Annotated in this window: 53 protein-coding genes and 1 pseudogene (2 of these 54 running past the window's edge); 22 read left to right on the top strand and 32 right to left on the bottom strand. The window is 68.2% G+C overall.

All coding sequences use genetic code 11. The features are described 5' to 3' along the window. Positions 1-3195, top strand: the 3' portion of a protein-coding gene (locus AC1DZQ_RS13170; protein WP_476963946.1) for an NAD-glutamate dehydrogenase. Its footprint begins 1647 nt before the window's first position; the window shows 3195 of its 4842 coding nt (coding positions 1648-4842); the start codon falls outside the window, past its left edge; the stop codon is at positions 3193-3195. Between the two features lie 100 nt (positions 3196-3295). Here AC1DZQ_RS13170 and AC1DZQ_RS13175 read toward each other — a convergent pair whose 3' ends face one another. The 4 genes from AC1DZQ_RS13175 to AC1DZQ_RS13190 all read right to left on the bottom strand — a co-directional run bounded on the left by AC1DZQ_RS13175 (position 3296) and on the right by AC1DZQ_RS13190 (position 8295). Beyond that, positions 3296-3532, bottom strand: a complete 237-nt coding sequence (locus tag AC1DZQ_RS13175; protein WP_018774814.1) for a hypothetical protein — start codon at positions 3530-3532, stop codon at positions 3296-3298. 152 nt (positions 3533-3684) lie between these two features. Further along, on the bottom strand, positions 3685-5277 hold the full coding sequence (gene hutH, locus AC1DZQ_RS13180) for a histidine ammonia-lyase (RefSeq protein WP_476963947.1): 1593 nt from the start codon (positions 5275-5277) through the stop codon (positions 3685-3687). A 119-nt stretch (positions 5278-5396) separates the two neighbouring features. After that, on the bottom strand, positions 5397-7094 hold the full coding sequence (gene hutU, locus AC1DZQ_RS13185) for a urocanate hydratase (protein ID WP_476963948.1): 1698 nt from the start codon (positions 7092-7094) through the stop codon (positions 5397-5399). 271 nt (positions 7095-7365) lie between these two features. Beyond that, a complete protein-coding gene (locus AC1DZQ_RS13190; RefSeq protein WP_476963949.1) occupies positions 7366-8295 on the bottom strand; it encodes an IclR family transcriptional regulator in 930 nt (309 codons plus the stop codon). 392 nt (positions 8296-8687) lie between these two features. Between AC1DZQ_RS13190 and AC1DZQ_RS13195 the strand changes: the two genes are divergently transcribed. The 3 genes from AC1DZQ_RS13195 to AC1DZQ_RS13205 all read left to right on the top strand — a co-directional run bounded on the left by AC1DZQ_RS13195 (position 8688) and on the right by AC1DZQ_RS13205 (position 11157). Next, complete coding sequence (locus AC1DZQ_RS13195; protein WP_476963950.1) at positions 8688-9602, top strand: alpha/beta fold hydrolase; 915 nt, start codon at positions 8688-8690, stop codon at positions 9600-9602. A 63-nt stretch (positions 9603-9665) separates the two neighbouring features. Further along, on the top strand, positions 9666-10583 hold the full coding sequence (locus tag AC1DZQ_RS13200; RefSeq protein ID WP_476963951.1) for an SDR family oxidoreductase: 918 nt from the start codon (positions 9666-9668) through the stop codon (positions 10581-10583). Positions 10584-10716: 133 nt separating this feature from the next. After that, positions 10717-11157: a protein-tyrosine phosphatase family protein gene (locus tag AC1DZQ_RS13205; protein WP_476963952.1), complete on the top strand. Its 441-nt coding sequence runs from the start codon at positions 10717-10719 to the stop codon at positions 11155-11157. Between the two features lie 47 nt (positions 11158-11204). Here AC1DZQ_RS13205 and AC1DZQ_RS13210 read toward each other — a convergent pair whose 3' ends face one another. The 3 genes from AC1DZQ_RS13210 to AC1DZQ_RS13220 are packed head-to-tail and all read right to left on the bottom strand — an operon-like array spanning position 11205 to position 12828. Beyond that, positions 11205-12176, bottom strand: coding sequence for an NAD(P)-dependent alcohol dehydrogenase (locus AC1DZQ_RS13210; RefSeq protein WP_476963953.1), 972 nt, complete (start codon positions 12174-12176; stop codon positions 11205-11207). Continuing rightward, positions 12173-12406, bottom strand: a complete 234-nt coding sequence (locus AC1DZQ_RS13215) for a helix-turn-helix transcriptional regulator (protein ID WP_476963954.1) — start codon at positions 12404-12406, stop codon at positions 12173-12175. Before AC1DZQ_RS13215 ends, AC1DZQ_RS13210 begins: the two co-directional genes overlap by 4 nt. Beyond that, on the bottom strand, positions 12400-12828 hold the full coding sequence (locus AC1DZQ_RS13220) for a hypothetical protein (RefSeq protein ID WP_476963955.1): 429 nt from the start codon (positions 12826-12828) through the stop codon (positions 12400-12402). The genes AC1DZQ_RS13215 and AC1DZQ_RS13220 overlap by 7 nt, the downstream gene beginning before the upstream one ends. Positions 12829-13081: 253 nt before the next feature. On the opposite strand from AC1DZQ_RS13220, the gene AC1DZQ_RS13225 reads away from it, so the two are divergent. After that, positions 13082-14578, top strand: a complete 1497-nt coding sequence (locus tag AC1DZQ_RS13225) for an amino acid permease (RefSeq protein WP_476963956.1) — start codon at positions 13082-13084, stop codon at positions 14576-14578. A 58-nt stretch (positions 14579-14636) separates the two neighbouring features. Further along, complete coding sequence (locus tag AC1DZQ_RS13230; protein WP_476963957.1) at positions 14637-15290, top strand: LysE family translocator; 654 nt, start codon at positions 14637-14639, stop codon at positions 15288-15290. A 36-nt stretch (positions 15291-15326) separates the two neighbouring features. On the opposite strand, the gene AC1DZQ_RS13235 is transcribed toward AC1DZQ_RS13230, so the two are convergent. Together AC1DZQ_RS13235 and AC1DZQ_RS13240 are read right to left on the bottom strand one after the other, a co-directional pair. After that, on the bottom strand, positions 15327-16076 hold the full coding sequence (locus AC1DZQ_RS13235; protein ID WP_476963958.1) for a 3-hydroxybutyrate dehydrogenase: 750 nt from the start codon (positions 16074-16076) through the stop codon (positions 15327-15329). Positions 16077-16204: 128 nt separating this feature from the next. Then, positions 16205-17587, bottom strand: a complete 1383-nt coding sequence (locus tag AC1DZQ_RS13240) for an MFS transporter (protein ID WP_476963959.1) — start codon at positions 17585-17587, stop codon at positions 16205-16207. A 131-nt stretch (positions 17588-17718) separates the two neighbouring features. Here AC1DZQ_RS13240 and AC1DZQ_RS13245 point away from each other — a divergent pair, with 131 nt between their 5' ends. Then, complete coding sequence (locus tag AC1DZQ_RS13245) at positions 17719-18636, top strand: LysR family transcriptional regulator (protein WP_476963960.1); 918 nt, start codon at positions 17719-17721, stop codon at positions 18634-18636. 28 nt (positions 18637-18664) lie between these two features. On the opposite strand, the gene AC1DZQ_RS13250 is transcribed toward AC1DZQ_RS13245, so the two are convergent. Then, complete coding sequence (locus AC1DZQ_RS13250; RefSeq protein ID WP_476963961.1) at positions 18665-19630, bottom strand: spermidine synthase; 966 nt, start codon at positions 19628-19630, stop codon at positions 18665-18667. Positions 19631-19868: 238 nt separating this feature from the next. Here AC1DZQ_RS13250 and AC1DZQ_RS13255 point away from each other — a divergent pair, with 238 nt between their 5' ends. Further along, a complete protein-coding gene (locus AC1DZQ_RS13255) occupies positions 19869-20780 on the top strand; it encodes a universal stress protein (protein ID WP_476963962.1) in 912 nt (303 codons plus the stop codon). A gap of 55 nt (positions 20781-20835) precedes the next feature. Continuing rightward, positions 20836-21843: a zinc-dependent alcohol dehydrogenase family protein gene (locus tag AC1DZQ_RS13260; RefSeq protein ID WP_476963963.1), complete on the top strand. Its 1008-nt coding sequence runs from the start codon at positions 20836-20838 to the stop codon at positions 21841-21843. 107 nt (positions 21844-21950) lie between these two features. On the opposite strand, the gene AC1DZQ_RS13265 is transcribed toward AC1DZQ_RS13260, so the two are convergent. The 7 genes from AC1DZQ_RS13265 to AC1DZQ_RS13295 form a co-directional block, all read right to left on the bottom strand. Further along, a complete protein-coding gene (locus tag AC1DZQ_RS13265; protein WP_476963964.1) occupies positions 21951-22169 on the bottom strand; it encodes a three-helix bundle dimerization domain-containing protein in 219 nt (72 codons plus the stop codon). Between the two features lie 42 nt (positions 22170-22211). Further along, complete coding sequence (locus tag AC1DZQ_RS13270; RefSeq protein WP_476963965.1) at positions 22212-22997, bottom strand: glycosyltransferase family 2 protein; 786 nt, start codon at positions 22995-22997, stop codon at positions 22212-22214. Positions 22998-23002: 5 nt separating this feature from the next. After that, entirely contained in the window at positions 23003-24541 is a 1539-nt protein-coding gene (locus AC1DZQ_RS13275; RefSeq protein ID WP_476963966.1) for a PIG-L family deacetylase, read from the bottom strand. After that, positions 24535-25641, bottom strand: coding sequence for an acyl-CoA dehydrogenase family protein (locus tag AC1DZQ_RS13280; RefSeq protein WP_476963967.1), 1107 nt, complete (start codon positions 25639-25641; stop codon positions 24535-24537). Before AC1DZQ_RS13280 ends, AC1DZQ_RS13275 begins: the two co-directional genes overlap by 7 nt. After that, positions 25638-25778, bottom strand: a complete 141-nt coding sequence (locus AC1DZQ_RS13285; protein ID WP_476963968.1) for a hypothetical protein — start codon at positions 25776-25778, stop codon at positions 25638-25640. The genes AC1DZQ_RS13280 and AC1DZQ_RS13285 overlap by 4 nt, the downstream gene beginning before the upstream one ends. A gap of 83 nt (positions 25779-25861) precedes the next feature. Further along, the gene (locus AC1DZQ_RS13290; RefSeq protein ID WP_476963969.1) at positions 25862-26539 is read right to left on the bottom strand and encodes an O-methyltransferase; all 678 of its coding nucleotides are present in this window, start codon (positions 26537-26539) and stop codon (positions 25862-25864) included. An 82-nt stretch (positions 26540-26621) separates the two neighbouring features. Further along, a complete protein-coding gene (locus AC1DZQ_RS13295; RefSeq protein WP_476964041.1) occupies positions 26622-26987 on the bottom strand; it encodes a thiamine-binding protein in 366 nt (121 codons plus the stop codon). A 176-nt stretch (positions 26988-27163) separates the two neighbouring features. Between AC1DZQ_RS13295 and AC1DZQ_RS13300 the strand changes: the two genes are divergently transcribed. Both AC1DZQ_RS13300 and AC1DZQ_RS13305 read left to right on the top strand, forming a co-directional pair. Next, a complete protein-coding gene (locus AC1DZQ_RS13300) occupies positions 27164-27796 on the top strand; it encodes a TetR/AcrR family transcriptional regulator (protein ID WP_476963970.1) in 633 nt (210 codons plus the stop codon). 18 nt (positions 27797-27814) lie between these two features. Then, positions 27815-28231: a YkvA family protein gene (locus tag AC1DZQ_RS13305; RefSeq protein ID WP_476963971.1), complete on the top strand. Its 417-nt coding sequence runs from the start codon at positions 27815-27817 to the stop codon at positions 28229-28231. A gap of 81 nt (positions 28232-28312) precedes the next feature. On the opposite strand, the gene AC1DZQ_RS13310 is transcribed toward AC1DZQ_RS13305, so the two are convergent. The 5 genes from AC1DZQ_RS13310 to AC1DZQ_RS13330 form a co-directional block, all read right to left on the bottom strand. Then, a complete protein-coding gene (locus tag AC1DZQ_RS13310) occupies positions 28313-28567 on the bottom strand; it encodes a hypothetical protein (RefSeq protein ID WP_476963972.1) in 255 nt (84 codons plus the stop codon). Between the two features lie 108 nt (positions 28568-28675). Then, positions 28676-28987, bottom strand: a complete 312-nt coding sequence (locus tag AC1DZQ_RS13315) for an AzlD domain-containing protein (protein ID WP_476963973.1) — start codon at positions 28985-28987, stop codon at positions 28676-28678. Continuing rightward, a complete protein-coding gene (locus AC1DZQ_RS13320) occupies positions 28984-29760 on the bottom strand; it encodes an AzlC family ABC transporter permease (protein WP_476963974.1) in 777 nt (258 codons plus the stop codon). Before AC1DZQ_RS13320 ends, AC1DZQ_RS13315 begins: the two co-directional genes overlap by 4 nt. Continuing rightward, the gene (locus tag AC1DZQ_RS13325; protein ID WP_476963975.1) at positions 29757-30203 is read right to left on the bottom strand and encodes a DoxX family protein; all 447 of its coding nucleotides are present in this window, start codon (positions 30201-30203) and stop codon (positions 29757-29759) included. Before AC1DZQ_RS13325 ends, AC1DZQ_RS13320 begins: the two co-directional genes overlap by 4 nt. Before the next feature lie 98 nt (positions 30204-30301). Continuing rightward, positions 30302-31201, bottom strand: a complete 900-nt coding sequence (locus AC1DZQ_RS13330) for a glycerophosphodiester phosphodiesterase (protein WP_476963976.1) — start codon at positions 31199-31201, stop codon at positions 30302-30304. A gap of 51 nt (positions 31202-31252) precedes the next feature. On the opposite strand from AC1DZQ_RS13330, the gene AC1DZQ_RS13335 reads away from it, so the two are divergent. Further along, complete coding sequence (locus AC1DZQ_RS13335) at positions 31253-32590, top strand: DUF445 domain-containing protein (RefSeq protein ID WP_476963977.1); 1338 nt, start codon at positions 31253-31255, stop codon at positions 32588-32590. Positions 32591-32593: 3 nt separating this feature from the next. Here the strand turns inward: AC1DZQ_RS13335 and AC1DZQ_RS13340 are convergent, their stop codons facing one another. Both AC1DZQ_RS13340 and AC1DZQ_RS13345 read right to left on the bottom strand, forming a co-directional pair. Next, complete coding sequence (locus tag AC1DZQ_RS13340) at positions 32594-33343, bottom strand: 5-oxoprolinase subunit PxpA (protein ID WP_476963978.1); 750 nt, start codon at positions 33341-33343, stop codon at positions 32594-32596. Beyond that, positions 33334-34221: a hypothetical protein gene (locus AC1DZQ_RS13345; RefSeq protein ID WP_476963979.1), complete on the bottom strand. Its 888-nt coding sequence runs from the start codon at positions 34219-34221 to the stop codon at positions 33334-33336. The genes AC1DZQ_RS13340 and AC1DZQ_RS13345 overlap by 10 nt, the downstream gene beginning before the upstream one ends. A gap of 127 nt (positions 34222-34348) precedes the next feature. On the opposite strand from AC1DZQ_RS13345, the gene AC1DZQ_RS13350 reads away from it, so the two are divergent. Further along, a complete protein-coding gene (locus tag AC1DZQ_RS13350; protein ID WP_476963980.1) occupies positions 34349-35692 on the top strand; it encodes an MFS transporter in 1344 nt (447 codons plus the stop codon). 57 nt (positions 35693-35749) lie between these two features. Here the strand turns inward: AC1DZQ_RS13350 and AC1DZQ_RS13355 are convergent, their stop codons facing one another. From AC1DZQ_RS13355 to AC1DZQ_RS13375, 5 genes and pseudogenes are all read right to left on the bottom strand, one after another. Then, positions 35750-38080 (bottom strand): glycoside hydrolase family 65 protein, encoded by a 2331-nt coding sequence (locus AC1DZQ_RS13355; RefSeq protein WP_476963981.1) that lies wholly within the window; start codon positions 38078-38080, stop codon positions 35750-35752. Positions 38081-38143: 63 nt separating this feature from the next. Continuing rightward, on the bottom strand, positions 38144-38887 hold the full coding sequence (locus AC1DZQ_RS13360) for an HAD family hydrolase (RefSeq protein WP_476963982.1): 744 nt from the start codon (positions 38885-38887) through the stop codon (positions 38144-38146). Positions 38888-39064: 177 nt separating this feature from the next. Then, on the bottom strand, positions 39065-39397 hold the full coding sequence (locus AC1DZQ_RS13365; protein ID WP_476963983.1) for a substrate-binding domain-containing protein: 333 nt from the start codon (positions 39395-39397) through the stop codon (positions 39065-39067). A gap of 109 nt (positions 39398-39506) precedes the next feature. Beyond that, positions 39507-39605: pseudogene (locus tag AC1DZQ_RS13370) on the bottom strand (hypothetical protein); the annotation flags it as partial. 172 nt (positions 39606-39777) lie between these two features. After that, positions 39778-40395, bottom strand: coding sequence for an alpha/beta hydrolase (locus AC1DZQ_RS13375; RefSeq protein ID WP_476963984.1), 618 nt, complete (start codon positions 40393-40395; stop codon positions 39778-39780). 184 nt (positions 40396-40579) lie between these two features. On the opposite strand from AC1DZQ_RS13375, the gene AC1DZQ_RS13380 reads away from it, so the two are divergent. The 6 genes from AC1DZQ_RS13380 to AC1DZQ_RS13405 all read left to right on the top strand — a co-directional run bounded on the left by AC1DZQ_RS13380 (position 40580) and on the right by AC1DZQ_RS13405 (position 46385). Next, positions 40580-40843 carry a DUF6458 family protein gene (locus AC1DZQ_RS13380; RefSeq protein ID WP_277525531.1) on the top strand — a complete coding sequence of 88 codons (264 nt, stop codon included), beginning with the start codon at positions 40580-40582 and terminating at the stop codon, positions 40841-40843. Positions 40844-41585: 742 nt separating this feature from the next. Beyond that, positions 41586-42404: a DeoR/GlpR family DNA-binding transcription regulator gene (locus tag AC1DZQ_RS13385; protein WP_476963985.1), complete on the top strand. Its 819-nt coding sequence runs from the start codon at positions 41586-41588 to the stop codon at positions 42402-42404. Then, on the top strand, positions 42401-43387 hold the full coding sequence (locus AC1DZQ_RS13390) for a 1-phosphofructokinase family hexose kinase (protein ID WP_476963986.1): 987 nt from the start codon (positions 42401-42403) through the stop codon (positions 43385-43387). Before AC1DZQ_RS13385 ends, AC1DZQ_RS13390 begins: the two co-directional genes overlap by 4 nt. Before the next feature lie 2 nt (positions 43388-43389). Next, positions 43390-45468, top strand: coding sequence for a PTS fructose transporter subunit IIABC (locus tag AC1DZQ_RS13395; protein WP_476963987.1), 2079 nt, complete (start codon positions 43390-43392; stop codon positions 45466-45468). Between the two features lie 73 nt (positions 45469-45541). After that, positions 45542-45823, top strand: a complete 282-nt coding sequence (locus tag AC1DZQ_RS13400) for an HPr family phosphocarrier protein (RefSeq protein WP_476963988.1) — start codon at positions 45542-45544, stop codon at positions 45821-45823. 274 nt (positions 45824-46097) lie between these two features. Next, positions 46098-46385 carry a DUF7218 family protein gene (locus tag AC1DZQ_RS13405; protein ID WP_476963989.1) on the top strand — a complete coding sequence of 96 codons (288 nt, stop codon included), beginning with the start codon at positions 46098-46100 and terminating at the stop codon, positions 46383-46385. A 35-nt stretch (positions 46386-46420) separates the two neighbouring features. On the opposite strand, the gene ku is transcribed toward AC1DZQ_RS13405, so the two are convergent. Beyond that, the gene (gene ku / locus AC1DZQ_RS13410; protein WP_476963990.1) at positions 46421-47425 is read right to left on the bottom strand and encodes a non-homologous end joining protein Ku; all 1005 of its coding nucleotides are present in this window, start codon (positions 47423-47425) and stop codon (positions 46421-46423) included. Between the two features lie 109 nt (positions 47426-47534). Here ku and AC1DZQ_RS13415 point away from each other — a divergent pair, with 109 nt between their 5' ends. Next, entirely contained in the window at positions 47535-50084 is a 2550-nt protein-coding gene (locus tag AC1DZQ_RS13415) for an ATP-dependent DNA ligase (RefSeq protein ID WP_476964042.1), read from the top strand. A gap of 38 nt (positions 50085-50122) precedes the next feature. Here AC1DZQ_RS13415 and AC1DZQ_RS13420 read toward each other — a convergent pair whose 3' ends face one another. Further along, positions 50123-50377, bottom strand: coding sequence for a hypothetical protein (locus AC1DZQ_RS13420; protein WP_476963991.1), 255 nt, complete (start codon positions 50375-50377; stop codon positions 50123-50125). Between the two features lie 370 nt (positions 50378-50747). On the opposite strand from AC1DZQ_RS13420, the gene AC1DZQ_RS13425 reads away from it, so the two are divergent. Both AC1DZQ_RS13425 and AC1DZQ_RS13430 read left to right on the top strand, forming a co-directional pair. Beyond that, positions 50748-52349, top strand: a complete 1602-nt coding sequence (locus AC1DZQ_RS13425) for an MFS transporter (RefSeq protein ID WP_476963992.1) — start codon at positions 50748-50750, stop codon at positions 52347-52349. 193 nt (positions 52350-52542) lie between these two features. After that, on the top strand, positions 52543-53613 hold the full coding sequence (locus tag AC1DZQ_RS13430; RefSeq protein ID WP_476963993.1) for an FUSC family protein: 1071 nt from the start codon (positions 52543-52545) through the stop codon (positions 53611-53613). Here the strand turns inward: AC1DZQ_RS13430 and AC1DZQ_RS13435 are convergent. Beyond that, positions 53603-55680, bottom strand: the 3' portion of a protein-coding gene (locus AC1DZQ_RS13435) for an MSCRAMM family protein (RefSeq protein WP_476963994.1). It continues 625 nt past the right edge of the window; the window shows 2078 of its 2703 coding nt (coding positions 626-2703); its start codon lies beyond the right edge, outside the window — the gene reads right to left on this strand; it ends in the stop codon at positions 53603-53605. The two genes, AC1DZQ_RS13430 and AC1DZQ_RS13435, sit on opposite strands and share 11 nt — an antisense overlap.

The following is a 55680-nucleotide window of genomic DNA, read 5'->3' on the forward strand; positions in this document are numbered from 1 at the left end:
GTCTACGCACGCCCGGGGACTCCGGTGCTGGCCGAGGACGCCCGGATCCGCCTCTACCTGACACGGCCGCAGAGCCTGACCCAGATTCTGCCGTTCTTCCACAACCTGGGACTCGAGGTGCTCGACCAACGGCCCTTCGACGTCCGGCGTGCCGATGGCCGCACGTTCTTCCTCTACGACCTCGGGCTGAAATACCCCTCTGGCGTGGACCCCCTGGGCACCAGCGGGCTGCTTGCCGACTCGTTTTGCGCCGCCATGAGAGGAGACATCGAGTCCGACACCTTTGACGCACTGGTCATCAGGGAAGGAATCGGATGGCGCCAGACAGCCATCCTGCGCGGCTATGCGAAATACCTCCAACAACTCGGGACCACCAACTCCTACGGCTTCATGGCGGACACGCTGCGGGCGAATGTTCGGGCCACGCGCGCACTCCTAGCACTGTTCGAGGCAAAGTTTGATCCGGATCTCGATCAGCCAACCCGCCTCATCCACATGGACTCCGCCAGAAGTGAGCTGACGGCTGCCATTGACGCCGTGCCGGTCCTGGACGCCGACCGGCTCCTGCGTTCCTTCTCGAGTCTTGTCGAGGCCACCCTGCGCACCAATTACTTCCTGAACAAGCCCTACCTCAGCTTCAAGCTCGATCTCTCGGGCGTCCCGATCGCACCTGCCCCCCGGCCAAAATACGAAATCTGGGTCTATTCGCCCCGGGTTGAAGGGGTGCATCTGCGCTTTGGCGCCCTTGCCCGCGGCGGGCTTCGCTGGTCCGACCGCCGGGAGGACTTCCGGACGGAGGTCCTGGGCCTCGTGAAAGCGCAGACCGTCAAGAACGCTGTGATCGTGCCAACGGGTGCCAAGGGTGGTTTCTATCCGAAGCGGCTGCCCGACGCCGCCTCAGACCGGGCGGCGTGGCTCGCGGAGGGTAAGGAGAGCTACCGGATCTTCATCCGCGGCATGCTGGACATCACCGACAATCTGCTCACATCCCTCGACGGCGCCCACCGGTCCACCGAGCTGGTTGTGCCGCCCGAGCGGGTGGTCCGGCACGATGGCGATGACTACTACCTGGTTGTTGCCGCCGACAAGGGGACGGCCGCGTTCTCGGACATCGCCAACGCCTTGGCCCTCGAGTACGGATTCTGGCTCGGCGATGCCTTCGCCTCGGGCGGTTCGGTGGGCTATGACCACAAGCAGATGGGCATCACGGCACGCGGGGCCTGGGAGTCGGTCCGGCACCATTTCCGCGAGCTGCTCATCGACTCCACGGCCGAGGACTTCACGGTAGTGGGCATTGGCGACATGAGCGGTGACGTGTTCGGCAACGGAATGCTGCTGTCCCGCCACATCCTGCTGGTGGCGGCGTTCGACCACCGGCACATCTTCCTCGATCCAACCCCCGATCCGGCCGCCTCCTATGCGGAGCGGCAGCGGCTGTTCGGGCTTCCCCGTTCCTCCTGGGCCGACTACGACGTCTCGAAAATCAGCGCGGGCGGCGGCGTGTTCTCCCGGCTGGAGAAGTCGATCGAGATCACCGAAGCAGTACGCCTTGCACTGGGGCTGGAGCCGGGAACGACGGCGATGAGCCCACCGGAGCTGCTCAAGGCCGTCCTTCTGGCCCCTGTGGACCTGCTCTACAACGGAGGCATCGGCACGTACGTCAAGGCCTCCACCGAGACCCACGCGGACGTGGGAGACAAGGCCAACGATCCCATCCGTGTCAACGCCGTTCAGCTGAGGACCAGGATCATCGCCGAGGGCGGCAACCTTGGCATCACCCAGCGAGGCAGGATAGAGGCCGCACTGGGTGGGGTCCTGCTGAACACCGATGCGATCGACAACTCCGCCGGCGTGGACTGTTCGGACCACGAAGTGAACATCAAGATCTTCCTCGATCGGATGATCGCCGCGGGACGGATGTCCCCGGACGAAAGGACAGGCTTCCTGCACTCCCTTCAGGCGGAAGTCGGACGCCTGGTCTTGAAAACCAATGTGGACCAGAACGTTCTCCTCCTCAACGACCGCCAGCTGGTGCTTCAATGGAGCCCGAGCTTTGAGCGGACCATGGACTGGCTGGAGGCCGTGACGGATCTGGACAGGAACCTGGAGTGCCTGCCAAGCACAGAGCAACTGCACACCCGTCTGCAGACCGGCGCGGGCCTGACATCTCCGGAGCTCTCCGTGCTGGCCGCGTATGCCAAGATCGCGCTGGCCAGGGAGCTCACATCCAGCGGACTGGCCGATGACCCCTGGTTCTCCCAGACGCTGCACGACTACTTTCCGCGCCAGCTATCGGAGCGGTTCGGCGAGGAGCTGTCCACACATCCGCTGCGGCGGCAGATCGTGGCCACTGTCATTGCCAACGACATGATCAATCTGGGGGGCATTGCCTTCGCCTTCAGGGCCCTGGAGGAGACCACGGTGTCGGCGGCCGCTGTGGCCCGCGGCTTCGTGGTCATGCGCAAGATCTGGGACTTTGACTCAATCACCGAAGCCCTCGCACAGCTGCCGGCAAGCATCCCCAGCGAGCACGGGTGTGCGGTGGCACTCGACATGCGCCGCCTGCTGGACCGCTCGACACGGTGGTATGTCAACCACGATTTCCGGGACAAGCCGATCGCCGATGCGCTGGTCCGGCTCGAGCCGCCCATGTCGGTTCTGCGCCCAAAGTTCAGCAGCTTCCTTCATGGCGTGAATCTGCAGCATGCGGTGATCCGGCTGGCCCACACCGACGCCGTCGGCCTGCCCCATGAATTGGGCGTGCGTGCCTCCGAGATCCTGGTCAACTACGGTCTTCTGGACATCTCCGCCATCTCGGAAGAACTCCAAGAGCCCGTCGACGCCGTGGCCGAAGTGTACTTTGCCGTCTTCGAGCGGATCTCGGCGGTCCCCATTCTTGAACACATCACGGCGTTGCCGCGGGAAACGCACTGGGAGGCCCTCGCGCGGGCGGCGCTTCGGGACGACTTGTATTTGGTCCTTGCCGGCATGACGAAGGCTGTCGTGCGGAATACTCCACGCCCCTCCGCCCCCGGAGCCGATCCAGTGGAGCGCATCGTCGCCTGGGAGCGCGAAAACATCGAACAACTCGGCAGGATCCAGGAAACCATCAAGGAGGCCATCAAACCGGGCCCTGTGGACATCGCCGCATTGTCCGTGGCGGTCAAGCTGTTGCGGGCCGTGGTCAGCCGCTAGGCAGCACCGCGCAGACAAAAAGACGGGGCTAATTCGCAAAACCACACCACCCTGGTGCGGAACGGCGAATTAGCCCCGGTTTTCTGCTGGACTGTTGAACCTAGCTGCGGCGGACCTGCACGCCGTCGGACTGCAGGAAAAGCTGTGTCTCGGACGGCCCGGCGGGGACCAACCAGAGCACATTTCCGCTCACTGAGACTTCTTCGACCTCACCGGCCGCAATGACCTGAGCGTGCTTGACGATTTCGACCCGTTCGCCGACCCGGAGGCCGCTCCAGTCGGAAACCGTAGCTGCGGATGCAAGGCGCCTGGACAGTACCGTGCCGCGTGCTTTCATAGAACTCTTACCCCTTTGTATGTGTTCTTGGCCACAACTTCGTTGGTGTGGACTTTCCATTTGTACTACAGTTCCCGGGCCCCCGCCTTCCGTGTCGCCAAAGATTTCGGGGACGCCGGGAATTATTCAGCTGCAGTGCACTTTGTTTCTTCTCAGGCGAGATTTCCGACGGCGGATTCGGCCGCCGCCCGGACCTTGCCCGACGCCACCAGGGCGTCCGCCGCTTCAAGCTCGGGCGACAGGAACCGGTCGGTGCCCGGACCGTCGACGACGTCGCGCAGCGCGGCGATCACGGCCGTGCCCGCAGGACCCGGGGTAAGTTCGCCGCCGGAGAGCTGGGTGCGGATGTCCAGTGCCCGGGCCGAGGTCACGAGTTCGATCGCCAGGACGCGGCGCAGGTTCTCCACCGCGCGGCGGAGCTTGCGGGCCGCGTGCCAGCCCATGGAGACATGGTCCTCCTGCATCGCCGAGCTCGGGATCGAGTCCACCGACGCCGGGACGGCCAGCCGCTTGTTGTCCGAAACCAGCCCGGCCTGCGTGTACTGGGCGATCATGAGGCCCGAGTCGACGCCGGGGTCCGAGGCCAGGAAGGCCGGCAGCCCGTGCGAGCGGGCCGGGTCCAGCATCCGGTCGGTCCGGCGCTCGGCGATGGAGCTCAGGTCCGCGACGGCGATCGCGAGGAAGTCCAGCACATAGGCCACCGGGGCGCCGTGGAAGTTGCCGTTGGAGCTGACCCGGCCGTCGGGCAGGACCACCGGGTTGTCGATCGCGGCGGCCAGTTCGCGGGATGCCACCATGGCAGCGTGGTCCACGGTGTCGCGGACGGCGCCGGCCACCTGGGGTGCGCAGCGCAGCGAGTAGGCGTCCTGGACCTTGGTGTCATTGATCCGGTGCGAGGCCACGATCGGCGAGTTGGACAGCACGCGGAGCATGTTGTCCGCGGCGGCGGCCTGGCCCGGGTGCGGGCGCAGCGCTGCGTGCAGCTCGGGCAGGAACACCTGGTCAGTGCCGAGCAGGGCCTCGACGCTGAGCGCGGCGGTGATGTCCGCCGTCGTGAGCAGCTGGCGGATGTCCGCGATGGCCATCAGCAGCATGCCGAGCATGCCCTCGGTGCCGTTGACGAGGGCCAGGCCCTCCTTTTCGGCCAAGGTGACGGGTTCGATGCCGTGCGCGGCGAGGAGTTCGGCGACCGGGCGGCCGCCCTTGGTGCCATACAGTTCCCCGTCGGGGCCGGTGGCTTCGCCTTCGCCCATCAGGACCAGGGCGCAGTGGGACAGCGGCGCGAGGTCGCCCGAGCAGCCGAGGGAGCCGAATTCGCGGACCACCGGGGTGATGCCGGCGTTGAGCACATCCACCATGGTCTGCAGCACCACCGGGCGGACGCCGGTCCGGCCGGAGGCGAGGGTCTTGGCGCGCAGGAACATGATGCCGCGGACCACTTCGCGTTCCACGGCCGGGCCCATGCCGGCGGCGTGGCTGCGGATCAGGGATTTCTGCAGCTGGGTGCGCAGCTCGTTGGGGATGTGCCGGTTGGCCAGCGCCCCGAAGCCGGTGGAGATCCCGTAGGCGGGGACCTCGCTGTGGGCGAGGTCGTCGATGTGGGCGCGGACCTTGGCGACGGCGTCGAGGGCGTCCTGGGCGATGGTGACGTGGGCGTCGTGGCGGGCGACGGCGACGACGTCCTCGGGGGTGACGCCGCTGGAGCCGAGGGTGACGGTGAGCGGTGAGTGGGTGGTGACAGTCATTGATATCTACCTAAATCTGATAGTTGAGCCGGGCTCCCCCGCCGATTGCTCCGTAATGGCCCTTTTCAAGGCTCAAAACGGCACTTACGGAGCAATCGACGAGGTTTTCGCGAGCTTAGTTAGCGGGACTCGTTCATGGGGATGCGGACGCCGCGTTCCTTGGCGACCTCGACGGCGCGGTCGTAGCCGGCGTCGGCGTGGCGGATGACGCCCATGCCGGGGTCGTTGGTGAGGAGGCGGGCGAGCTTTTCCGCGGCGAGGTCGGTGCCGTCGGCGACGGAAACCTGGCCGGCGTGGATGGAGCGGCCGATCCCGACGCCGCCGCCGTGGTGGAGGGAGACCCAGGTGGCGCCGGAGGCGGTGTTGAGCAGGGCGTTGAGCAGCGGCCAGTCGGCGATCGCGTCGGAGCCGTCGGCCATGGCCTCGGTTTCTCGGTACGGGGACGCGACGGAGCCGGAGTCGAGGTGGTCGCGGCCGATCACGATGGGCGCCTTGACCTTGCCCTCCTTGACGAGCTGGTTGAACAGCAGGCCGGCCTTGGCGCGTTCGCCGTAGCCGAGCCAGCAGATGCGGGCCGGCAGGCCCTCGAACTCGACGCGTTCGGCGGCGGCGTCGATCCAGCGGTGCAGGTGCTTGTTCTCGGGGAACAGCTCCTTGATGGCCTTGTCCGTGACCGCGATGTCCTCGGGGTCACCGGAGAGGGCAACCCAGCGGAACGGGCCAAGGCCCTCGCAGAACAGCGGCCGAATGTAGGCCGGGACGAAGCCGGGGAATTCGAAGGCGCGGTTGTAGCCGCCCTTGCGGGCCTCGTCGCGGATGGAGTTGCCGTAGTCGAAGACCTCGGCGCCGGCATCCTGGAACTCGACCATGGCCTGGACGTGCTTGGCCATCGAGGCCTGGGCCTTCTTGGTGAAGCCCTCCGGATCGGCGGCGGCCTCGGCGTGCCATTCCTCGACCGTGATGCCCTCGGGCAGGTAGCTCAGCGGGTCGTGCGCGGAAGTCTGGTCCGTGACGATGTCGACGGTGAGCTCGCCGGCGTTGTGGCGGCGCAGGATCTCGGGGAAGACCTCGGCGGCGTTGCCGACGTAGCCCACGGACCAGCCGCGGCGCTCTTCCTTGGCTTTGAGGACCTTGGCGATCGCGGTGTCGAGATCCGTTTCGACCTCGTCGAGGTAGCGCTTGCCGACCCGGCGGCGCAGGCGCGTCTCGTCGACGTCGACAATCAGGCAGGCGCCGTCGTTCAGGGTGACGGCGAGCGGCTGGGCGCCGCCCATGCCGCCGCAGCCGCCGGTGAGGGTCAGGGTGCCGGCGAGCGTGCCGTTCTCGTCCCCGGTGAGCCTGCGGGCGATCGCGGCGAAGGTCTCGAAGGTGCCCTGAAGGATGCCCTGGGTGCCGATGTAGATCCAGGACCCGGCGGTCATCTGGCCGTACATCATCAGGCCCTCGGCCTCGAGCCGGCGGAACTCGGGCCAGTTGGCCCAGTCGCCGACGAGGTTGGAGTTGGCCAGCAGCACGCGCGGGGCCCATTCGTTGGTGCGGAAGACGCCGACCGGCTTGCCGGACTGGACCAAGAGGGTCTCGTCCTTTTCCATGGTTTCCAGGGTGCGGGTGATCGCGTCGAACGCGGCCCAGGACCGGACGGCGCGGCCGGTGCCGCCGTAGACCACCAGGTCATCGGGGCGCTCGGCGACCTCGGGGTCGAGGTTGTTCATGAGCATGCGCAGCGGGGCTTCCGTCTGCCAGCTCTTGGCGGTGAGCTCGGTGCCGCGGGCTGCTTTGACCGGGCGGGCACCGGTAGTGAAATCGGCGGGTGCCATGAGGGTCTCCTTTGTTGCTGGACGTGTAGCTGGATGGTGTCTGTGCGGACTGGTGTCCGGGTGTATCGCGAGGGGTGTATCGGGAGCAATGAGGTTCTATATCAACTAAAGCCCCTTCGCGGCCGTGGAAACAGGCCCATCGAAGGGGAGCTGTCCGGGATTCCAGACCCTCCCCCTCCCCCGTTGCGCTATCACTCCGGGTTGCTAAAACGGGCGAATGGGAGCCATAAGTGATAGCGCAACTGGGGGGCAGGGGTGGGGGGCAACCGGGTCAGGCGGGGCGGCCGTGAATCCGGACCGAGAGCTCGTCGGCGACCTTCTGGACCCTGGCGGCCAGGGCCGGCCACTGGTCCGCGGGCAGCTTGTCCTCAAGGAAAGTCACGGCGACGGCGGCGGTGGGCCACCCCACGTGGTCGGTCACGGCGGCGGCGATCGAGCCGAATCCGGGGGTCACCTCACCGTGCTCGGTGGCGTAGCCGCGCTGCCGGACCTGGTCCAGATGGGAGGACAGCGCTGAGTACTTCATGATGGGCGATTCGGTTTCGTGCCGGGCCGTGAAGGCGGCGGCGTTCGGGTACAGCGCCCGCACCTGGGATTTCGGCAGCGCGGCGAGGATGGCCCGGCCGCTGGCCGTGAGATGGCTGGGCAGCCGGACGCCGACGTCGGTCACCAGGGACGGCCGGTTCTTGGCCCGCTCCTCTACGATGTAGAGCACGTCGCGGCCGTGCAGCACTGCCAGGTGCGCGCTTTCGCCGATCACGTCCACGAGCGAGGCGAGCATCGGACGGCCCAGCCGGGACAACGGCTCCTGCCGGGAATAGGCCGAGCTGAGTTCGAAGGCGCTGATGCCCAGGCCGTAGCGCTGCTCCTCGTGCAGGTGGAGCACGAAGCCGTTCGCCTCCATCACCCCGAGCAGGTGGTAGACGCTGGAGCGCGGCAGTCCCAGCGCGGTGGCAATGTTCGACGCCGCCATCGGCCCGCGCCGGGAGGCCAGCAACTTGAGGATGCGCAGGGTGTTCTCGGCGGCCGGCACCTTCGACGCCACCTTGGCGCCGGCAGTCCTCTGGACGGCTTTGGGCGCGGGGACTTGGGCGGCGTGCGCGGCGGACTGGGCCACGGGCGCGTCAGGCGCTGCGGGCGCGGCGGTGGCTGCTGGCGGAGTCGCGGCGGCGGTGCTCACGGCGGTGCTGGTGGGTGGCATGGATCCTCTTCAGGGTCGGGCGGTGTCCGGTATCCCGTACTTAAGCATGCGCCCGACGCCGGACAACTGACAGTCTCCCACAGCAACCGATGTCTGGGATTCCGGACACTAACGACGTCGACGGCAGACTTCTCCTAATGCGACGTCCGAGGCGAGGGAGCAAGCCTCGCGTGCCTGTGGCTGGCACAGGAGACTTTTCAGTCAAATGACAGTGGTGCAAAAAATCCAAACAAGTCTCGTTGGGTGTTCCTTTTGGCCCTTCCCCAGAGCCAAAACACCGGATTACCGTTGAGGCAGCAGTCCGCCGGTTGCGGCAGTAGCGGGCGGTCCGGTACCCGTACGGCTCCGAATCAGTTTCAGAGACGATTTAGAGGCTAGCACCAGGAGTGACCATGAGCGTTCAGCACGAACCCGGGCGCAATGGAGCGGCCACGCTGCGGCGGCACGTCCTTCCGACGGAACTGGGTTCCTGCACGGTGCGGGTCCAGCACGGCACCGGAAGCCGGAGCCCCGCGCCCGGGACAGCGGATGTCTACCTTCACGGCGCCGCGGGATCCTGGACTTCCTTCCCGCCGATACTTTCCGGGGCGCCGGCTCATGACCGCGTGCTGATTGATCTGCCGGGCTGGGGCGAATCCACGAAGGGCGCCCGGCTGGAACATTTCAGTATCGAGGCGATGGCACAGGTTGTCACCGAAGTTTTGAACTCACTCGGGTACCGGCGATGGAACCTGGTGGGCCACTCAATGGGAGGATTCCTGGCATTGCACATTGCCGCGGCCTGGCCGGAGCGGACGGCCAGCGTCGCCACCATTTCGGCCACCACATTCGGCGTGTCCGAGGCGGCCCGGCGGCCTTTACACAGCCTGTCCAGCTTCCCGGCGTTTGTCGGCATGCTGCTGCTCATGCGCTCCGTGGCCGCCCTGGGTCCGGCAGCGCCGGCGCTGGTCCGTGCAGTCGGCAGCACACCCGTGACGGGACTGGTGTTGTCCCCGTTCTTCGCAGATCCCGCAGCCATATCGGCGGGGGTGATCCGCGGGCTCGGCGACGACGCCCGGCCAGCCAGCTTCTCCGCGGCTGCCCGCGCCGCGGCGCACTACGACTTTGGCCAGTGGCGCGGAATCCGCTGCCCGGTACTCGCGACGCGCGGGGACAGCGATGTGTTCACGCCTCCGTCTGACCTGAACCGGCTGGCCGAAATAGTCCCGCACGCCCAGCTTGTCACGATTCCGGGTTGCGGCCACTTCGCCAATATCGAACGGCCCGAGTACCTGCAACGGCTGCTCGATGATCTGCGGTCGACATGAAGAGTCCGCTGGCAATGAGTTCCCTGGTCCCGGGATGGTTCCCCGGAGGAAGGTAGTGAAAGCATGGTTGCAGCACTGTCGGGCAGGGTCGCCCTCGTTGCCGGGGCCACGCGCGGCGCCGGCCGCGGCACCGCCGTCGCCCTCGGCGAGGCAGGAGCGGTGGTGTACTGCACCGGGCGCACGACCTCCCGGTACCGTTCCGACTACAACCGGCCCGAGACGATCGAGGAGACGGCCGGGCTTGTCACCACCGCGGGCGGCACTGGAATCGCCGTCGAGGTCGATCACCGCCAGGCCGCCGGGGTGGCAGCCCTCGTGCAGCGGATCGACGCCGAGCAGGGCCGGCTGGACATCCTTGTCAACGACATCTGGGGCGGCGAGGACTTCATCGAATGGAACACTCCGCTCTGGGCGCACGATCTGAATGCCGGGCTGCAGATGCTCCACCTCGGCTTGGACACCCACCTCATCACGAGCCACTTCGCGCTGCCGCTGCTCACCCGCCGCCCCGGCGGCCTGGTGGTGGAGATGACCGACGGCACCCGCGAGTACAACGCACAGCACTACCGGGTTTCCGTGTTTTACGACCTCGTCAAGACCGCGGTGCTCCGTCTGGCGTTCAGCCAGGCGCAGGAGCTGAGGTCGTTCGGGTGCGCGGCGGTGGCGCTGACGCCCGGCTGGATGCGTTCCGAGATGATGCTCGAACACTTTGGTGTCACCGAGGCAAACTGGCGGGAGGCCGCCGGGACGCAACCGCACTTTGCCGCGATCTCGGAAAGCCCGCTGTTCGTCGGGCGTGCGGTCGCGGCCCTGGCGGCGGACCCCAACGTGCTCAGCCGCACGGGCGGCTCATTTTCGTCCGGCGCGCTGGCCCGCGAGTACGGCTTCACCGACACTGACGGCTCGCAGCCGGACTGCTGGAGGTACCTCGTTGAGGTCCAGGAAGCAGGGCTCGACGCCGACGCCGCCGGATACCGCTGACCCTGGCCCTCCGGGTCCGGCAGGCAATCGCCCGCGCCGGCGGCCCCGGCCGCCGGCGCCCGCTCGGCGCCGGCACGCATCCGTGGGTCCGACTCACGGACAACCGGCGGTGGGAAAGACTACGATCGGGTTCATGAAGCACACGTGGGAAGCTTCCGCGGACGGCATCATGGCTCTTCCGTCCGGCCGGCTCATTCGTGGCCGCGGCCTGCACTACCCGCTTCCGGCCGGGCCGTTTCCCGAGTTCGGCGTGTACCTGCTGGGCAAGCAGCCGCCGCCCGTGGGGTGGGAGTCCCGATGGGTGCCCTGGCCCGACCTTCGGCTGCCGGTCGACCAGCCGGATGCCCTCGAGGCGTTCCGGGAAGTCTGGCGCCGGGCCGAGACCGAACGGGTTGAAGTGGCCTGCTGGCGCGGCATCGGCAGGACCGGCACCGCACTGGCCTGCATCGCGATCCTGGACGGAGTCCCGCCCGGCCAGGCGGTGTCTTACGTCCGCCGCCAGTACCGGCGCCGGACAGTGGAAACTCCTTGGCAGCGGCAGTACGTGACCCGCTTCCGGATCGGAACACCCTAGACAGCTCCGCCCAAAAACCGCGACGCCGGCCAACCGGCAAACCGGGCTCACATGGTGACGACGGCCTTCCCGCGGAGGTGTCCCTCGCGCAGGTCCCGGATTGCCGCCGGCGCGTCCGCCAGGGCGTAGCTCTTGCCGATGACCGGCGTCACCGCGCCCGCCTCGATGAGCCCGGTCAGGAACCGGAGGTCCTCCGCCCGCTCGGCGGACATGACGCCCGTGAGCCGCTGACCGACAAACACGGAGAGCAGTCCGGCGCCGAGCGAGCGTTCAAATCCGCCCGTCAGCCGCCCGCCGCCTTCCCCGCCGACGATCGCGAGCGTTCCCTTTGGCTTGAGCGCCCGCCGCAGGACGGTGAGCGGGCGGTTGCCGGCGGTGTCGACAATGAGGTCGAATTGCCGGGCCCCGTCCGCGAAGTCGTCATACTTGTAGTCGATGACATGGTCCGCGCCGATCGAGCGGACCAGTTCGGTTTTCGCGGTGCTGCACACCCCCGTCACCTGCGCCCCGAATGCCTTGGCGAGCTGTACCGCGTATGCGCCGACCCCGCCGGCCGCGCCGATGACGAGGACCTCCTGCCCGGCCTGGACCCGGCCGGCGTCCCGGAGCGCTTGCAGGGCCGTGACGGCCGAGATCGGGACGGCGGCGGCCTGCTCGAAGCTGAGGTTCTTCGGCTTCAGCGCGAGCCGGCTTTCCTTCGCGCATGCGTATTCGGCGAAGGATCCCTCGCAGGTGCCGTACACCTCATCCCCGGTCCGAAATCCGACAACATTCCGGCCGACTGCCTCCACCCGGCCCGCCACGGCCCGGCCCCGGATGCGGGTCTTCGGTTTCCTGAGCCCGTAGCCGACCACGCGGGTCAGGTAGGGAAGGCCCGTCATGAGGTGCCAGACGCCCTGGTCGACGCCGGCGGCCCGCACCCCGATCAGCACGTCGTCATCGCCGGGCACGGGGGCGTCGACGTCGCGCAGTTCCAGCACCTCAACGGAACCGTAAACATCCTGAATGATCGCTTTCATGGTGCTTCTCCTTCAAAGTCGGGGTACTGGAAGACGTCGTCGAGCGGAACTTTGAGCACGTGGGCAATCTGGAACGCCAGCTCAAGCGACGGCGAGTAGCGGCCCTGCTCGATCGCGATGACCGTCTGGCGGGTCACGCCGATGCGGTCGGCGAGCTCCGCCTGGGTCAGCTCGCCGTTTTCGAAGCGCAGGCGCCGGATCGAGTTCGTGACCCGGGTCGGCTTCACCACGGCTGGAAGCCTTTGCGGTAGGCGACCACCTTGGCCACAGACCCCAGGATCGCGGACAGGACGAAGGCCAGATAGATGACGTTGGCGATCCAGAAGTGGTCGAGTTCGGCCATGGCCAGGATGAGCGCCGTCACGGCCCCGACGACCAGGAAGGACTGGCCGATGTACTCGCCGAAGCGGTAGATCTCCTTGTCCCGCTGGTCTTTCATGCCGGCGTCCTTGGCGGACAGGGCCCGGATCACCAGGTGGAGCACGATCGAAAGACCGATCGAGGCGGCGACCGTCCACAGCAGCGGCGCCACATACGGCACGTCCGCGAGCGGCATGGTGCCGGCCAGGCCAAAAACGACGGCGAGGTACACGGCGTAGGTTGCGGCCGCGAGCACCCCCATGATCCAGGCGCTCTTTTCTTCAAATGACATCTGCCGCTCCCGCGCACCCAAGGCAATGTAAAACAAACCTGACATCCCAAAAGTAAAGAAAACCTGACATGGTGTCAAGAGTTTTCGACTCAGCACCCGGTGGGGTTCGACGGCGGCGGCCGGCGACGCCCGTGCCGCGGCTGCCGCACAGTCTGAAATCAAAGACACGAAGTTCCGGTGAGACTCCTCACAGCAAGGCCGGACATGGTCTGCTGGATGGCGATCCCCCTCCCAATGACGAGAAGGTATTCGCATGCAACAAGCCCAAACCGCCACGAAGCCGGCACCTGACGAAACAGGCACCGGCAGCGCCGCCACCGCCGTCGGCGCAGCCGTCGACTCCGTACTCAGCCGGGGACTCAACGTCCGCCACATCCGCTTCATGGCGCTGGGCTCGGCGATCGGCACGGGCCTGTTCTACGGTTCCGCCTCCGCCATCCAGAAGGCCGGGCCCGCCGTCTTGCTGGCCTACATGATCGGCGGCGCCGCGGTCTTCATGGTGATGCGCGCCTTGGGCGAGATGGCGGTGCGGCATCCGGTGTCCGGGTCCTTCGGCCAGTACGCGAGCCGCTACCTGGGTCCGCTGGCCGGGTTCGTGACCGGCTGGACCTATGTCTTCGAGATGGCGATCGTGGCCATCGCGGATGTCACGGCGTTCAGCATCTACATGGGGTTCTGGTTCCCCGAGGTGGAGCGCTGGGTCTGGATCCTGGCCATCATCTTCTTCCTGGCGGCCCTGAACCTGCTCAGTGTCAAGGTCTTCGGCGAGCTGGAATTCTGGTTCTCCCTGATCAAGGTGGCGGCCATCATCGCCATGATCGCGGGCGGGGCGGCGATCATCGTCTTCGGCTTCCAGGCCGGCGGCGCCACCGTGGCGCCGGGGCTTGGCAACCTCGTGGACCACGGGGGCCTGTTCCCCAACGGGTTCGAGGGGCTCCTGGCCTCCTTTGCCGTGGTGATGTTCGCGTTTGGCGGCGTGGAGACCCTCGGCATCACCGCCGGCGAGGCCGCCGATCCGAAAAAGGTCATCCCCAAGGCCGTCAACACCGTTCCCGTCCGGGTCCTGCTGTTCTATGTGCTGACCCTCGGCGTGCTGATGAGCCTGTTCCCGTGGGACGAAATTGGCAGCAACGGCAGCCCCTTCGTGCAGATCTTCAGCGGCCTGGGCATCCCGGCCGCGCCCCACATCCTCAACGCCGTCGTGATCACGGCGGCGCTCTCGGCCGTCAACAGCGACATCTTCGGCGCCGGTCGGATCCTCTTCGGCCTGGCCCGGCAGGGCCACGCCCCGGCGAGCTTCGGCAAGGTGTCCCGTCACGGCGTGCCGTGGATGACCGTGGTGATGATGACCGGCATCCTGCTGGTGGGAGTGGTGCTGAACGCCGTGATCCCGGAGGACGTCTTCCTGCTGATCGCCTCGATCGCCACCTTCGCCACCGTGTGGGTCTGGGCCATGATCCTGGCCTCCCATGTCGCCATGAAGCGCGAGATCGCCCGCAAGGGTCTGCCGGCGTCGGAGTTCCCCTCACCGTGGTGGCCCGCCGCTTCCGTACTGACCATCGCGTTCATGGCCCTTGTGATCGTGATTCTGGGCGTCTTCGAGGACACCCGCGTGGCGCTGTACGTGGGTGCCGTCTGGCTCGGCGTCCTGGTAATTGCCTACCGGCTCTGGGTCCGCGGCCACGGCCGGGCAAGGGCGGAACTCGTCGACGAAACGGCCCAGCTGCCGCAGGTTCCCGCCGGGCGGTAACGGTGCTTCAACCTCCCGCAGGGCTCCCGGGAGCGCCCTCGCGGGGTTAAGATCAGGCATGGTTCCCGCCACCAACCTCCTGGCCTTTGCCCTTGCCGCCGCCGTTCTCATCGCCGTCCCGGGGCCCAGCGTGCTGTTCGTGATCGGGCGGACCCTCGCCCTGGGACGCCGGGGCGGGCTGTTGAGTGTCCTGGGCAACGCGGCCGGCGAGGTGGTGCAGATCGCCGCCGTGGCCCTGGGCGTCGGGGTGGTGCTGGCCCAGTCCATGGTGCTGTTCAGCGTGGTGAAATTCGCCGGCGCCGCCTACCTTGTTTACCTCGGGATCCAGGCGATCCGGCACCGCGGCGGCGCGCCGGCGCCGGCGTCGTCCTCGAACCCGTCCTCGACTGCCCGAGTGCTCCGGGAGGGCTTCATCGTCGGCGCGACCAACCCCAAGTCGATTGTGTTCTTCGTGGCCGTGCTTCCCCAGTTCGTGGACTACTCTGCTGGCGCGATTCCGGTGCAGCTCGGAACCCTGGGGGCGGTCTTCCTGCTCATTGCCCTGGTCTCAGACAGCACGTGGTCCCTGGCGGCCGGAACGGCCCGGCACTGGTTTGCGCGGTCCCCGCGGCGGATCGCCGCGCTCAGCACCACCGGCGGAGTGATGATGATCGGGCTGGGCGGCACCCTCGCGCTCGTGGGCAACTCGGCGGAGTTCCAGCCGGGCGACTAGCCGGGCAACTGGCCGGACAGCCCAGCCGACGGCGGGCTACCGCGCGGACCAGCCGCCGTCCATCGTATAGCTGGCGCCGGTGACCATGCCGGCGTCGTCGGATGCCAGCCACGCCACCAGGGACGCGACTTCCTCGGGCTCCACGAGCCGCTTGACCGCCGATTCCGTCAGCATGATCTTGGCGAGCACCTCGGACTCCGGGATGCCATGCACCTTGGCCTGGTCGGCAATCTGCGCCTCGACCAGGGGGGTGCGGACGTAGCCGGGGTTGATGCAATTGGACGTGACTCCGTGCGCCCCGCCCTCGAGTGCCGTCACCTTGCTCAGGCCCTCCAGCCCGTGCTTGGCCGAAACGTAGGCGCTCTTGAACGGCGACGCCCGGAGCCCGTGCACGGAGGACAGGTTGATGATGCGGCCGAAGTTGTTGGCGTACATGTGCGGCAGCGCGGCCCGGATCAGCAGGAACGGCGCCTCCAGCATGAGGGTGATGATGCGGCGGAAGTCGGCCGGATCGAACTCCTCGATGGGGCTGATGCGCTGGATTCCGGCGTTGTTCACCAGGATGTCGCAGTCCAGGCTGAGCGTCTGGAGGGATTCAACGTCAAGTAGGTTGACTGCCCACGCGGTACCGCCGACCTCGTCGGCCAGCGCGGCGGCGGCGGACTCGTCCACGTCCGCGATCACCACTTTGGCCCCGCGCGCAGCCAGGGCGCGGACGCTGGCTGCGCCGATCCCGCCGGCGCCGCCGGTGACCAGGGCCTTGCGTCCGTTCAGCGTGTTTTCCATAACTCAGCCTTCCATATCAAAAATTCGATGAGACGGCCGGCTCCAGCGTGGCTGGAGCCGGCCCAAACTCAAGCAGCCCAGTTACTCAAGCAGCCCAGTTACTCAAGCAGCCCAGTAACTCAAGCAGCTCAGCGCATGGCTGCTACGGGCAGGCCCTCGCGTTCGGCGTCGGCCCGGTCCACGTCCTCCAGCGCGATGCCCTTGGTTTCCTTCAGGCTCAGCACTGCCACGGTGGTAATGGCGCAGGCGACTACCAGGTAGATCGCGGTCGGCAGCCAGGAGCCGGTGTCCTTGAGCCACTGGGTGGCCAGGAGCGGCGCCAGCGAACCGGCGAAGATCGAGGTGACCTGCGAGCCAAGGGAGACGCCGGCATAGCGCATCCGGGTCGGGAAGAGCTCCGACATGATGGCCGGCTGGCCGGCATACATGAAGGCGTGCAGGCACAGGCCGATCGTGACGGCCAGGACGATGATCACCGGGTTGCGGGTATCGAACATCGGGAAGGCGAAGAACGGCCAGGTGGCGCCGGTGACGACACCGACGAGGTAGACCGGCTTCCGGCCCCAGCTGTCCACGAGGCGCCCGACCTGCGGGATGACCAGGAAGTGGATGACGTGGGCGATCAGCAGGGCCAGCAGCAGCGAGGAGGTGTCGTACTTGTGCACGGACTTCAGGTAGACGATCGCGAAGCTGACAACGAGGTAGTACATGATGTTTTCCGCGAACCGGAGCCCCATGGCCTGCAGGATGCCCTTGGGGTACTTGCGGATGACTTCGCGGACGCCGTAGCTGGCGGACTGATCCTCTTCCAGCTGGGCCTTGGCCTCGAGGAAGATGGGCGATTCGGAGACGTGGGTGCGGATGTAGTAACCGACGAAGACGATCACGGCGGAGAGCCAGAACGCCACACGCCAGCCCCAGCTGAGGAAGTCGGCGGAGCTGAGCACGTTGGACATAATGAACAGGACCAGGGTGGCCAGCAGGTTGCCCACGGGAACGGCCGCCTGCGGCCAGCTGGACCAGAAGCCACGGGACTTGTTGGGGCTGTGCTCGGCGACGAGCAGGACTGCGCCACCCCATTCGCCGCCGAGGGCGAAGCCCTGGATGAAGCGCAGGAGGACCAGCAGCGCCGGTGCCAGGTAGCCGAGGGTGGCGAAGCCCGGGAGGCAGCCCATCAGGAAGGTGGAGACACCGATGATGATGATGGTGAGCTGCAGGGTGGGCTTGCGGCCGAGCTTGTCGCCGATCTGGCCGAAGACAATGCCGCCCAGCGGGCGGGCCACGAAACCGACGGCGTAGGTCAGGAACGCCTGGATGATGCCGTCCAGCTCGTTGCCCGTGGCGGGGAAGAAGTACTTGCCGAACACCAGGGTGGCGGCGGTGGCGTAGAGGAAGAATTCGTACCACTCGACGACGGTTCCCACCATCGAGGCTGCGACGATTTTCTTGAGCCCGGAACCCTTGGATGCGGGTGCTGCGGGGGTTGTTGCAGAGCGTTGGTTTACGCTCATGTGGTTCTCCTTAGTGTCATCGGTGACACGCGCTGTGAGGCACAGCACTGAAATGGCTCCATTGAGTATTGCCGCACATTCACGGCGATTCAATGGCCAAACCGGCACCCGGTGTGTGCAGAATTGCAGATATGAACGCCAATCCCGATGACCTGCTGGTCCTGCTCGCGGTGTCCCGTTCGGGCAAATTTACGACGGCGGCCCAGACGCTCGGACTGAACCACACCACCGTCTCCCGGCGGATCGCGGCGCTGGAGAAGGCGCTGGGCGGCCGCGTGCTCTCGCGCGCGTCCGGCGGCTGGGAGCTCACCGAGCTCGGTGCCGAGGCCGTGCGCGTGGCTGAGCAGGTCGAGAGTGCCGTGCGCACCCTGGAGCAGCCCGGGCACACTCCGGACCCCATCACCGGCGTCGTCCGGATGACCGCGACGGACGGTTTCAGCGCCTACATCGCCGCGCCGGCCGTGGCCCGGCTCCGCCGCGACCATCCCGGCCTCAGCGTCGAGATCATCACCGTGACGCGCCGGGCGCTCCAGCAGCGTTCCGGCCTGGACATCGAGGTGGTGGTCGGCGAGCCGCAGGTGCACCGGGCAGAGGCCGGGCAGCTCGGCGAGTACATGCTGGGTATGTATGCCTCGCGCGGGTACCTGGCCGAGTACGGCACCCCGGCCACCGTGGAGGAACTGACGGCCCACTCGCTGGTCTATTTCGTCGATTCGATGCTGCAGGTGGACGATCTGGACGCCCCGCGGCGGCTGGTGCCCACCATGCGGGACGGGCTGAGCTCCACCAACGTCTTTGTCCATGTGGAGGCCACCCGGGCCGGCGCCGGGATCGGGTTCCTGCCCTGCTTCGCAGCCGACCTGCATCCGGACCTCGTCCGGCTGCTGCCGGAGGAATTCGCGGAGTTGCTCCCCTACTGGATGGTGCTCCGGCCCGATTCGATGCGCCGGCCTGCAGTGGCCGCGCTCGTGCAGGCGTTGCGGGAGCAGACCGCGGCGCACCGCGATGCCCTGCTGGGGCGGGGAGCACCCACATCGATTGCTCCGTAGGCGCCGTTATGGTGCCGCAAAAGGGCCGTTACGGAGCAGTCGGCGAGTCTGCAGGCGACTCTGCGGGGGGCTCGGCAAGGGGCTCAGCAGGGGGCTCAGCGGGGGCGGGCGCCTTCGGGTCATGCCGGACGGCGGCACCGGCGGCGAACGCCCGCACCTTTTCGTCGTTCCAGATGTGGGCCGGCACCGCGCCGCCGAGCAGGCGCCGCGCGAGGCCGGGATCGTCGTCGAACGGGACATCGCTGCCGGCCATGACCATGTTGCCGTAGCGCCGGCCCTTGAGCATGGCCGGATCCGCGATGAGCACGGTGTATGGGAAGGCGTCGGCGATGGTGGCGGCGTCTTCGCGGGCATTCTTGAGGTCCGGGGCGTCGCCGGAGTTGACCACATAGATCCCGCCGGGTGCCAGGACGCGCTTGGCGTGCTCGGTGAAGTCCCGGGTGGTCAGTGGCCGCGGGGTCACCGAGCCGGCGAAGACGTCGCGGATGATCAGGTCCCGGGTCTGCGGGGTCAGGCTCTCCGTGACTTCGCGGGCCTCTCCCACGCGCAGGCGCAGCAGCGGTGCCTTGGGCAGGTCAAACCAGCCCCGGACATAGTCGGCGAGCTTGCCGTCCAGCTCCACCACCACCTGGCGGGCGTCCGGATAAGCGGTGTGGAAGTAGCGGGCAAGTGAGCATGCTCCCCCGCCGAGGTGCAGGGCGCGCAGCTTGGGCCTTGAATCCCGCGGCCAGCGCGACTCCACCAGGGCGGCCATCCAGCGCATGTACTCGAAGTCCAGGAATAACGGGTCCGCGAGGTCAATGTGAGAGCTCATGACCCCGTTGATGCGCAGGAGCCAGCCGGTGGAATTGTCCTGATCCGGAATCAGCTCGCAGTCCCCGGTGTCGATGTAATACACCCCGGCCACAGGACCGGCCGGGCGGGAACCCTTGGGCACTTCCACCACTCCGGGCTCGGCGGATCCGGCGCCCCGCCCCCTGCCCCGCTTGGCCATCAGCTTTCCCCCGCATTGTGCATGTTTCAACCCTAGTTCACCGACAGAGGTGCCCCCGGACCCCGCTCCCGTTCCCGGTCCCGGTCGGGGGTCCCGTTCCCCGGGAACGGGGCCCGCGCCGCCGGACGCAGGCAGCCCGTGGGACCAAAGCCCCTAGCTATTTTCGGGCCGCAGGGTTTCTACTGGGGCTGCACATACTGCCGGGCGAAGGGGTGCGTCCGCCGAGCCGGGAGGAATAATGTCGGCACCCGCAGGGCAGCAGGGCGGCATCGTCGCAGTCGGCTACGGCGGGTCCGCGGCCGCCCAACTCGCTGTTCGCTGGGCCGCCGGCTACGCGGCCGCAGCCGGGCTGAACCTGCGCGTGGTCCATGCCTGGGTGTGGCCGGTCTTCACCAAGAACCTGGGCCCCGTCAAGGGCGTGGCCGGCAGCGGGCTGCGGCACTCCGCGGAAGCCATCCTCGCCGAGGGCGTCGAGCTGGCCCGCAAGGCCGCCCTCGAAGCAGCCGGAGCCGCGCCCCCGGGCATCCAGCGCGCCGTTTCCGACAATGAGCCGGAACGCCCGGGCCCCGCCGTCGATGGCCTGATGGAGGCCGGGCTCCCGGCACCCGTACTGCGCGACGCCGCCCGGGACGCCCGGCTGCTGGTGGTCGGCAGCCGGGGCCATGGCGCCGTCCTGGACCAGATGGCCGGCTCGGTCTGCATCGATCTGGCCGGCTCGGCACCCTGCCCGGTGATGGTGATCCGGCGCCCGCAACGCCGCGCTCACCCGGTCATGGTGGGCGTCGATGCCTCGCCCCGCAGCCCAGCCACGGTGGCCGAGGCCATCCGGCTGGCCGAAGTCCTCGGCGCCCCGCTGCACCTCGTCCACGTCGATCCGCTGCGCGGCGGGGCGCGGGAGGAGTACGGCCGCCATACCCGGCACCACGGCCAGGATCTGCTCGACCGCGCCATCGACGAGGCCCGCGGACGGGCGCCCGGGCTGGAGGTTTCCGGCGTCCTCCGCTTGGGCCACGGCGCCCGGGAGCTGCTCGACACCGCGGACGACGCCGACGTCCTGGTGCTCGGCACCCACAACCCTACGGCCGGACCCGGCAACACGGTCTCTGCCGTGCTGCACAAGGCGCGCTGCAACGTGCTGGTCACCCGCTAGCCGCCGCGAACGTCACCGCTTCGGACCGGGAGATGCTGCACAGAAGGAGGCCGCGGTGCGAGCCTGGCAAGTTGGACTTCCGGGGCCCATGTCCAGCGGGCCCCTCGTGGCCGCCGACCGTCCGGATCCCGTGCCCGGACGCGGGGAGGTCCTGCTGAAGGTGCGGGTCTGCGGCGTGTGCCGCACGGACTTGCACCTGGCCGAGGGCGACCTCACGCCGCGGCACCCCGGGATCATCCCGGGCCACGAGGTTGTGGGTGAGGTGATCGGGCACGGCCCGGGGGCGGGCAGGTTCGGCCCCGGCGAACGGGTGGGCGTGGCTTGGCTCGGCGGCACCTGCGGCGCCTGCCGGTTCTGCCTGCGCGGCCAGGAAAACCTCTGCCTGTCCCCCACTTTCACCGGCTGGGACCGCGACGGCGGGTACGCCGAGCTCATCACGGTGGCGGAGAACTTCGCCTACCGGATCCCGGAGATGTTTAGCGATGAGGAGGCCGCACCGCTCCTGTGCTCAGGCATCATCGGCTACCGTGCCCTGACCCGGGCCGAGCTCCCGATCGGCGGGCGGCTTGGCATCTACGGCTTCGGCGGCTCCGCGCATCTGGCCGCCCAGATCGCGCTCTACCGGGGTGCCCGCGTCTACGTCATGACCCGGTCCGCCCAGGCGCGCGCCCTGGCCCTGGACCTGGGTGCGACGTTCGCGGGCGGGGCCGAGGAGCAGCCGCCGGATCCCCTGGATGCCGCGATCCTGTTCGCCCCCGCGGGCGGGCTGGTGCCGGTTGCGCTCCGGGCCCTGGACCGCGGCGGGACGCTCGCCGTCGCGGGCATCCACCTGAGCGACATTCCGTCCCTGCATTACGCCGACGAGCTCTTCGAAGAGCGCCAGCTGCGCAGCGTCACGGCCAACACCAGGGCCGACGGCGAGGAGTTCTTCCGGATCGCCGCCGAGATCCCGCTCCGGCCCACCACCGTGGCGTACCCGTTCGAGGCCGCGGACCAGGCCCTGCTGGACCTGGCGGAGGACCGGATCACGGGGGCGGCCGTGCTGCACATGGAGTCGACCTAGGCCAAGCCGGGCCGCCGCCGTCGAACTCGCCGGAAAGGTGCGGGGTCGCCGCGACGTTAAGGCGATCTGGTGCGTATCCGGCGAACTCGCGGCTGCGGGCCCGCGCGTCAGTCGCCGCCGGCGCTGATCCCGAACTCGCTCTTCAGCCGCATGCGGGCGCCGCGCTCAACCAGTGTGGGTATGTAGGTCCTGATCCGGCCCGAATTCAGGGCGTCGAATTCCTCGCCGACAATCCCGGCGATGTGCACCCGCGGAACGTGCGGAAACCGGGCAGCCAGACGCTCGACAACCTGATCAATGCTGGGTTCATTAGCATCGTCCGTCACCTCTTCAGTGTGGAGCGGCCGGGTCCCGGCGTCAACGAATCTTCAGCCGGCAGGCGGCAGCAAGTGGCCGAGGCTCCGCAGGTAGGTGCCAAAGCCGTGCGGCGCCCTGGCGTGAGTCCGCCCGGAGGTCACGACCCGGATGCTGTCGGTCGCCGTGACCGTAAAGGCGCGGCTGCGGAGGCTGTGGACCAGTGTCCGGTCTTCTTCGGACGTGATCCGGGCGAACCCTCCGGCGGCAAGATAGGCGGACGCCCGGACCCCGAAATTCGCGCCGTAGATGTGGGGATGGTCCTCGCGGAAGGGGTGGCGTTCGCGCCAGCGCCGGAGCAGTTCAGGGTCCATTCCGGCGGGGTCCGGTTCCACGGATCCGAGCACAGCGTCGGCACCGGCTTCGGCGAACTCAAGCTGGCGCACCAGCCAGTTTTCCGGCACCCGGGAATCGGCGTCGGTGTTGGCCAGCCAGGTCCGGCCGGCCCAGGGCGGCGGCGTCAAGCGCTGGGCGGGCGGCCGCTGCAGGGCTACGCCGATGCCCGAGGCCCGGACGCCCGCAGCCCGGCTGGCGCCGGCGCTGCGGTATTCGACCTCCAGGGCGCTGAAACGCGGGTCCATGGCTGCATAGCCGGCCGTGATGGCGGCGGAGCCGTCCGTGCAACTATCCAGCACCACGCTCACGCCGGTGTCGACGTCGGGCCGGACCCTGTGCAGGGCGTCCGCGGACCGCTGAACGGCGAGCAGCGCCTCTTCCAGGTGGTCTTCTTCGTTGTGTGCGGGCATGACGACGGCGACCCGTTCGATGCGGTGCCCGCGCGGCAACGGCAACGCCGCCATCCGGGTCACCGCTTCCGTTCGGGGGCGTCCAGGTCCGGCGCACCCGGCGAAGCCTCTGGCGCCAGAAACACCTCGAGGACAAAGTCACGCTCCTGGTAGGTCCCGCCGCCGGTCCAGCCCAGGTGGCGCCGGGCCGCGGCGTGGACCGTGTCGCCGTCGAGTTCCCATCCGGAAATGGGGTGCCGCCAGTGGCACAGCGCGAGGGTCCCGCCAGGCATGAGCGAGCCCGCAATCCGGTCGAACAGTCCGGCGAGCTCTGCCGGCGAGAGGTAGTAGCCCACCTCTGAAACCACGATCAGGTCGAATGATCCGTTCGGCCATTCGTCCGGGACGGTCAGGTGGCGCGTCGTTGCCGCGGGCAGGTGCGCGAGCCGACGGGTGGCGCTGCTAAGGGCGGCGCCGCTGGCGTCCACGGCGAGGAAGCTTGCGCACCGTGGCGCGAGCTCCACGCTCAGGGTCCCGATGGAACAGCCGATCTCCAACCCCGCCTTGTAGCTGCTGCCGGGCAGCGCGGCGAGCGTGAGGGTACGTTTGCGCTGCTCGTACCAGCTCGAGGTGTAGTGCCAGGGATCCTCCTCCCGGGCGTGCACCGCGTCGAAGACGCGCTCCGCGTCGCCCGCGGCGAACGGGCCTGCGGACCCGCCGTCGGCCGGGGCTGCCGCAGCGGCGTACCCGCCATCGGTCGGGGCGGCCGCAGGATGCCAGGCAAACGTCTCCCAGGTCCGCTCAAAGTGCGCCAGGAAGGCAGGCGGCAGGAGCACCTCATCGCCCGGCAGGCCGGAGAGCGGCCGCACCTGGGATACATGTGCCGCCATGGCGGCGGCCTTGGACTCCAGCTCTGCCGGGCGCAGCGGCAGCCGGAACCAGCCGCGCCAGGCCCCATCGTCCGTGCTGTCTGAGTCATCTGGATCGTCCGGATCATCCGGTCCGGCAGCGCCGCCTGGTGCCGCCCACAACCAGTACCAGATGGGGTATTCGAGCAGGGCGTGACCCGCCGCGGCGCTGAGCTCGGCGGCAACGGATCCGAGGACGTCGTGATCGGTGTGTCCATCAGAGCGGTAGGGCGCCACGAGAACCACCTCGTCGGCGGCGTGCCCGCACGCCGCCGACGCCTCACGGACGGCCTCGCGGACCGCGGCCCGGATCTGCTCCCGGTGCCCGGCGAGTTGTCCGTCGGGCAGGCCCAGGCACTGCCACTCCACGTCCCCGCCCCCGTCCACGCCCCCGAAGAGGCGCTTCAGGGCGTCACCGAATTCCTGCAGCCGGACCCGGGCGAGCTGTTCCGGCGTCGTCGTTGGCGAGCCGGGGTGGGATCCTTCGCCCGCCGTGCACAGCAGCACGCGAACCGTGGCGCCGACGGCGTGCAGCCGGGCCAGGAGCCCGCCGGCCCCGAGCGTTTCGTCGTCCGGGTGTGCGGCCAGCACAATGAAGGCCCGGCCGGAGAGCGCCGCGTCATCCAGCGGCAGTTCCGGCAGCCCGGCGGCACAGCTGCCGGCCCATGCGGCCTCGCTGGTCCCGGCGTCGTTGTGGGTGAAGCTCACCACGGGTTGCCTCCGGTCATTGCCAGGGCGCCCAGCTGCGCGTCGTCGCGCATGGCGTGGTGCTGGCGGATGTACAGGGCGAGATCGGCCATCCGCTTTCCGTAGCGCTCATCAAAGGCGAGCGGGGCAGGACCCAGATTTTGGCTCACGAGCGTCTGGACGCGTTCGACGGCGGCGGCAACGCTGCCGCGCACCCGCAGGGCTTCCTTCCACGCACCGCGGTCCGAGAGCTCTCCGGAGTCGATCCTCGCGGCTGTGCCGGCCAGGTAGGCGGTCAGGGCGGCCAGCGTTCGGTCAATCTCGCCGAGGTGGGCCAGGGCAATCTGGTCCGGTTCCCGTCCGGCGTCAGCGGCGTGCCGCAGGGAGGCGGTGAAGCTGCGCGCCACGGCGACGGCGCCGCCGAACCAGCAGGCTGCCACGCCCATGCCGCCCCAGGCGAAGCCCGGGCGCTGGTAGTACCAGCCGGCGCCGCCGAGGGGCACAGCGGCGACGGCATCGAAGTGGACGGTGCCGCTGGGAATCTCGCGCAGCCCGCGGCTGGTCCATTGCGGATTCGCGAAGCCCACGCCCTGCGCGTGGAGGTCGACGGCGAAGGCGGCCCGGCCGCCGTTCTCCAGGTGGGCCGTCAGCACGGCATGGTCCAGCTGGGCGGCGAGCGAGCACCAGGGCTTGGACCCTTGCAGGATCCACCCGTCGGCGGCTTCCTTGGCCTCAAGCCGCAGGCCGGGCGCCTCGGCGGCGAACACCCCCCACGTCCCCTCGAAGTCGGCATCGTCGGGATCCGGGCAGTCCCTGCCGTGCCGTGCCGCGTCGTCTCCGGCCTGGGCCAGGATCGCCACGGCGTCCAGTTGCGGTTCCAGCACCCGTCCGGCGGCGACATCGACGGCGGTCACGGAGGCAAGCAGCTCCCACAGGAACGCGGTCCGGCCGTCCCCGGGCTTGGGCGCCGTCGCCGCTGCCGCCTTGGCCAGCTCCAGCAGCGCCGGGACATCGCCGACGGCGTCCTGCGCCTCGCACAGCAGTGGGCTGAGCGTCTCCAGGTCTGCGGCCGCGGAGCTGATCCTGACAGGGAGGGGGTGGTGGGAGGCGGGGATCCCGTTCATTTCGACTGCCTGCATTCCTTCGGGCTGGGCGGATTCGGGCTGTGCGGATCGGGCATGGGGCTGGCCAGGTGGCTGAAGTCCTGCGCGTCCGCGGCCGCGCCGCCATCGCTGGCGCCGTCGACAAACAATCTAAGCATACTTAGCACTTGATGCTGACCGGGCGCCGCACACGGGCGGCTGCCACCGGCGCCCGCGAGTCCTGGCGGACGATCCCTTGCCCCTAGTGGACGATCGCGAGGGCGAAGCCGTCCCAGCCTTTCGAACCCACGGTCTGGATCACGGTGCCGTCCAGCCGGGGGTCGTCCCCCATCATCTGGAGCGTACTGATGATGCCGGGGGCGTTCACCGGGTCCATCGATGCGTCCAGCACCGCACCTTCCCACACGACATTGTCCACCACGATAGTGGTGCCGGGCCGGCCAAGCCGGATGGCCCAGTCGAGGTAGTGGGGGTTGTTTTCCTTGTCGGCATCGATGAACACGAAGTCGAAGGGCGGCCCTGCCTCGCCTTCCAGCTCGCGCAGGGTGTCCAGCGCCGCCCCGACCCGGATGTCCACCTTGTGGCCCAGCCCGGCGTCGTCAACGTTCGCGCGCGCGACCCGGGCGTGCAGGGGGAGGTATTCGCAGGTGACCAGCCGGCCGTCGTCGGGCAGTCCCTGGGCCATCCAGATGGTGCTGAAGCCGGCCAGCGTGCCGATCTCCAGGACGCGGCGGGCACCGGAGAGCTGGACCAGCAATTTCAGGAGCTTGCCGGCGTTGGGGGCCACTTCGATGGGCGGCATGCCTGCCTCAAGGGCGCTGGTCACGGCGCGCTTGAGCGATCGGTCCGGGCGGACCACAGAGTCGGAGAGGAAATTCTCGACAGCGACCCAGGCGGGGGTGGACTGATGCTCGATCATGTCCCCAGTGTTCCAGCCGCCCGCGTCCGGCGGTAGCCTCCGGGTGCGGAATTCCCCCCGGGTTTGGGCGTGCGGTCCGGCCCTAGATTCCGGGCAGGGCTGGAATCTGCTGCCCGGTCCCGCCGGCGCCCTGTCCGTCAATGGCGTTTTCAAGCCGTTCCACTTTGCCTGTCAGCTCGCCGCTGTAGCCCGGCCGGATGTCCGCCTTGAGGACCAGCGAGACGCGGGAACCGTAGGCACCCACCGCGTCCGTGGCCCGTTTGACGACGTCCATGACCTCGTCCCACTCGCCCTCGATCTCGGTAAACATGGAACTCGTCCGGTTGGGCAGGCCCGACTCCCGGACGATCCGCACCGCGGCCGCGACGGCGTCGTGGACCGACGCGTCGCCGGGCGCCTGTCCGTTGGCGGGGTCACCGGAGGGTGCTACGGAAAATGCGACCAGCATGTGGTGGTTCCCTTCAGTCAGTCCGGACAGCGGGGGCGAAAATTCCAGGCTGTCCCGCATCAGTCTTTCACGGGATTCCGCGCCGGCAGCGCCCAGGCGCACCTCCGCCACCGTCACATAAATCATTACCCGCCGGTAACAGGTTCGCGCACCGCTCGCGTTGCTAACCTAGGCAAATGAACCGGGCAGTAGACCGCAGGCCGCTCCGCGCAGATGCCGCGCGCAATGTGGACAAAATCATCGCCGCGGCCCGGCAGTGCTTCCGCGAGCACGGACCCGAAGTGCCCCTGCAGACCATTGCCGTCACCGCCGGGGTGGGCCCCGCCACCCTCTTCCGGAACTTCGCCGACAAGGAAGAACTGGTGCTCGCGGCCCTGAATCGGCAACTCCGGCTGCAGGTGGATCCGGCCATTGATGAGGCCTTGGCCGATCCGGACGCCGCTGCCGGACTCTTCCGGGTCATCGATGCCACGATGCGTGTTGCCAGCGAAGAGGCCAACCTTCTCGGGGCGGTCGCCCACCGGCGCGGGCTGCTGGCCGGCATCACGGGCGGCCTGATAGAGTCCATCGCCGTGCTGCTGGGCCGGGGCCAGGGCCAAGGCACCCTGCGCAGCGATATTTCCATGACGGACATGTTCCGCCTGCTGGCTATGCTGATCGGCGTCGTGGACACCATGGAGGCGGGCTCCGACGCGTGGCGGCGGCCGGTGGCGCTGGTTGAGGACGCCATCCGGACGGAGCGGCCGGACCGGGCGTTGCCGCCGCAAGCCCCGCTGCAGGGCACCGCGTTCGACGCCGTTCTTGGCTAGGTCGCTAGGATCTAACCCATGAGATGGGAACCCGTTGCCGGAGTCATCGGCGGCGTACTGGTGGTCTATGCGGTCCTGCTGTTGCTGCTGTGGGCCTATGCCCGACGGCACCCCGAGACCGTCACCATGAAGGACGCCTTGCGGCTGCTGCCGGACCTGCTTCGGCTCATCCGCCGCCTGCTGGCTGACCGATCGATGGCGGTGGGCGTCCGGGTCCGCCTGGCACTCCTGCTCATCTACCTGGCCTCCCCGATCGATCTCGTTCCGGACTTCATACCCGTGATCGGTTACGCAGACGACGTCGTGATCGTGGCGCTGGTGCTGCGCTCCGTGATCTCCCGCGCCGGGGCCGACGCCGTCCGGCGCCACTGGCCCGGCACCGAGGAAGGCCTGGCCGTTATGCTGCGGCTCGCCGGACTCGGGACGCGGGTCTAAGCGCCGGAATATGATGGCCGGGCGGGGTTTGTCGCAACGTGTGAAAGCGATGCAGGGGCACCGACAGCCTGGTGCCCGGCGCTAGTCCTCGGCCGGCTTTTCTTTGGCCTCGAGAAGGTGTTGCTGAAGCTTCTCCTCGGCTTCCCGACGGCGGCGGGACATTTCGCGCATTTCCCGGGTGGACTCAGCCCCTCCAGAAACAAACGGCTCGTGCTGCTTGGAGCGCTGATCCTTGCGCGGCTCCGCGGCCTCCGGCTCCGCAGCCTCCGGCTCCGCAGCCTGCTGATCGGCAGGCTTCTGCTCCGCGGCCGGCTGGTCGCCGTCGTGTTCAGTCATGTTCGAATGCTCCCACGCGATCCCGGCACCAAGTAGGGACTAAAGACCATCCCCGCCGCACCCGCGGTGGGTTAGCGGGTCAGCGCAGTCAGGGGTCCCGCGGGCGGGTCAGTCCCAGCCCAGCAGCCGGAGCCCGGCGGCCGCGGCCGCGCCGGCGATCACCACCACCAGGAACGGCGCCCGGAACCACAGGGCAATGCCCGCCGCGGCCAATGCCCCCAGCCGGGCGTCCAGGACGAGCGACTGGCCCGAGGCGACGGCGTTGACCACCGTCAGGGATGCCAGCAGCCCGATCGTCATGGTCCCGGCGATCCTGGACGTCCGCGGGTTGCGGAGCAGGCTGGCCGGCACCAGGTAGCCGAGGAGCTTCCAGGCGTAGGCGAGCAGGCAGGAGAGCAGTAGCCACATCCAAAGGTTCATGCGTCATCTCCGGTGCGGTCGCCGCGGGGATCGCCGGCGGGGTCGTGATGGTGGTTGTGGACGTGGGTCTCCGCGTAGGGATCAACGTCGGGTTCCAGGCCCTCGTCGCTGCGGCCGTGGCTGAACCAGCCGATACCTGCCGCGACCATGGCGGCGACGAGGATCGGCACCCCCGGGGGCACGAACGGCACGGCCAGCACGGTGGCCAGCGCGCAGACCGCCGCGATGGCCACAGGTTCCCTGCCTTTCAGGCGCGGCCAGAGCAGGCCCAGGAAGGCCGCCACGGCGGCGCCGTCGAGTCCCCACTGTTTGGGATCCCCGAGTGCCCCGCCGGCCACTGCGCCGAGGGCGGTGAACAGGTTCCAGAGGACGAAGACACCGATTCCGGCGGTCCAGAAGCCGCGCTTCTGCTCATCGGGGTCCGTCTGCCCGGTGCTGGTGGCGGTCGACTCGTCGATGGTCAACTGGGCAGCGGCCAACTTGCGCCACCCCCGCGGCTGCAGCAGGGCATTGATCTGCATGCCGTAGATGCCGTTCCGCATGCCCAGCAGCGTCGCGGCGCTCATCGCGGCGACGCCGGACCCGCCTCCGGCCACCACGCCGATGAAGGCGAACTGCGAGCCGCCGCTGAAAAGCAGCAGGCTCAGGGCCATGGTCTGCCAGAAATCCAGGCCCGAGGTTACGGACAGCGCGCCGAAGGAGACGCCGTAGAGACCGGTGGCGATGCTGATCGACAAACCGATCCGCACCGCCGGCGACTGCAGGATTTTCACGGGCGCCGGTTCCGCCGCGTCAGGGTCCAGGCCCACGCGATGAGGGGCGCCTGGAGCGGGAGCCGCAGGGTGTGCACGCGTCGCCGGCGCGGCGTGCCCTCCGGCCCGTAGGCCTTGCGGAGGGCGTCCACGTGGCCGGAGAGGAACGCGGCGAACAGCGCCGTGACGCAGCCGGCGGCGGCCCTGCGGGTGGCCGGGACCAGGAGGCCGACGGCGGCGGCGGCTTCCAGCAGCCCGCTCGCTGCCACCCATTCCTCACGGGACAGGACGGCCAGGGGGCCGTTCGGCTGCTCGCCGGAGTCGTCCCGGCAGAGGACGTCGGGAACCACTTGGTGGAAAAATTCGGGATCGCGGAAGTGCTTGGCGGCACTGGTAAGCAGCAGCGCGCTCATCGCTGCCGCGGACAGCGTCTGAAGGTCCGGGCGGGACGAGCGAAATGGCATGCAACCACTCAACCACAGCGGCCACGCCGGCCGTAATCCGCCCGGAAACGCGAAGGGACCGAAGATTTCCGCCCAGGATCCGTGGAGCGGCCGGACGGTTACCGCAGGGGCCGGCTGTCCGCCATGAGCTGGGACAGGACCCGGGCCGGCCAGTTGGTGGTGATCTCGTGGATCCCGAGTTCCCGGCACCGGTCGACGTCGTCCTCTGCGTCGACCGTCCACACCCGGCACCGGAGCCCCGCGGCGAGCCAGCGCTGAACGGTCGGGGCGTGCGTGCGGACGTACCCGATTCCGGGGCCGGCAATGCCCGCCTCGGCCGCCGCCAGGATCCGTTCGCCCTCAGCCTGGGCAGCCTTCATCACGTTGGCCAGCGCCCCGCCGGTCAGGGCACCGAGGCCCAGTTCCTCCCGGAGGTCCGCCACATTGACGTCGTCGACCAGTTGGCAGACGGCCCTGGCCGGCACGGACTCCAGGAGGTGTTTTACGGCGTCGGGGCTAAAACTCATGAAGGAAACCGTGATGTTGTCCAGCATCGACGTCCGCGGATCCCAACCCTGTGCCCTCAGGACCTCGAGGGCCCGGTCCTCGAGCCTGAGCTGGTAGGGGCTCGGGTGTTTGAACTCGATCGCCAGGCCGATCCCGCGGCCCGCCGCGCGCAGGATGTCGAGCAGTTCCGGCAGGGTCAGGAGCTGCTCGGACCTGGCGCCGTAGGCGTCCGGGATCCGGGCTCCCTTCCACGAGGAGAAGTCCAGTTCCTGGAGCTCCTGCAGGGTCCGGTCAGCCACCTGGCCGGTGCCGTCCGAGGTGCGGTCCAGGGTGGCATCGTGCAGGAGCACCACGTGCTGGTCCCGGGTCAGGTGAACATCGCATTCCACGCCGTCGGCGCCGTCGGCGATGGCCTGCAGGTACGCGGCCCGGGTGTGCTCGGCGAAGGTTCCGCTGGAGCCACGGTGGGCATAGACCAAAGGCCGGGCGGCGGCGGACTCGTCAGTCGTCATGCTGCCACGTTAGCGGACCGCCCGTTTCCGTGGCGGGGCTAGGCTGGGCTCATGCAGGTGAATACTGAAACAACTTCCCTGACCGGTGCGGCGGGACGTCCGGGCGGCGCCCGGCCGGACGGTCCCCCCGGACAACGTTCCGTTGCCTCCAGCGACGCCGAGAAGGCCGCGGCGCTGCGCCGGATGAAGCTCCTGGCCCTCTCGCTCCTGATCGTCATGGCCGTGATCTTCATCGTCGCGTTCGCCTTGCAGAAGCAGTATCCGGGGTTCGAATACGTCCGCGCCGCGGCCGAGGGCGGCATGGTCGGGGCCCTCGCTGACTGGTTCGCCGTCACGGCCCTGTTCAGGTACCCGATGGGAATCAAGATCCCGCACACCGCGATCATCCCGCGGCGCAAGGACCAGATCGGCGCCTCACTGGGCGAATTCGTGGAAACCAATTTCCTCTCCGAACAGGTGGTTCAGGAGAAGCTGGCGTCCGCGGACATTGCGCGCAAGGCCGGCGCCTGGCTGTCCAGCCCCGGCGGTCCGGACCGGGTCGCGAAGGAGGGCGCCGCCGTCATCCGCGGCGCGTTCAAGGTCCTCAACGACGACGACGTCCAGGCCGTGATCGAGTCCATGGTCCGCAAGCACCTGCTCACCCCGCCGTGGGGGCCGCCGGTGGGCCGGCTCGCCGAACGGATCTTCGACGACGGGCACCACCACGCACTGGTGGACTTGCTGGTGGACCGCACCGTGGACTGGGTGCGGGACAACCAGGAGACGGTCAACAGGCTGGTCACCGACCGGTCCCCGACATGGGTGCCGTCGTTCGTGGACGGGCTGGTGGGCGACAAAGTGTACGTGGAGATCCTGAAGTTCACCCGCGCCGTGCAGTCCGATCCGCAGCACCAGGTCCGCCTGTCGATCGACAAGTACCTCAAGGAACTCGCGCAGGACCTGCAGCATGACCCTGTCATGATCGCCCGCGCCGAGGGCATCAAGGCGCAAGTGCTCGGCGACCCCGAAGTCCGCGAGCTCGCCTCCCGCACTTGGGACACCATCAAGACCGCCCTGCTCACCGCCGTCGATGACCCGCACAGCGAACTGACCGTCAAATTCAAGGCGGCCGTGCATGACTTCGGCACCCGGCTGCTGGTCGATCCCGAGCTCGCCGGGAAGGTGAACGCCTGGATCGGCGACGCGGCGGGCTACCTCGTGAAGACCTACCGCTCGGACATTGCGGGGGTCATCACGGACACCGTGGCCCGCTGGGATGCCGAGGAAACGTCCCAGAAGATCGAACTGCAGGTCGGCAGGGACCTGCAGTTCATCCGGATCAACGGCACGGTGGTGGGCGCCCTGGCCGGGCTGGCCATCTTCACGCTGGCGAGCCTGCTGTTCGGCTAATCCCTAGGCGAAACTCTCCAGCTCCACGCCGGCGGCTTCCAGCGCCGCCCGCACGGCCGCGGCCACGCTGACGGAGCCGGGCGTGGCCGCTTGCAGGCACAGCGAATGCAGCTCGATCCGGAGCACGGTGCCGTCCACCGCGACCACCTCGCCCTGCGTGGCGAGCCGGACGGCCCGTTCGGCGACCTGTCCGGCGTCCAGCAGCACGGCCCCTTCCTCTGTGCGCGGAACGAGGGTGCCGTCCGGGAGGTAGGCGCGGTCGGCGAAGGCTTCGGCGAAGACGGGGTGCCCGGCTTCCTTGGCGATGCCGAGCAGGGCTGAGCCGGGGAAGCCCAGGACGGGCAGCCCGGGATCGTAGGCCTGGATGGCGGCGACCACGGCGGAGGCCTGCTCGGCGTCGCGCACGGTGCGGTCGTAGAGCGCCCCGTGCAGCTTGACGTAGTCCACCGAGGCGCCCACGGCATGGGCGACGCCGTCGAGCGCTCCGAGCTGGTACAGCACCGCGCCGAACAGGTCATCGAAGGTCATGTCCAGCGAGCGCAGGCCGAAGCCGGCCAGATCCGGGTAGCCCAGGTGGGCGCCGACTTTGACGTCGAGCTCGTAGGCCGCCCGGCAGGTGTCCAACATGGTCACCGGGTCGCCGGCGTGCATCCCGCAGGCCACGCTGGCGCTCGTGACCAGCGGAAACATCGCGGCATCGTCGCCCTTGGTCCAGGTCCCGAAGGACTCCCCCAGGCTAGTGTTCAGATCCAAAACGTGCCGCCGTCCTTCGTTGAGGTCTTCGGGGCGCCGCTGTTCCGGGGCGCGTCCGGGGCCGAATCCGGCTGCGGAGCCAGGGATGTGTCGTAGAGCGCGGCCGGCCCGGTGGTTTCCGCCAGGGCCTGCAGTTCGCCCGGAATCGTGTCCGGGATGGGCCCGAATGCTTCCTTGGCGTTCGCGACGACGGCGCGGCCCATCACGCGGTTGCCGACGCCGCCGACGACGGCGCCGATGCCGAAGGGCAGGGCCCGGCCCAGCAGTGCCGTGCCTTGGGTCTTGAGCAGGGAGCGCAGGAACATCGTCTGCATCTTGGCGCGCACTGTACCGAAGCCGGCGAGGGGGATGCTGCGGGTGAAGGCCGCGGTCCAAGCCTGGGACGGACCCTTGCCCCGTCCCGCCGCCTGCCCGCTCAGCGAGCTCAGCAGCTGGGTGCCTTCCTCGCCCAGCATGACCGCCATGACCAGGGTGCTGGCCCTGTCCGGATCCACCATCCGCACGCCGTGCAGTTCAGCAAGCGCTGTGGAATACAGGGCAGTGGCTTCGAGGAACCCGACGGCCGCGGCGGCCGAAAGACCCAGTGCCGCCGCAGTTCCGACGCCCGGAATCACGGCCGCTCCGCCGACCAGCGCCCCGCCGCCGGTGACGGCCAGCAGGTAGTCGCGCTCCAGGATGGCGGCGAGCTGGGCCGCCGTGGCCTGCGGGTGCTTGCGCTGGAGCCTGCGGATGTTGGCCAGCACCAGCGGCCGCTGGACTTCAACCGCCCGCAGGAGCACCTTGTGGAGTCCGGGCCGGGGCCGGCCGGCGGCGTCGAACATCGCACCGTGGGCTGTTTGCTGGGCAATCTTCATTGCCGGGTTGCTGCGCTTGGCCATGATCGCCTCTCGTCGGAACCAAAAAAGTAAGTTCACTTAACACTAGGGCACGGCCCGGCAGACGGGGTTCCCGCTGGGCCCCGGAGCGTTCCGGCCCGGCCGCGCGGCCGGCTACTAGACTGGGCCCATGCCCGCCCTGCGAGCCCTCCGCCCCTTCGCGCACCGGGAGTACCGCGTGCTGATCACGGCGCTGGCCATCTCCATCTTCGGTTCCGGGATGTGGGCCGTCGCGATGGTCTACGAGGTGATCCACCTCGGCGGCGGACCGCTGGAGCTCTCGGTCGTGGCGGCGGCGGGCAGCGTCGGGCTGGTGACATTTCTGCTGGCCGGCGGCATCGCCGCGGACCGCGTGCCCCAGCGGCTCCTGATCATCGCGGTCGAGGGCGCCAACCTCGCCGTCGTTGCGACTGTCAGCGGGCTTGCCATGGCGGGCCTGCTGGAGCTCTGGCATCTGGCGCTGGGGGCCTTCGTGCTCGGCGTCGGGGCTGCGTTCTTCTTCCCCGCCTACTCGGCCATCCTGCCGCGGATCCTGCCGCCCGAGGACCTGCTGGCGGCCAACGGCCTGGAGGGGACCATGCGGCCGTTGCTGCAGCAGGCCGCCGGACCGGCCGTTGCGGGCATCCTGGTGGCGGCCCTGTCGCCCGCCTACGCCGTCACCGGGGTGGCGGCCTGCCACCTGCTGGCCTTTTCCATCCTGAACCTCCTCCACCGCCAGCCCGCGTCAGCGGCGGCGGTTCAGGAGGGACAAGGCCAACGGGCCAAGACGTCCCTGCGCCACGACCTCCGCGAGGGCGTCAGCTACACCGTCCGGACGCCCTGGCTGCTGTGGACCCTGCTCTGGGCCTGCATTTCCGTGCTGTTCCTGATCGGTCCCATCGAGGTCCTGGTCCCGTTCGTGGTCCGGGACCAGCTCGGCGGGGACGCGCGCATGTTCGGCTTCCTGCTCGCCATCATGGGCGTCGGCGGCGCCGCGGCCTCGCTGGCCACGGCCTCCTTCCCCCTCCCGCGCCGCTACCTCACCGTGATGATGGTGTCCTGGGGAGCCGGAAGCCTGCCGATCGCCGCCCTCGGAATCATGGACAGTTTCTGGGCCGTGGCTGCCGCCCTCTTCGTCTTCGGCGCCACCGGCGGCGTGGGCATGGTGATCTGGGGAACCTTGCTCCAGCGCCGGGTGCCGCCGCATCTGCTGGGCCGCGTCTCGAGCCTGGACTTCTTCGTGTCCCTAGCCCTCATGCCGGTCTCCATGGCACTCGCCGGACCGGCCGCCGAGGTGTTGCCGCTGTGGCTGATCTTCCTCGTCGCCGGGACCGTGTGCCCGGTGATGGCCGTCGTCGCGATGGTGGTGGCGCGGATGCCGGCCGATGAGCTGGCCCACCCGCTCGCCAGCGGCGACGAGCTCGCCGATGCCACGGCCCCTGCCGAGTCCTCCGGACCAGGGCAGCCCGGCCCAGAGCAACGCGGGGTCACCTAGCGCCCATGTCCGCGGGGATCATGGGCGCGAAGTGACCCGCGTTGCTTATACGGCGGCTCAGACTGCGGCGCGCACCACAGGGATCGACGCCGTCGGAAGGCCGCTGGGGAAGATCGTGAGCTCCGGGGCCGTGACGGGTGCCAGCGGGACCCGGACCGGGTCGCCGTCGACGGTGAGCAGTTCCCCGCGCACGTCGACCTCCAGCGGCGCGCCGTCACGGACGGTCAGGCTGATCGCACCCTGCTCCAGCCCGATGTGCAGGAGCCTGCCCTGGATCTTCAGGTGGAACTCGAGTCCGTCCCATTCGGCGGGCAGCCGCGGATCGAAGTACGGCACCGCGCCCTGGTCCCGCAGCCCGGCGAAGCCGCTGACCAGCGAGCTCCACACCCCGCCGGTGGAGGCGATGTGCACGCCGTCGATCGTGTTGCCGTGGGTGTCGTCAAGGTCGATGAACAGGGCGTGGGTGAAGTGGTCCAGCGCAGCCTTGCCGTAGCCGACCTCGGCCGCCATGATGCCCTGGACGCAGGCGGACAGCGTGGAGTCGCCGGTGGTGATGGGGTCGTAGAAATCGAAGGCGCGGCGCTTTTCCTCGGCGGTGAAGTCCTGCCACTGCAGGAACATGGCCAGAACGGTGTCGGCCTGCTTCAGGACCTGGTGCCGGTAGATCACCAGCGGGTGGAAGTGCAGCAGGAGCGGGTACTTGGACCGGGGCGTGGTCCAGTCCCACGGTTCCAGGGTCATGAAGTCGTTGTCCTGGGAGTGGACCTGGAGGTCCTCGTCGTAGGGCAGCTGCATGCGGTTGGCCGCCTGCTCCCAGAGCTGGCGTTCGGCGTCGTCGATCTCCGGGTGGTCCAGCGCCGCCGCGGCGCGCAGGTTGAAGCGCGCCATGACGTTCGTGTACAGGTTGTCGTTGACGACGGCGGTGTATTCGTCGGGGCCGGTGACGCCGTGGATGTGGAACAGCCCGTCCTTGCCGAAGAAGCCGAGCGAGACCCACATCCGGGCGGTCTCGATCAGCAGATCGGAGCCCAGGGTGGCCTGGAAGTCGGTGTCCCCGCTGGCCCAGATGTACCGGTTGGTCGCGAAGGCGATCGCGGCGGCGATGTGGAACTGCGCGGTGCCGGCCGCGTAGTAGGCGCTGGCCTCGAGTCCGTTGATGGTGCGCCAGGGGAAGAGGGCGCCGTCGACGCTGAGCTCCTTGGCGCGGATCTTCGCCTCGGGCAGGAGGTCGTGCCGGAATTCCAGGACCTGGCGGGCGTTGCCCGGGTTCGTGTAGGTCAGGTAGGGCAGCAGGTACACTTCCTGGTCCCAGAAGTAGTGGCCGTCGTAGCCGGAGCCGGACACGCCCTTCGCCGGGATGCCGGCCACATCGGCGCAGGCCGTGGCCTGCGCGAGCTGGAAGAGGTTCCAGCGCACGCCCTGCTGGAGCTCGGTCTGGCCCGCCACCACGATGTCGCTCGTGCTCCAGTAGGCGCGGTAGTGGTCCTCGCTCTGGGTGAAGATCTCGCTGACCGGTAACAAGGCGGCTTCGGCGCTGTCGGCGAGGTCGTCGGCGGCCTGGCCGACGGCGTAGGTGACGCTCTTCTCCAGCACGAACGGCACGTCCGCGCTGACGGCGAGCACGTAGCGGACGCTGCTGTCGTCCTGGTCCACCTGGGTGTCGAACGGCTGCACCCCGGCCGAGGTCCAGTGGTCTACGGCCATCCCGAGCCGCTGCTTGGATTCCGAGGCTTCCCAGGACAGGCGCAGGGAGCCGTCCCCGCCGTCGAGCCGCAGGGGCAGCAGCACGCGCCCGGCGTGGCGGCCGGAGCGGCGCGGATCGTGGGCCGAGTGGTCCTCCACCGGCTGGTCCTGGCGGTTGATGACCGAGGACGTGACGTCCGCGGAGATATCCCGGTCGGCCGCCACTTCCAGGCTGATGCCCAGCGCGCCGCGGGATGCGTAGCCGACGGCGCGGCGTTCGGTGGTGGTCACGGTCGCACCGGAACGGCACTGCCAGGTGATCCGGCACTCGTAGATACCCGTGGCGAAATCCACCGAGCGGCGGTAGTCCAGCACCGTGGACTCATCCAGGCTCAACGGCTCGCCGTCGATGATGACGGTGAAGTTGTTGGCGTCCGGGACGTAGAGGATCCGCTGGCCGGTGCGGGCGAAGCCGTAGGCGTTTTCCGCGTGCTTGATGTCCCAGGTCTCGTGGAAGCCGTTGATGAAGCTGCCGGGAAGTTCGGCGTCCGCGGCGCCCCAGTGCGCGCCGCGGATGCCCAGGTGCCCGTTGCCGAGGCTGAACAGGGTCTCCAAGGTGCCGGCATTGCCGGGGAGATGGACGGTCTCGACCAGCTGCCAGGGATCGTTGGGGAACCGGGCGCGGTCCGAGGTGATGAGAGCCATGGTTGGGGGTTCTTTCAGCGGGAGTGGGCAGTGGGCTAGGCGGTGGGCGGGTGAGGGGCCGGGTCAGAGCAGTTCGGCGAGGTCGTTGACCACTACCGTGGCCCCGGCGTCGAGCAGGGTCTGCCGGCCGGCGCCGCGGTCGACGCCGATCACCGAGCGGAAGTCTCCCGCGCTGCCGGCCTGGACGCCGGAGACGGCATCCTCCACCACGACGCACTCCTGGCTCGGCAGGCCCAAAAGCCGCGCGGCGTATTCGTAGGTGGCCGGGCTGGGCTTGCCGGGCAGTCCCTCGGCGACGGCGACGACGCCGTCGACCACCACCGGGAAGTAATCGGACAGCCCGGCGGCCTTGAGCACCGCCGGGGCGTTGCGGGAGGAGGAGACGACGGCGAGCTTGAGTCCGCGGGCCAGCGCGGCGTCGACCAGCCGGACGGAGCCCTCGTAGGGCTGGACTCCGCCGGCCTCGACGATGTCGTTGAAGACCTTGTTCTTGCGGTTGCCCAGCCCATGGACGGTGTCGTGCGCCGGCTCGTCGTCCGCCGGGCCCTCGGGCAGCACAATCCCGCGGGAGGCCAGGAAGTCCCGGACGCCGTCGAAGCGCGGCTTGCCGTCGATGTGGTCGAAGTAGTCGCTCTCACGGTACGGCGCGGCCCCGGGGACCGAGACCAGGAAACCGTCGAAGAGCTGCTTCCACGCCTGCTCGTGCACCACCGCGGTGGGCGTCAGGACGCCGTCGAGGTCAAAAAGGATGGCGGATGCACCGGAGAGCGCACCGGCGAGGCCGGAGGTGTCGGGAACTACAGTCATGAGTCGAGGTCCTTTCAGACAACGGGCAGGCAAGACGGTTTTGGTCAAAGCTTTGGTCTAAGGCGGTCAGTTCACGGCAGTCGGTCCAAGCGCTGTCCGGTGCGCCGTTCCGCTGCGACGGCGGCGCCGGCCTTTGCTGCCGTGTTGGGGCCGTCCCGGTGACGGGCACCGTCCAGATCAGCGGCGGCGCGTGCCCGTGCGCCCTACCAGTTTGGTGTCCAGCGGATGGTTCGACGGCGGACCGGCAGGCGGCGGATTGAGAAGTCCCGAGCGATGAAGTCTTTCAATCAGCAGGTTGGCGGCGAAAGCGCCCTGGTCGGCCACTGGCTGGGCAATAGTGGTCAGGCCCAGGAACCAACTCATCTGATGATCGTCTATTCCTATGATGGACGCGTTTTCCGGCGCTGACAAACCGAACCCCCGCATTGCCATGAGCGCACCGAGGGCTGTCTCGTCGCAGCCGGCGAAGATCGCGGACGGCATTCTGCGGTTTTCCACGAGCTCCATCATGACCAGCCTGCCGCCTTCGATGCTGGAGCCGGCGTGCTGTCGACGAGGCCTTGTAGCCGAGCTGGGCCGCAGCGTCGCCGACCGTTGCCTTGGTTTGCGTGGAAATGTTGGGGAGCTGCCGGAGGGCACGGGAGACGGTGCAGGTGGAGGGCCCGCACGGCGCCGCGACGTGGTGGATTCTCACGCGCGGGGTGTTGGCCTGCGGCACGGGCTCAGCCCTTTCTTCCCCCTGAAGTAGTGGGCCCGGTGTTCATGGCCGAGGTCGATTGTAAGCGCTTACATATTTGACATGCAAGTGGATGATCCCATGTCGGGCCAGTGTTTAGGCGCGCAGCTGGACGGCGGTTGGGCGGCCGGTTAATGGCCTGGTCAGTGGCTGCTCAGCGCAGGACGTAGTGCCGCAGGAAGGCGCTGACGTCGACGAGTTCGGCCTTCGAAATCGAGTGTCCCATGCCGGGGTAGGTCCGGGCCGTGAGCTGGGTGTTCCTGTCCAGCCACTCCTCGGTGTGTTCGGCGGCGGCGTCGTTAATCACGACGTCGGCCCTGTCCCTGCCCCAAAAGAACGGCGGCCTGGAGGTGAAGGATTCGCTCATAGTCAGGAGTTCGTTGTCCAGGACAAAACCCGAGAGCCCGACCACCGCGCGGAACTGGTCCGGCCGGAGCCGCAGAAGCGTACTGGCCATGGCCATCCCCTGCGAAAATCCGAACAGGCTGACGCTGCTGTGCCGGGACTTGACGGACTCGATCCAGGCGAAGACCGCGTTCGTGGAGGCGATGACGTCGGCAAAGTCGTGTGTGAGGAAGTAGTCCAGCAGGAACCAGCCGTGGTGGTCTCCGATGTCCTTGGGCCCGCGCAGGGCGGCGCAGCTGAACTCCGGCGGCAGGGAACCGAACAGCTTGGACATCCGGGACTCGTCGGTGCCGTAGCCGTGCAACATCACCAGCAGCGGTGTGCCGGCGCGCTCGTGTTCGGGTTTTGACCAGACGACCGTCTCCATGGGCCCAGCCTATCGAGCGCCGCCTTGTGCTCCGCGCAGCATCCTTGACCGGCCCCGGATTCCGAAATATCCCGGCCGCGCCGAGGTCGTTTCATTGAAACAGCAGGTGAGGCGTTGTAGCGTGACGCTGGACAGCATGCTTAGCATCACCAATTCCGTCCTCCGGGACACCAAGGAGCACGTCATGAGAATCGGTTCCGCAATCTTCCTCATTGCCATCGGCGCCATCCTTGCCTGGGCCGTTGCCCCGGGGCTGATCCCCAACGTGAACCAGGCCATGATCGGCTACATCCTGATGGCGGTCGGCGTTGTTGGACTCATCGCTTCCTTGGTCCTCGCCTCCCCCGGACGCGGCCGCACGCGCCGGGTCAGCGAAAGCCGCACGGTCGTGGACCCCAACACCGGCGAGACCATCACCCGCAATGAGAGCCGCGACGCGAGCCTCTAAGTTCCACCCGCGCCCCCTTCGCAGCGTGGAATCCAACGACCCGGAAGCCGGGCCGGACCCTGAGGTCTGGCCCGGCTTCCGCCATTTAAGGCGCAGACCCACAGGCGGAGCCACCCCACGCGCAGCACATGCCCAGCCCGCGGAACGAGCCATGGACATAACCCCAAAGTGCCCACCCCCCGGCCCGACCACTGGAGATGTCCCCCGGCACTCGGCCCGCAGCCACCCCACGCGCGGCACATGCCCAGCCCCCGGAACGAGCCATGGACATAACCCCACCCTGCCCTTTCCCCGGCCCCACCAATGGACATGTCCCCCGGCACTCGGCCCGCAGCCGGCCCCATCACTGGACATGTCCCCCGGCACTCGGCCCGCAGCCACCCCACGCGCGGCACATGCCCAGCCCCCGGAACGAGCCATGGACATAACCCCAAAGTGCCCACTCCCCGGCCCGACCACTGGACATTCCCCCCGGCACTCGGGCCACAGCCGTCCCCACCACTGGACATGCCCCCGACGCAGGCCAGCTTTCTGCGTTCATGTGGTTTTTCATTGACAAATCAACACGAACAAAGATAAAGTCAAATAATTCCACTTCATGTGACCGGAGTCACCGAAGCGGAAAGAGCGGATTTCGCGGTTGAGAAGGTCGCGGTAGAGAAGGTCGCAGCACAAAGGTTCCAAGCACCAACGCCCGGCAAGAACAAAAACCAAGTCAGCCGCAGTACGCAATGGAGGGTAAGTGTTCGCCGAAGAACGCCAGCAGCTGATCGTGGGGCTCATCTACGCCAGCGGCCGGGCCAGCGTGACTGACCTGGCCGAGCGCTTCAGCATCACCACCGAGACCATCCGCCGCGATCTCGCCGCCCTGGAAGCCGCCGGCAGCGTCCGCCGGGTGCATGGCGGCGCGGTCTCCCCGGACCGCTTCAGCACCACAGAAGAAAGCATCCTGGAACGGACCGTCCAGCGGCAGCCCGAGAAGACCCGGATCGCCGAGGCCGCCCTGGCCCTTATCCCCCAGGGCCTCACCGGCAGCATCCTGATCGACGCCGGGTCCACCACGGAGGCCCTTGCCGAGCTCTTGTCCGCCCGCGCCGCGGGAGCCGCCGCGCAGGGCACCGCCCCGGGATCCGGGTCAGACGGCGAACTTGTCGTCATCACGCACTCCCTGCCCATCGCGTCCAGGCTGTCCGGCGGACCCGGGATCGCCCTGCATCTGCTCGGCGGGAAGGTCCGCGGCCTGACCCAGGCCGCCGTCGGCCAGTCCACGGTGGAGGCCGCCCGCCGGATCCGCCCGGACATCGCCTTCATCGGCACCAACGGAATTCATGCAGCCTTCGGGCTGAGCACACCCGATCCTGAAGAAGCCGCTGTCAAGGCTGCCTTCGTCCAATCAGCGCGCCGCATTGTGGTGCTGGCTGATTCGTCCAAGCTGGGCGCGGAAACGCTGGTCCAGTTCGCCTCGTTGAAAGATCTGGACACCGTGATCACAGACACGCAACCCAGCCGGGAACTCGCCGACGCCCTCGCGGAAGCCGGAGTGGAGGTGGTGGTCGCGTGATTGTCACCCTCACCGCCAACCCCAGCCTGGACCGCACCGTGGCGCTGCCCGGCCCCCTCCTCCGCGGGGAAGTTCAGCGGGCCATCTCCGTCCGCCAGGAATCCGGCGGCAAGGGCGTCAACGTCTCCCGCGCGCTCGTCGCCTCGGGGCTCAAGACTGTCGCCGTTCTCCCCGGCGCCGAGGCCGATCCCGTCCTCGCCGGCCTGCGGGAGACCGACGTTCCGTTCGCGGCCCTCCCGATTGGCGAGCCGCTGCGCAGCAACGTGGCCCTCACCGAGCCCGGCGGCGTCACCACCAAGATCAATGAACCCGGACCGGTGCTCAGCGAGGAGCAGCAGGAGGCCCTGATCAGCCTGCTGCTGGACAACGCCCGCGGTGCCGCCTGGGTAGTCCTGGCCGGCTCGCTCCCACCCGGGGTTCCGGCCGACTTCTACGCGACCGTCACCCGGCGGCTGCGTTCCCTGTTCGACGGCGAGGCCGCACCACGGGTCGCCGTCGACTCATCAGGCGAACCCCTCGCCGCAGCGGTCTCCGGCGACACCTCGGGAAAACCGGACCTCTTGAAACCCAACGCCGAGGAACTGGTGGAACTGGCTGCCGCAGCCGGATTCGCCACGAACAAATCCGCCGAAGAACTCGAAGCGGACCCGGAGGCTGCAGCAGCTGCCGCGTCCGCCGTCGTGCGCTCCGGGGTGGGTGCCGTACTGGCCACCCTCGGCTCCAAGGGTGCCGTTCTTGTGACGGCCGACGGCGCGTGGCTGGCCACGCACCCGCCGGTGACCGCGGTCAGCACTGTCGGCGCCGGCGATTCCTCGCTGGCCGGATACCTGCTCGCATCCAGCCAGGGCGCCGCCCCGGTCGATTGCCTCCGTCAGGCGGTGGCCCATGGTGCCGCCGCCGCTTCCCTGCCTGGCTCCACTGTCCCGGCAGTCAACCAAACCACCCCTGATGCCGTAACCATCACGGCCCTCCGGAAGGATTGACAGTGACACAGCTCATTACCACCGAACTGGTCGAGCTCGACCAGAATCTGGGCAGCTCGCCCGAGGACGTGATCCGGCATCTGGCAGGCAGAGTTGCAGCCACCGGACGCGCCACCGAGGCCGAAGGGCTCTTCGCCGACGCCTTTGCCCGGGAATCCAAGACCGCCACGGGCGTCCCGGGGGGCATCGCGATCCCGCACTGCCGCTCGACGGCGGTCACCGAACCCACCCTGGCGATGGCGCGGCTGTCCCAGCCGGTCGACTTCGGCGCCAAGGACGGGCCCGCGGACATCATCTTCTTCATCGCCGCTCCTGAGGGCGCCGACCAAGACCACTTGAAGCTCCTTTCGAAGCTGGCGCGGTCGCTGATCAAAAAGGACTTCACGGCCAGCCTGCGCGCCGCGACCTCCCAGGCGGAGATTGTCGAGCTCGTCGAAGGCGCCCTGGCGGACAAGCCGGCCGCCCACACCCCTGCCGAAGCGACCGCCGCCGTTTCCGGTGCCGCCGCCTCAACTGCGGCGGGTGCTGCGGGAGAAGGTGCCGGCGCAACGAAGGCCAAGGGACCCAAGCGCCTCGTCGCCGTGACGGCCTGCCCCACCGGCATTGCCCACACCTACATGGCCGCCGACTCGCTCGTCGCCGCGGCCAAGGAGGTCGGCGTGGACCTGCAGGTGGAAACCCAGGGATCCTCCGGCGCCAAGGCCCTCGACCCCGCCGTGATCGCCGCCGCCGATGCCGTGATCTTCGCCGTGGACGTGGACGTGCGCGGCAAGGAGCGGTTCGCCGGCATGCCGGTGATAAACGCGCCGGTCAAGCGCGGCATCGACGAGCCGGACAAGATGGTCGCAGAAGCCCTCGCCGCCGCGGACAACCCGCACGCCCGCCGCGTGCCCCACTTCGGCGCCGAGGAGCAGGCCGAGATGGCGGCCGAGGAAAAGAGTGAGCACCTCGGCACGAGGCTGAAGAAGGCGCTGCTCACAGGTGTTAGCTACATGATCCCGTTCGTGGCGGGCGGCGGTCTGCTGATCGCCCTCGGCTTCCTGTTGGGTGGCTACAACATCACCGCCTTCGCGGACAAGATTCTGGCAGAGAACAGCCTCTTCAACTTGCCCACCGTGTACCCGGAACTGGCGTGGGGCCCGCTGGGCGCCTTCCTGGGTGCCGTGTTCTTCAAGATCGGTGCCCTGTCCCTGGGCTTCCTCGTGCCCGCTCTGGCCGGCTACATCGCCTACGCCATCGCTGACCGGCCCGGCATCGCCCCGGGCTTCGTGTCCGGCGCCGTTGCCGTCTTCATGGGCGCAGGGTTCCTCGGCGGCATCGTGGGCGGCCTGATCGCCGGCTACGTGGCACATTCGATCGGCAAGCTCAACGTGGCCCGTTGGCTGCGCGGCCTGATGCCCGTGGTCATCATCCCGCTCGTGGCGTCCATCGCTGCTTCTGGCCTGCTCTTCGTGTTCCTCGGCAGGTACGTCGCGGCGGTGACCATCGGGCTCAACAACTGGCTGTCCAGCCTCACCGGCGCCAGCGCCATCGCCCTGGGCATTGTCCTGGGCCTGATGATGTGCTTCGACCTCGGCGGTCCGGTCAACAAGGTTGCCTACTCCTTCGCCGTCGCCGGCCTGGGAGCCGCGTCCATCACCAACCAGGCACCGTGGCAGATCATGGCAGCCGTCATGGCCGCCGGCATGGTCCCGCCGCTGGCCATGGCACTGGCCTCGACCATCCTGAACAAGAGGCTCTTCAGCCTGGCGGAGCAGGAAAACGGCAAGGCCGCCTGGCTGCTGGGGGCCTCCTTCATCACCGAAGGCGCCATTCCCTTCGCCGCGGCGGACCCGCTCCGCGTCATCCCCGCCAGCATGCTCGGCGGCGCGGTGACCGGTGCCATCTCGATGGCGGCAGGCGTGGGGTCAAAGGCCCCGCACGGCGGAATCTTCGTCTTCTTCGCGATCGATAGCTTCCTGTGGTTTGTCATCGCCATCGCGGTTGGTACCGTCGTAGGCGCCTTCGCCGTGATCGGGCTCAAGCGCTTCGCAGTCAAGAAGCAAGTTGATACGGTGGAAACTGTTCCCGTAGCCGCCTGAACCAGTCCAGGACGATTTTTCCAAGCAGATACTCACAGCTGATAAACACCCAAGCTGACTTCAAGGAGCAGAAATGACCGAACGTAACGCCACCATTGCCAGCCGCGTTGGGCTGCATGCCCGCCCGGCCGCCATCTTCGCCGAGGCTGCAGGCGAGTTCGACACCCTCGACATCACGATTGCCCGCCTGGGCGAGCCGGAGGACGAGGCCATGGACGCCGCCAGCATCCTGTCGCTGATGAGCCTGGGCGCCTCCCACGGCGAGGTTGTGGTGTTGCGTGCCCAGGGCGAAGGCGCCGACGCGGCACTGGACCGCCTCGTGCAGATCCTTGAGACGGACCACGACGCCGAATAGCCTCACCTTCCGGCCCCGCGCCGGAACACCGGCAGCAGCAGAAGGCCCGGCCGCCCCGATGAGGGGCCGGCCGGGCCTTCGCGTTGCCGGGCCCATGCTGGGCTGGCCGGCCTGGCTGGCCCGGCTGGCCTGGCTGGCCCGAAACCGTGGCTGTTGTCAGTGAACTTAGTAAATGCTTGTCACCGCCGGACGGCGCGGCTAGTTTGGAATCCCCGGCGGCACCGTCCGCGGGCCGCCCAAGGGGTTCCCGGCCAAAGGAGATGATCGCGCAGCCATGCCAACGAAGAAGGGCGAGCCCCGCGGCTCAGAGAGCCCCAGCATCAAGGACCCCGAGCTCTACGAGAAGCTGCTCGAGGATGGCGCCTCCAAGCAAAAGGCTGCCAGGATCTCCAACGCCGCCGCCAAGCGGGGCCGCTCCGCAGTCGGCCGCAAGGGCGGCAAGGGCGGAGACTACGAGGACTGGACGGTGCCGCAGCTGAAGGAACGCGCCAAGGAGATCGGCCTCACGGGATACTCGGCCAAGAAGAAGAGCGAGCTCATCTCCGCCCTGCGGAACTCCTGATTAGGGTGGCCGACGGCGCCAGCCGGCATCCAGGCTCAGGCACGCTTTTGCGCCGTCTTCTCGGCCGTCGCTTTGGGAGCCGCCGCAGTCTTGGAGGCTGCAGAAGTCTTGGAAGCCGCCGCAGTCTTGGCAGAACCAGCCCTGGTGGCCGTGGACTTGGTGCCTGTGGACTTGGACGCCGTCGTCTTGGCGGCCGCCTTCGGGGCGGCCTTGGCCGCCGAACCGGAGGCCCCGGCAGGAGTCTCCGCGAGCCCTCCGCCGCGCTTTTTCTCGATGCTGCGTTTGAGGGCCTCCATCAGGTCGATCACTTCGCCGTCGCCCGCCTCGGCCGGAGCACCGAAGGTCTCCTCCGTATCCAGCGACTCCCCCTTGTCCAGCTTCGCCTCGATCAGCTGGCGCAACTGCTCCTGGTATTCGTCCGTGAACTGGTCCGGCTCAAAGTCGGAGGCCATGGACTCAACGAGGGCGGCGGACATCTCGCGTTCCTGCGCCGAAATCCGGATGGAGGTCTCGAGCGCGGGAAAGCTGGCCTCGCGGACTTCGTCGGCCCACAGCAGCGACTGCAGCACCAGGACCTCGTCGCGAATCCTCAGCGCGCCAAGCCGGGTCTTGTCCCGGAGCGCGAACTGCACAACTGCCACGCGGTCCGTGTCCTCCAGGGCGCGCCGCAGCAGCACATAAGCCTTGGGCGACTTGGAGTCGGGTTCAAGGTAGTAGCTCTTTTCGAACATCATGGGATCGAGCTGGTCGGCCGGAACGAACTGGACCACTTCGATTTCATGGCTGTTTTCCGCCGGGATGGACTTGAGCTCGTCGCGGGTCAGGACCACCGTGCGGCCATCGTCCTCATACGCCTTGTCGATGTCCTCGTAATCGATGATCTTGCTGCAGACCTCGCAACGGCGCTGGTAGCGGATCCGGCCGCCGTCGGCGTTGTGGACCTGGTGGAGACTGATGTCGTGGTCCTCGGTGGCGCTATAGACCTTGACCGGCACGTTGACCAGCCCGAACGCTATTGCGCCTTTCCAGATGGCTCTCATGGATCAAGTGAACATCACAGTTGCGCGGAGGTGAAGGGTTTTGCCCAACGGTAAAGAGCGCGTCCGGGTGGACGGACGCGAACTGGTGCTCACCAACCTGGAAAAAATCATGTACCCGGAGACGGGCACCACCAAGGCCGACGTCCTGGCCTACTACGCCGCCGTCGCCCCGGTGCTGATCCCAGCCGCCCGCAACCGTCCGGCCACCCGGAAGCGCTGGGTCCACGGCGTCGGGACCGCCGACGCCCCGGGAGAGATGTTCTTCCAGAAGCACCTGGACCATTCAACGCCGGGCTGGGTGCCCCGTGCCGCCATCACGCACAAGGACCGGACCATCCAATATCCCCTGGTAAATGATCCCGCCACCCTCACGTGGCTGGCCCAGATCGCGGCGCTGGAGATCCACGTGCCGCAGTGGCGGGTCGATTCCCACGGCAATGCGTCGCCGCCGGACCGCCTGGTGCTGGACCTGGACCCGGGCGAGGGTGCGGGACTGGCGGAGTGCGTGGAGGTGGCCGGGCTGGCCCGCACCATACTGCAGGACGTGGGCCTGGACCCCGTGCCCGTGACGAGCGGCAGCAAGGGCATCCACCTCTACGCGGCCCTGGACGGGTCCCAGAGTTCGGACCAGATTTCCGAATTCGCCCGCGAACTGGCCCGCTCGCTCGAAGCAGACCACCCGGATCTGGCCGTCAGCGACATGAAAAAGACCCTGCGCACCGGCAAGGTGCTGGTGGACTGGAGCCAGAACAACGCGGCCAAGACCACCATCGTGCCGTACTCGCTGCGGGGCCGGCTCCGGCCTACGGTGGCCGCACCGCGCACGTGGCGTGAACTCAGCTCCCCGTCGCTGCACCACCTGGACTTCCAGGAGGTGATGAAGCGCGTCGCGGCCGGCAAGGATCCGTTCGCCCCGGTTTCCGGCGGCCGTCACGGCGACGGAACCGCGGCGGCGCACGCGCCGGAACACCGGGCAGACCACCGGCTCGGCGGACGGGCTGGAATCTCGCCGGAACAGGCCGGCGACGGCGGCGACACCGACCCTCGGCTGGAAAAGTACCGCACCAAACGGGACAGGGCGGCCACTCCCGAACCCTTCACGGCCGAACGGCACCAGGCCGGCGACGACGGCGGGACACGGCAGGAGAAGTTCGTCATCCAGGAACACCACGCCAGCCGGTTCCACTACGACTTCCGGCTGGAACGCGACGGCGTGCTGGTGTCCTGGGCCCTGCCCAAGGGCGTCCCGGCCAGCAAAACCACGAACCACCTCGCGGTCCAGACCGAGGACCACCCGCTGGACTACGCCGACTTCGAGGGTGTCATTCCCAAGGGCCAGTACGGCGCCGGGACGGTCAGCATTTGGGACCACGGACACTACGAATGCGAAAAATGGATCGCGGGCAAGGAGGTCATCGCCACCCTGACCGGCGTGGAGGGCGGCGGCCTGGGCGGGCCGCGCAGGTTCGCCCTGATCCACACCGGCCAGGCCGATGACCAGTGGCTGATCCACCTGATGGACCCGGCGGGCTCGCAAGGCCATCCCGGCGCGCGCCGCCCAACCCGCACCGCGGACGACGCCACGGAAGACACCGCGGATGAGGCAGGCGCCGACGCCGACAAGGCAGAGGACGGCGGGGGCCAGGGTGACGGCGGAAAGGAAAACGGCACCGGCGCCGAAAGTGTGCCCGACGCCTCTGGGTTCAGCCCGATGCTGGCCACGTCCGGGACCCTGGCGGATCTTCCGGACCTGGACTGGCAGATCGAGCTCAAGTGGGACGGCGTGCGGGCACTGGTCATCGGGGACGCCTCGAAGATCCGGCTCATCAGCCGCAACGGCATCGACATGTCCGTGAGCTACCCCGAGCTCACGGACCGGTCCCTCTGGCCGTATCAGGGCTTCGTCGCCGACGGCGAGATCATCGCCGTCGGGCGCTCCGGCCGGCCTGACTTCGGGCTGCTGCAGGGCCGCATGAAACTGAGCAAGGCCGCCGACGTCGCCAGGGCGCAGGAGTCGACGCCGGTGCGGCTGATGCTGTTCGATCTGCTCTTCGACGCCGGCCAGGACCTGCGGCACCTGCCGCTCAGTGAGCGCCGCCGCCGGCTGGAACAGTTCTTCCGTCCTTCCGCCGCCCCGGTTGAACTCTCCGGCGTAATCGACGGCGACGTCGCGCACATCCTGGAAAGCGCCGCAGAGCTCGGGCTCGAGGGGGTCATGGCCAAGCGCACGGGCGGGCGCTATGTCGGCCAGCGCAGCCGGTCGTGGCTCAAGCTCAAGGTTGAACGGACCCAGGAAGTGGTGGTGGGCGGCTGGCGGCCCGGAAAGGGCGGCCGCCGGGAATCGGTGGGCTCGCTGCTCCTCGGGATTCCGGACGGCTCGCAACTACGTTACGTGGGGCGGGTGGGCAGCGGCTTCAGCACCCGTGAACTCAAGGAACTCAGGCAACAACTCGACGCCCTGCCACGGAAGACCTCCCCGTTCCGGGAGGTGCCGGACGCTGACGCCGCAGACGCCAACTGGGTGAGCGCGAAACTCGTCGGCGAGGTCACCTTCGGGGAATGGACCGGCAGCGGGAAGCTCCGGCACCCGGTGTGGCGCGGCTGGCGCCTGGATAAGACGCCAGCCGACGTCGTGGCCGACCCTGCCGCCGGCCCCTAGTCGTGGGGGCCGGTTGTGATGGGGCTAGTCGTGTGGGGCTAGTCGTGGTGGGGCATCTGAGGACGGCTCTGCCGGTGAATGGCGCCGGCGGACACCTGCTGGCCCTGCCGCCCGCGGCCGGCCTCGCGGTCCTTGGGATGACGCTGCTTGCCGCTGCCGTCCGGCCATTGCTGTCCCTGCGCCGCCGGGGGAACGTGAGACTGAGTCTCCGGTCCGGGGGCTTCAGCCATGGACTGCGCCAGATGGCTCGCGACCTCGGGCTCGATTTCTTCTCCGAACTGATGATCCGCCATTGATCTTCCTTTCCGCTGTAATTAACCGCCGTGAAATGAAGTGTCCATCAATCGTAGGACTGCCCGGATGAGATGTCTGTAGCGCCCGCCGCCGGACTTTCCGCCGGCCCGAAACCGGCCAGAAACCCCCGCATTTGAGGGCTGGCGCGGAAAATTTTGGCCGCGGCGCCGCAGGGATGGCCGCTTCCCAGTAACCGCGCGGCGAAAGCGGGCAAAACAAATTAGCGAATTGCCCCCAAATAGCACCCGAAATGAGCGATCATACGGCACGTAACTCGGAAACTCCAGAGAATTCCCGTAAAATTGATAGCCTGCCCAGAGCGGGGCAGCTACAAGTCGCAAGCAAATGATCTCCCTAGGAGCCTCCCAAATGCCCACAGACCGAAGCATGACCGACTCTTCAGCAGGCGTTATTGACGCCCGCGGAACCAACCAAGGCGCGCCCAAGGGTGTGAAGAAACCGAAGCTACGTCGTCGTCGACTCCGCGAGTCCGACGTCAACGTTGTCGACCAGCCGATGCTCAAGAAGGCGCTCGGCGGCACCATCGTGGGTAACACCATGGAGTGGTACGACGTCGGCGTGTTCGGCTACCTGATCACGACCATGGGACCGGTGTTCCTGCCGGAGGCGGACAAGTCCGTCCAGACCCTGTTCCTGCTGGGAACCTTCGCCGCCACCTTCATCGCCCGCCCCCTCGGCGGAGTCGTGTTCGGCTGGCTGGGCGACAAGATCGGCCGCCAGAAGGTCCTCGCCGCGACCCTGATGATCATGGCCGCCAGCACCTTCGCCGTCGGGCTCCTGCCCGGCTACGCACAGATCGGCATCTGGGCCGCGGTCCTGCTGGTCCTGTTCAAACTTATCCAGGGTTTCTCTACCGGCGGTGAATACGCCGGCGCCACGACCTTTGTGAGCGAGTACGCCCCTGACAAGCGCCGCGGCTTCTTCGCCAGCTTCCTGGACATGGGCAGCTACCTCGGCTTCGCCCTTGGCGCAGCCCTCGTTTCGGTGCTGCAGCTGACCCTCGGCCAGGACACCATGGAGCAGTGGGGCTGGCGCATCCCGTTCCTCCTTGCCGGCCCGCTCGGCCTGATCGCCGTGTACTTCCGGAGCAAGATCGAGGAATCCCCGCAGTTCCAGGCAACCCTGGATGCCCAGGAGAGCGTCGCCAAGGACGCAACCGCCTCGGACACCGCAGCCTCCAAGGGCCCGGTGGGCATCGTGAAGGCGTACTGGCGCTCCCTCATCGTCGCGATGATCCTGGTCGCGGCAGCAAACACCGCCGGCTACGCACTGACTTCCTACATGCCGACGTACCTGACCGAGTCCAAGGGCTACGACGAGCTGCACGGCACACTGCTGACCATCCCCGTGCTGGTCATCATGAGCCTCTGCATCCCGCTGACCGGCAAGCTCTCTGACCGGATCGGCCGCCGCCCCGTGCTGTGGATCGGTGCCATCAGCACGGTCGTCCTGGCCACCCCCGCGTTCCTCCTGATCGGTATCGGTGAAATCTGGTCCACGCTGGCCGGCCTTTCCCTGATTGCTTTCCCGGTGACGTTCTACGTGGCCAACCTGGCTTCGGCCCTGCCGGCCCAGTTCCCGACGGCCAGCCGCTACGGCGCCATGGGCATCGCGTACAACTTCTCGGTGGCCATCTTCGGCGGCACCACGCCGTTCATTGTTGCCGCCCTGATCACCGCAACCGGCAACGACATGATGCCGGCCTACTACCTGATGGCCACCTCGGCGATCGGCGCAGTAGCGATCTACTTCCTTAAGGAATCCGCCCAGATGCCGCTGCCCGGCTCCATGCCGAGCGTGGACACCCAGGCTGAGGCCCGCGAACTGGTCGCGACGCAGGACGAGAACCCGCTGATCGACCTTGAGCACATGGACATGCCCATGGTTGCACCGGCCGTAGATTCCACCGCAGGGCGCGGGGAAGCCGAGAAAGTCCCGGCCACAGTTTGAGCCTGCCGGTCCGACCGGACCCGGCAGCAGTAGCCCAGGCTACGTAGCTGACAGCCCCGCCCTTTGAGGCCTGTTCCGCATGTTGACCCGTTGGGGAAGCATCCGGAACAGGCCTTAGGCGTGTCCACACCACATTCAGTCCCGGGGAACCCGGGAACCCCGAGAAAACAGAGAAAGCCGAGAGGCAGTTGCGATGTCCCTGCTGCACCACATCCGCTCGCTGCACAGCCTGGCCCCGGCCAACAAGGACCACGTGTCTGCCTGGCGGGTGGCGATCAGCGTGGCCGTTCCGACGCTGGCGCTCTTGGTGGCCGGGCGTCCCGAGCTGATCGGCTACGCCGTTTTCGGCGCGCTGACGGGCATGTACGGGCGCACCGAGCCTCATCAGCTCCGGCTCCGCCATCAAGGCCAGGCGGCCATCCTCCTGCTCGCCGGCGTGGGAGTCGGCGTCTTCCTCTCTGTCCATCACATTCATTCGTGGGCCCTGGTGATCACGGAGGCCGCGTTTGCCGGCGCGGGCTCGCTGTTCACGGACAGGACCGCCCTGAAACCCGCCGGCCCCTTCTTCGGGATCCTGGCCCTGGGCGCGTGCGCGTCTGTTCCCGCCGCGGTCCCGTGGCAGACGGCTGTTCTTATCGCCGCCGGATCGGCCGCGTTCTCGATCATGGTCGGCTTTGGCGGCTGGTTCCGTGGCCGCACCTGGCAGCGCGGTTTCCGGCGGGACGTCTCGGTGCTGCGCGGGGCAGGCCGGCGGGCGGCGTGGCTGCATGCCGCCCGCTACGTGAGCGCAGTCGGCGCCGCCGGGACGATTGGGGTCCTCAGTGGCAGCGGCCACCCGCATTGGGCCATGGCCGCGGCGGCGGTGCCGCTCGCTGGGGCCGATCTGCCGAGCAGCGTGTACCGCGGCGTCCACCGGATTGTCGGCACACTCCTGGGACTGGTGGTGGTGGCCGCCGTCCTCTTCCCGTGGCCGGGGTCGCCGCTGCTGGCCTTCCCCGGCCATGAGGCTGCCATCCTGGCGTGCCTGGTGATCGTCCTGCAGTTCAGCACCGAGCTGTTCATGGCCCGGCATTACGGCCTCGCCATGGTCTCCTTCACCCCGGTGATCCTGCTGGTCGGACAGCTTGCGGCGCCGGCCGATCCCCGCGTCCTCGTGACCGAACGCGCCGTCGAGACACTTGTCGGCGCCGCCGTCGGGATACTGGTGGTTGTGCTGATCCGGCACAGGGGCCTGAGTGACCCTGAAGGAGGAGCTAGCCCCTGATGTACCCGACGACGTCGACGACGGCCTGGACACTTCCGGTGGAAGTGTTCCGGATGGTTACCTTCCCGTCCGCGCCGATCGGGACGATGGCGAAGTTGGCCATCGTCTGGTCCTTGCCGTAGTTGAGGCTGGATGTTCCGGGCGCCGTTTGACCAGCCGGGTACGCAGTCACGAAGCCGAAGGACTTCGCTTCCGTCACTGTCAGGTTGACCATGGCGGCCCGCGCGTTATTCGGTATGCCTTGGGCTCCGGCCAGCCTGACGCTGACTTCGCCGCCGGCCCGCACCGGCCCCTGGCTTTTCCGGGTGTCAAGGAAACGTTTCGGGGGGATCGTTTGCAGCGTGCCTGGCGCTGTAGCGTCGCCCGCGAGGAAGTAGCCCATGACGTCGACTATCACCCCTACATGCGTCGGTGAGGTATTGGCGATGCTGATTTTCCCGTCGGCCCCAACCGGCACGACAGCCAGGTTGTGGTTGTCGCCCCTGGCGGCGTCGTAATTGACCGTGGACGTGGCCGGCCGCGCCGTTCCACTGGCAAACGCGCTCAGATACCCGTAGGTGCTTGAAACACCGTTCTTCGACGTCCGCGCGGCAGTCAGGTTGACCACCACAGCGCTGACGCGCGCTGGGATATCGAACATCCCGGCCACCTGGATGTCGCGTTGCCCGTCCGCCGAAAGCCCGTCCGTGCCCCGGTAGTCGGCCAGACGCTGGGGCGGCATCGCCGCGAATGCTCCGGGGTCGCGCGGCACCCCTCCCGTGAAATAGCCTGCGACGTCGGCCACCATGTGGGCTGATCCGCTGCCGATGACGTTTCGAAGCGCTATTTTGCCGTCCCGCACCCCAACCACAACATAGTTGGGGATGGTTTGCCCCGCCGAGTAGTTGACGTTGGAGGTACCCGTGAAGCGGTCGCCGGAAGCTGTGGCCGAGACGAATCCGGCGGCCGATGGCTCAGTGACTGTCAGGTTCAGTGCCACGGCACTGATATCGGCCGGTATTCCCGCCATGCCCCCAACCTGTACGAGACGGCTGGTCTCGTCTGGCAGCGGCAGCCCAGCCTTCCGTGTGTCCAGGATCCGCACCGGTTTGATGGCGGTGAATTTGCCGGCTGCCGCCGATGACCTCGAGGCGGCGAACGACAGTACCCCCGCATTAACGGACTGCCCGTTGCGGACGGAGATCTTTTGTGCGCGGGTGGGCTCCCTGACATTTCCGGAGTAGAGCGGGTCTGGATCAAAAACCGATTCAGGGTACTCCAACTGTGTCTGCAGGGTGTAGTCCCCGTCGGGAAGCCCTGCCAAGGTGAAGTGGCCGTGTTCGTCACTCGACGCAACCCGCGTCTCAGTCTTTCCCGTTGTTGGCTCGGCGATCACCGTCGCCGACGCATATTCTTGTCCGCGGAGTCCGAGGAGCGTTCCGGAGATTTCGCCACCGCTGAACATCTTTGCGTTGATGTCGCCAGTGGTCTTGCCTGCTCTGACAACCACGTCGGTACCCGCAGACTGGCCCAGGTTTTCTGGGATCTGCGGATAGAACTGCGCCATGGCGGCGGGTTCTGAGCCGCCCCAGAAGCGGAGTTTGTAGCCCCCGGGGTTCAATCCTCTGAGTGTGTACCTGCCGGTTGCATCAGAAGGTCCTGACTTGGCTTGGCGTCCCGATGACTCCAGCGCAGAGACCCATGCCCCAGGCGCTCCCGAGACGAGTCCTGTGATGGACCCGCCGCGCTGTATTTGGAGTTTGATGCCCTTGCGTTGTTCTCCCTCTGCCATGGCTACGGTGTCTCCCGCAGTCATGTCTCCGGCAGCCGGATACCAGGTATCCGCCAGGGGGGAGTCGTCAGCTCTCGTTCCGAACCTGATCCTGACAGCGCCGGCGGGAAATGCCGGCACGGCAAATGCCCCGTCTGCGCCGAAAACGGTTTGAGCGAGCGTCGTGCCGTCTGGAGCATGGACTGAAACGAAGCCGGGCTCAGGAACGCTACCGGCGGGAAAAACTGCGGTTCCTTGCAGACTTGCGGGCTTCCGGAGCGTAATGTCCAGCCCACCGGTTTGGCTCGCCGTAGCCA

The organism is Arthrobacter sp. P1_C12_2, assembly GCF_056406415.1.

Excerpts from the sequence above, each read along its gene's own strand:
- AC1DZQ_RS13280 (WP_476963967.1), bottom strand. The coding sequence starts at position 25,641 with ATGAACGGGATCCCCGCCTCCCACCACCCCCTCCCTGTCAGGATCAGC.
- AC1DZQ_RS13250 (WP_476963961.1), bottom strand. The coding sequence starts at position 19,630 with ATGGCCAAGCGGGGCAGGGGGCGGGGCGCCGGATCCGCCGAGCCCGGA.
- AC1DZQ_RS13425 (WP_476963992.1), top strand. The coding sequence starts at position 50,748 with ATGCCCACAGACCGAAGCATGACCGACTCTTCAGCAGGCGTTATTGAC.
- AC1DZQ_RS13200 (WP_476963951.1), top strand. The coding sequence starts at position 9,666 with ATGGTTGCAGCACTGTCGGGCAGGGTCGCCCTCGTTGCCGGGGCCACG.
- AC1DZQ_RS13285 (WP_476963968.1), bottom strand. The coding sequence starts at position 25,778 with ATGCTTAGATTGTTTGTCGACGGCGCCAGCGATGGCGGCGCGGCCGCG.
- AC1DZQ_RS13290 (WP_476963969.1), bottom strand. The coding sequence starts at position 26,539 with ATGATCGAGCATCAGTCCACCCCCGCCTGGGTCGCTGTCGAGAATTTC.
- AC1DZQ_RS13205 (WP_476963952.1), top strand. The coding sequence starts at position 10,717 with ATGAAGCACACGTGGGAAGCTTCCGCGGACGGCATCATGGCTCTTCCG.
- AC1DZQ_RS13300 (WP_476963970.1), top strand. The coding sequence starts at position 27,164 with ATGAACCGGGCAGTAGACCGCAGGCCGCTCCGCGCAGATGCCGCGCGC.
- AC1DZQ_RS13235 (WP_476963958.1), bottom strand. The coding sequence starts at position 16,076 with ATGGAAAACACGCTGAACGGACGCAAGGCCCTGGTCACCGGCGGCGCC.
- AC1DZQ_RS13355 (WP_476963981.1), bottom strand. The coding sequence starts at position 38,080 with ATGGCTCTCATCACCTCGGACCGCGCCCGGTTCCCCAACGATCCCTGG.
- AC1DZQ_RS13220 (WP_476963955.1), bottom strand. The coding sequence starts at position 12,828 with ATGTCATTTGAAGAAAAGAGCGCCTGGATCATGGGGGTGCTCGCGGCC.
- AC1DZQ_RS13190 (WP_476963949.1), bottom strand. The coding sequence starts at position 8,295 with ATGCCACCCACCAGCACCGCCGTGAGCACCGCCGCCGCGACTCCGCCA.
- hutH (WP_476963947.1), bottom strand. The coding sequence starts at position 5,277 with ATGACTGTCACCACCCACTCACCGCTCACCGTCACCCTCGGCTCCAGC.
- ku (WP_476963990.1), bottom strand. The coding sequence starts at position 47,425 with ATGAGAGCCATCTGGAAAGGCGCAATAGCGTTCGGGCTGGTCAACGTG.
- AC1DZQ_RS13225 (WP_476963956.1), top strand. The coding sequence starts at position 13,082 with ATGCAACAAGCCCAAACCGCCACGAAGCCGGCACCTGACGAAACAGGC.
- AC1DZQ_RS13365 (WP_476963983.1), bottom strand. The coding sequence starts at position 39,397 with ATGATGGAGCTCGTGGAAAACCGCAGAATGCCGTCCGCGATCTTCGCC.
- AC1DZQ_RS13315 (WP_476963973.1), bottom strand. The coding sequence starts at position 28,987 with ATGAACCTTTGGATGTGGCTACTGCTCTCCTGCCTGCTCGCCTACGCC.
- AC1DZQ_RS13230 (WP_476963957.1), top strand. The coding sequence starts at position 14,637 with ATGGTTCCCGCCACCAACCTCCTGGCCTTTGCCCTTGCCGCCGCCGTT.
- AC1DZQ_RS13255 (WP_476963962.1), top strand. The coding sequence starts at position 19,869 with ATGTCGGCACCCGCAGGGCAGCAGGGCGGCATCGTCGCAGTCGGCTAC.
- AC1DZQ_RS13295 (WP_476964041.1), bottom strand. The coding sequence starts at position 26,987 with ATGCTGGTCGCATTTTCCGTAGCACCCTCCGGTGACCCCGCCAACGGA.
- hutU (WP_476963948.1), bottom strand. The coding sequence starts at position 7,094 with ATGGCACCCGCCGATTTCACTACCGGTGCCCGCCCGGTCAAAGCAGCC.
- AC1DZQ_RS13270 (WP_476963965.1), bottom strand. The coding sequence starts at position 22,997 with ATGGCGGCGTTGCCGTTGCCGCGCGGGCACCGCATCGAACGGGTCGCC.
- AC1DZQ_RS13360 (WP_476963982.1), bottom strand. The coding sequence starts at position 38,887 with ATGACTGTAGTTCCCGACACCTCCGGCCTCGCCGGTGCGCTCTCCGGT.
- AC1DZQ_RS13325 (WP_476963975.1), bottom strand. The coding sequence starts at position 30,203 with ATGCCATTTCGCTCGTCCCGCCCGGACCTTCAGACGCTGTCCGCGGCA.
- AC1DZQ_RS13345 (WP_476963979.1), bottom strand. The coding sequence starts at position 34,221 with ATGGCCAAGCGCAGCAACCCGGCAATGAAGATTGCCCAGCAAACAGCC.
- AC1DZQ_RS13210 (WP_476963953.1), bottom strand. The coding sequence starts at position 12,176 with ATGAAAGCGATCATTCAGGATGTTTACGGTTCCGTTGAGGTGCTGGAA.
- AC1DZQ_RS13195 (WP_476963950.1), top strand. The coding sequence starts at position 8,688 with ATGAGCGTTCAGCACGAACCCGGGCGCAATGGAGCGGCCACGCTGCGG.
- AC1DZQ_RS13335 (WP_476963977.1), top strand. The coding sequence starts at position 31,253 with ATGCAGGTGAATACTGAAACAACTTCCCTGACCGGTGCGGCGGGACGT.
- AC1DZQ_RS13330 (WP_476963976.1), bottom strand. The coding sequence starts at position 31,201 with ATGACGACTGACGAGTCCGCCGCCGCCCGGCCTTTGGTCTATGCCCAC.
- AC1DZQ_RS13405 (WP_476963989.1), top strand. The coding sequence starts at position 46,098 with ATGCCAACGAAGAAGGGCGAGCCCCGCGGCTCAGAGAGCCCCAGCATC.
- AC1DZQ_RS13380 (WP_277525531.1), top strand. The coding sequence starts at position 40,580 with ATGAGAATCGGTTCCGCAATCTTCCTCATTGCCATCGGCGCCATCCTT.
- AC1DZQ_RS13245 (WP_476963960.1), top strand. The coding sequence starts at position 17,719 with ATGAACGCCAATCCCGATGACCTGCTGGTCCTGCTCGCGGTGTCCCGT.
- AC1DZQ_RS13175 (WP_018774814.1), bottom strand. The coding sequence starts at position 3,532 with ATGAAAGCACGCGGCACGGTACTGTCCAGGCGCCTTGCATCCGCAGCT.
- AC1DZQ_RS13240 (WP_476963959.1), bottom strand. The coding sequence starts at position 17,587 with ATGAGCGTAAACCAACGCTCTGCAACAACCCCCGCAGCACCCGCATCC.
- AC1DZQ_RS13400 (WP_476963988.1), top strand. The coding sequence starts at position 45,542 with ATGACCGAACGTAACGCCACCATTGCCAGCCGCGTTGGGCTGCATGCC.
- AC1DZQ_RS13375 (WP_476963984.1), bottom strand. The coding sequence starts at position 40,395 with ATGGAGACGGTCGTCTGGTCAAAACCCGAACACGAGCGCGCCGGCACA.
- AC1DZQ_RS13310 (WP_476963972.1), bottom strand. The coding sequence starts at position 28,567 with ATGACTGAACACGACGGCGACCAGCCGGCCGCGGAGCAGAAGCCTGCC.
- AC1DZQ_RS13430 (WP_476963993.1), top strand. The coding sequence starts at position 52,543 with ATGTCCCTGCTGCACCACATCCGCTCGCTGCACAGCCTGGCCCCGGCC.
- AC1DZQ_RS13350 (WP_476963980.1), top strand. The coding sequence starts at position 34,349 with ATGCCCGCCCTGCGAGCCCTCCGCCCCTTCGCGCACCGGGAGTACCGC.
- AC1DZQ_RS13415 (WP_476964042.1), top strand. The coding sequence starts at position 47,535 with ATGTACCCGGAGACGGGCACCACCAAGGCCGACGTCCTGGCCTACTAC.
- AC1DZQ_RS13420 (WP_476963991.1), bottom strand. The coding sequence starts at position 50,377 with ATGGCGGATCATCAGTTCGGAGAAGAAATCGAGCCCGAGGTCGCGAGC.
- AC1DZQ_RS13305 (WP_476963971.1), top strand. The coding sequence starts at position 27,815 with ATGAGATGGGAACCCGTTGCCGGAGTCATCGGCGGCGTACTGGTGGTC.